The sequence below is a fragment of the Catenisphaera adipataccumulans genome (assembly GCF_014202755.1).
Lineage (GTDB): Bacteria > Bacillota_I > Bacilli_A > Erysipelotrichales > Erysipelotrichaceae > Catenisphaera > Catenisphaera adipataccumulans.
Window position 1 is genome coordinate 1 of sequence record NZ_JACHHK010000001.1, and the last position, 57,671, is coordinate 57,671.

53 protein-coding genes, 9 tRNA genes, 1 other RNA gene, 2 riboswitches and 1 other annotated feature (1 of these 66 running past the window's edge) are annotated in these 57,671 nt (G+C 49.3%); of the genes, 11 read left to right on the forward strand and 52 right to left on the reverse strand.

Annotated features, from left to right (window positions below):
* From rpmJ to HNQ47_RS00055, 11 genes are all read right to left on the reverse strand, one after another.
* A partial coding sequence (gene rpmJ / locus HNQ47_RS00005; protein WP_183326342.1) for a 50S ribosomal protein L36 occupies positions 1–95 on the reverse strand: 95 nt, incomplete at its 3' end.
* Between the two features lie 14 nt (positions 96–109).
* Entirely contained in the window at positions 110–328 is a 219-nt protein-coding gene (infA, locus tag HNQ47_RS00010; protein WP_183326344.1) for a translation initiation factor IF-1, read from the reverse strand.
* A 118-nt stretch (positions 329–446) separates the two neighbouring features.
* A tRNA-Gly gene (locus HNQ47_RS00015) sits at positions 447–520 on the reverse strand.
* A gap of 9 nt (positions 521–529) precedes the next feature.
* A tRNA-Lys gene (locus tag HNQ47_RS00020) sits at positions 530–605 on the reverse strand.
* A gap of 3 nt (positions 606–608) precedes the next feature.
* Positions 609–684: transfer RNA gene (locus HNQ47_RS00025), tRNA-Thr, on the reverse strand.
* A gap of 1 nt (position 685) precedes the next feature.
* Positions 686–761 (reverse strand) — tRNA-Val (locus tag HNQ47_RS00030).
* Between the two features lie 46 nt (positions 762–807).
* Positions 808–881, reverse strand: a tRNA-Gly gene (locus tag HNQ47_RS00035).
* 20 nt (positions 882–901) lie between these two features.
* Positions 902–977 (reverse strand) — tRNA-Gln (locus HNQ47_RS00040).
* Positions 978–991: 14 nt separating this feature from the next.
* A tRNA-Tyr gene (locus HNQ47_RS00045) sits at positions 992–1,075 on the reverse strand.
* Positions 1,076–1,082: 7 nt separating this feature from the next.
* Positions 1,083–1,158 (reverse strand) — tRNA-Val (locus tag HNQ47_RS00050).
* Positions 1,159–1,177: 19 nt separating this feature from the next.
* Entirely contained in the window at positions 1,178–1,633 is a 456-nt protein-coding gene (locus HNQ47_RS00055; RefSeq protein ID WP_183326346.1) for a hypothetical protein, read from the reverse strand.
* Positions 1,634–1,674: 41 nt separating this feature from the next.
* On the opposite strand from HNQ47_RS00055, the gene HNQ47_RS00060 reads away from it, so the two are divergent.
* Positions 1,675–2,604 carry a rod shape-determining protein gene (locus HNQ47_RS00060; protein WP_183326348.1) on the forward strand — a complete coding sequence of 310 codons (930 nt, stop codon included), beginning with the start codon at positions 1,675–1,677 and terminating at the stop codon, positions 2,602–2,604.
* A gap of 12 nt (positions 2,605–2,616) precedes the next feature.
* Here HNQ47_RS00060 and HNQ47_RS00065 read toward each other — a convergent pair whose 3' ends face one another.
* From HNQ47_RS00065 to HNQ47_RS00085, 5 genes are all read right to left on the reverse strand, one after another.
* Positions 2,617–2,829, reverse strand: a complete 213-nt coding sequence (locus HNQ47_RS00065; protein WP_183326349.1) for a hypothetical protein — start codon at positions 2,827–2,829, stop codon at positions 2,617–2,619.
* Between the two features lie 48 nt (positions 2,830–2,877).
* Complete coding sequence (locus HNQ47_RS00070; protein WP_183326351.1) at positions 2,878–3,630, reverse strand: ABC transporter ATP-binding protein; 753 nt, start codon at positions 3,628–3,630, stop codon at positions 2,878–2,880.
* Positions 3,623–4,489 (reverse strand): ABC transporter permease, encoded by an 867-nt coding sequence (locus tag HNQ47_RS00075; RefSeq protein ID WP_183326353.1) that lies wholly within the window; start codon positions 4,487–4,489, stop codon positions 3,623–3,625. Before HNQ47_RS00075 ends, HNQ47_RS00070 begins: the two co-directional genes overlap by 8 nt.
* A gap of 8 nt (positions 4,490–4,497) precedes the next feature.
* Positions 4,498–5,469 carry an ABC transporter substrate-binding protein gene (locus tag HNQ47_RS00080; protein WP_183326355.1) on the reverse strand — a complete coding sequence of 324 codons (972 nt, stop codon included), beginning with the start codon at positions 5,467–5,469 and terminating at the stop codon, positions 4,498–4,500.
* 40 nt (positions 5,470–5,509) lie between these two features.
* Positions 5,510–5,704 (reverse strand) — a binding site (T-box leader).
* Positions 5,705–5,717: 13 nt separating this feature from the next.
* Positions 5,718–7,082, reverse strand: a complete 1,365-nt coding sequence (locus tag HNQ47_RS00085; RefSeq protein ID WP_183326357.1) for a sodium-dependent transporter — start codon at positions 7,080–7,082, stop codon at positions 5,718–5,720.
* 108 nt (positions 7,083–7,190) lie between these two features.
* On the opposite strand from HNQ47_RS00085, the gene asnA reads away from it, so the two are divergent.
* Positions 7,191–8,198 (forward strand): aspartate--ammonia ligase, encoded by a 1,008-nt coding sequence (gene asnA, locus HNQ47_RS00090; protein ID WP_183326359.1) that lies wholly within the window; start codon positions 7,191–7,193, stop codon positions 8,196–8,198.
* A 30-nt stretch (positions 8,199–8,228) separates the two neighbouring features.
* Here asnA and HNQ47_RS00095 read toward each other — a convergent pair whose 3' ends face one another.
* The 6 genes from HNQ47_RS00095 to HNQ47_RS00120 form a co-directional block, all read right to left on the reverse strand.
* On the reverse strand, positions 8,229–8,534 hold the full coding sequence (locus HNQ47_RS00095; protein WP_183326361.1) for a hypothetical protein: 306 nt from the start codon (positions 8,532–8,534) through the stop codon (positions 8,229–8,231).
* 18 nt (positions 8,535–8,552) lie between these two features.
* On the reverse strand, positions 8,553–12,389 hold the full coding sequence (gene rpoC, locus HNQ47_RS00100; protein WP_183326363.1) for a DNA-directed RNA polymerase subunit beta': 3,837 nt from the start codon (positions 12,387–12,389) through the stop codon (positions 8,553–8,555).
* Between the two features lie 5 nt (positions 12,390–12,394).
* Positions 12,395–16,576, reverse strand: coding sequence for a DNA-directed RNA polymerase subunit beta (gene rpoB / locus HNQ47_RS00105; RefSeq protein ID WP_183326365.1), 4,182 nt, complete (start codon positions 16,574–16,576; stop codon positions 12,395–12,397).
* Between the two features lie 140 nt (positions 16,577–16,716).
* Positions 16,717–17,922, reverse strand: a complete 1,206-nt coding sequence (gene tgt, locus HNQ47_RS00110; RefSeq protein ID WP_183326367.1) for a tRNA guanosine(34) transglycosylase Tgt — start codon at positions 17,920–17,922, stop codon at positions 16,717–16,719.
* Positions 17,912–18,547: a queuosine precursor transporter gene (locus HNQ47_RS00115; protein WP_183326369.1), complete on the reverse strand. Its 636-nt coding sequence runs from the start codon at positions 18,545–18,547 to the stop codon at positions 17,912–17,914. Before HNQ47_RS00115 ends, tgt begins: the two co-directional genes overlap by 11 nt.
* Entirely contained in the window at positions 18,526–19,071 is a 546-nt protein-coding gene (locus tag HNQ47_RS00120; RefSeq protein ID WP_183326371.1) for a DUF3783 domain-containing protein, read from the reverse strand. The genes HNQ47_RS00115 and HNQ47_RS00120 overlap by 22 nt, the downstream gene beginning before the upstream one ends.
* A gap of 51 nt (positions 19,072–19,122) precedes the next feature.
* Here HNQ47_RS00120 and HNQ47_RS00125 point away from each other — a divergent pair, with 51 nt between their 5' ends.
* A complete protein-coding gene (locus HNQ47_RS00125) occupies positions 19,123–19,890 on the forward strand; it encodes a hypothetical protein (protein ID WP_183326374.1) in 768 nt (255 codons plus the stop codon).
* 48 nt (positions 19,891–19,938) lie between these two features.
* On the opposite strand, the gene HNQ47_RS00130 is transcribed toward HNQ47_RS00125, so the two are convergent.
* The 18 genes from HNQ47_RS00130 to HNQ47_RS00215 all read right to left on the reverse strand — a co-directional run bounded on the left by HNQ47_RS00130 (position 19,939) and on the right by HNQ47_RS00215 (position 36,864).
* A complete protein-coding gene (locus HNQ47_RS00130; RefSeq protein ID WP_183326376.1) occupies positions 19,939–20,586 on the reverse strand; it encodes a site-2 protease family protein in 648 nt (215 codons plus the stop codon).
* On the reverse strand, positions 20,579–21,682 hold the full coding sequence (gene ychF / locus HNQ47_RS00135) for a redox-regulated ATPase YchF (protein ID WP_183326378.1): 1,104 nt from the start codon (positions 21,680–21,682) through the stop codon (positions 20,579–20,581). Before ychF ends, HNQ47_RS00130 begins: the two co-directional genes overlap by 8 nt.
* Positions 21,673–21,900 carry a DUF951 domain-containing protein gene (locus tag HNQ47_RS00140; protein ID WP_183326380.1) on the reverse strand — a complete coding sequence of 76 codons (228 nt, stop codon included), beginning with the start codon at positions 21,898–21,900 and terminating at the stop codon, positions 21,673–21,675. The genes ychF and HNQ47_RS00140 overlap by 10 nt, the downstream gene beginning before the upstream one ends.
* Positions 21,901–21,903: 3 nt before the next feature.
* A complete protein-coding gene (gene folD, locus HNQ47_RS00145) occupies positions 21,904–22,758 on the reverse strand; it encodes a bifunctional methylenetetrahydrofolate dehydrogenase/methenyltetrahydrofolate cyclohydrolase FolD (protein ID WP_183326382.1) in 855 nt (284 codons plus the stop codon).
* On the reverse strand, positions 22,758–23,207 hold the full coding sequence (gene dtd, locus HNQ47_RS00150; protein WP_183326384.1) for a D-aminoacyl-tRNA deacylase: 450 nt from the start codon (positions 23,205–23,207) through the stop codon (positions 22,758–22,760). The genes folD and dtd overlap by 1 nt, the downstream gene beginning before the upstream one ends.
* Positions 23,204–23,683, reverse strand: coding sequence for a 2-C-methyl-D-erythritol 2,4-cyclodiphosphate synthase (gene ispF / locus HNQ47_RS00155; protein ID WP_183326386.1), 480 nt, complete (start codon positions 23,681–23,683; stop codon positions 23,204–23,206). Before ispF ends, dtd begins: the two co-directional genes overlap by 4 nt.
* A complete protein-coding gene (locus tag HNQ47_RS00160; RefSeq protein WP_183326388.1) occupies positions 23,680–24,183 on the reverse strand; it encodes a nitroreductase family protein in 504 nt (167 codons plus the stop codon). The genes ispF and HNQ47_RS00160 overlap by 4 nt, the downstream gene beginning before the upstream one ends.
* A 47-nt stretch (positions 24,184–24,230) precedes the next feature.
* Positions 24,231–25,382, reverse strand: coding sequence for an NlpC/P60 family protein (locus HNQ47_RS00165; protein WP_183326390.1), 1,152 nt, complete (start codon positions 25,380–25,382; stop codon positions 24,231–24,233).
* 235 nt (positions 25,383–25,617) lie between these two features.
* Positions 25,618–26,367: a triose-phosphate isomerase gene (gene tpiA / locus HNQ47_RS00170; RefSeq protein ID WP_183326392.1), complete on the reverse strand. Its 750-nt coding sequence runs from the start codon at positions 26,365–26,367 to the stop codon at positions 25,618–25,620.
* Positions 26,368–26,388: 21 nt separating this feature from the next.
* Complete coding sequence (locus tag HNQ47_RS00175; RefSeq protein WP_183326394.1) at positions 26,389–27,576, reverse strand: phosphoglycerate kinase; 1,188 nt, start codon at positions 27,574–27,576, stop codon at positions 26,389–26,391.
* A 103-nt stretch (positions 27,577–27,679) separates the two neighbouring features.
* Positions 27,680–27,862, reverse strand: coding sequence for a hypothetical protein (locus HNQ47_RS00180; RefSeq protein ID WP_183326396.1), 183 nt, complete (start codon positions 27,860–27,862; stop codon positions 27,680–27,682).
* Positions 27,863–27,920: 58 nt separating this feature from the next.
* Positions 27,921–28,394, reverse strand: coding sequence for a 23S rRNA (pseudouridine(1915)-N(3))-methyltransferase RlmH (locus tag HNQ47_RS00185; RefSeq protein WP_183326398.1), 474 nt, complete (start codon positions 28,392–28,394; stop codon positions 27,921–27,923).
* A complete protein-coding gene (gene glyA, locus HNQ47_RS00190; protein WP_183326400.1) occupies positions 28,391–29,617 on the reverse strand; it encodes a serine hydroxymethyltransferase in 1,227 nt (408 codons plus the stop codon). The genes HNQ47_RS00185 and glyA overlap by 4 nt, the downstream gene beginning before the upstream one ends.
* Positions 29,618–29,667: 50 nt before the next feature.
* Entirely contained in the window at positions 29,668–33,960 is a 4,293-nt protein-coding gene (locus tag HNQ47_RS00195; RefSeq protein ID WP_246345979.1) for a PolC-type DNA polymerase III, read from the reverse strand.
* Positions 33,961–33,979: 19 nt separating this feature from the next.
* A complete protein-coding gene (gene rnc, locus HNQ47_RS00200) occupies positions 33,980–34,663 on the reverse strand; it encodes a ribonuclease III (RefSeq protein WP_183326403.1) in 684 nt (227 codons plus the stop codon).
* A complete protein-coding gene (gene coaD / locus HNQ47_RS00205; protein ID WP_183326405.1) occupies positions 34,647–35,129 on the reverse strand; it encodes a pantetheine-phosphate adenylyltransferase in 483 nt (160 codons plus the stop codon). The genes rnc and coaD overlap by 17 nt, the downstream gene beginning before the upstream one ends.
* On the reverse strand, positions 35,126–35,662 hold the full coding sequence (gene rsmD, locus HNQ47_RS00210) for a 16S rRNA (guanine(966)-N(2))-methyltransferase RsmD (RefSeq protein WP_183326408.1): 537 nt from the start codon (positions 35,660–35,662) through the stop codon (positions 35,126–35,128). The genes coaD and rsmD overlap by 4 nt, the downstream gene beginning before the upstream one ends.
* The gene (locus HNQ47_RS00215) at positions 35,662–36,864 is read right to left on the reverse strand and encodes an FtsW/RodA/SpoVE family cell cycle protein (protein WP_183326410.1); all 1,203 of its coding nucleotides are present in this window, start codon (positions 36,862–36,864) and stop codon (positions 35,662–35,664) included. The genes rsmD and HNQ47_RS00215 overlap by 1 nt, the downstream gene beginning before the upstream one ends.
* A 90-nt stretch (positions 36,865–36,954) precedes the next feature.
* Between HNQ47_RS00215 and def the strand changes: the two genes are divergently transcribed.
* From def to HNQ47_RS00235, 4 genes are all read left to right on the forward strand, one after another.
* Positions 36,955–37,506 (forward strand): peptide deformylase, encoded by a 552-nt coding sequence (gene def, locus HNQ47_RS00220; RefSeq protein WP_183326412.1) that lies wholly within the window; start codon positions 36,955–36,957, stop codon positions 37,504–37,506.
* A gap of 59 nt (positions 37,507–37,565) precedes the next feature.
* A complete protein-coding gene (locus HNQ47_RS00225) occupies positions 37,566–39,353 on the forward strand; it encodes a ribonuclease J (protein WP_183326414.1) in 1,788 nt (595 codons plus the stop codon).
* Positions 39,354–39,423: 70 nt separating this feature from the next.
* A complete protein-coding gene (locus tag HNQ47_RS00230) occupies positions 39,424–40,278 on the forward strand; it encodes a metallophosphoesterase (protein WP_183326416.1) in 855 nt (284 codons plus the stop codon).
* Positions 40,279–40,339: 61 nt separating this feature from the next.
* Positions 40,340–40,436, forward strand: a riboswitch (TPP riboswitch).
* A gap of 36 nt (positions 40,437–40,472) precedes the next feature.
* On the forward strand, positions 40,473–41,033 hold the full coding sequence (locus HNQ47_RS00235; protein ID WP_183326417.1) for an energy-coupled thiamine transporter ThiT: 561 nt from the start codon (positions 40,473–40,475) through the stop codon (positions 41,031–41,033).
* A gap of 49 nt (positions 41,034–41,082) precedes the next feature.
* Here HNQ47_RS00235 and HNQ47_RS00240 read toward each other — a convergent pair whose 3' ends face one another.
* From HNQ47_RS00240 to gpsB, 3 genes are all read right to left on the reverse strand, one after another.
* Positions 41,083–42,021, reverse strand: coding sequence for a magnesium transporter CorA family protein (locus HNQ47_RS00240; protein WP_183326419.1), 939 nt, complete (start codon positions 42,019–42,021; stop codon positions 41,083–41,085).
* Positions 42,022–42,165: 144 nt separating this feature from the next.
* Positions 42,166–42,488: RNase P RNA component class B (rnpB, locus tag HNQ47_RS00245), an RNA gene on the reverse strand.
* Between the two features lie 2 nt (positions 42,489–42,490).
* Positions 42,491–42,943, reverse strand: coding sequence for a cell division regulator GpsB (gene gpsB / locus HNQ47_RS00250; RefSeq protein ID WP_183326421.1), 453 nt, complete (start codon positions 42,941–42,943; stop codon positions 42,491–42,493).
* Between the two features lie 98 nt (positions 42,944–43,041).
* Between gpsB and recU the strand changes: the two genes are divergently transcribed.
* On the forward strand, positions 43,042–43,620 hold the full coding sequence (recU, locus tag HNQ47_RS00255; RefSeq protein WP_183326422.1) for a Holliday junction resolvase RecU: 579 nt from the start codon (positions 43,042–43,044) through the stop codon (positions 43,618–43,620).
* A 12-nt stretch (positions 43,621–43,632) separates the two neighbouring features.
* Entirely contained in the window at positions 43,633–46,038 is a 2,406-nt protein-coding gene (locus HNQ47_RS00260) for a transglycosylase domain-containing protein (protein ID WP_183326423.1), read from the forward strand.
* Positions 46,039–46,060: 22 nt separating this feature from the next.
* Here the strand turns inward: HNQ47_RS00260 and pflA are convergent, their stop codons facing one another.
* The 6 genes from pflA to HNQ47_RS00290 all read right to left on the reverse strand — a co-directional run bounded on the left by pflA (position 46,061) and on the right by HNQ47_RS00290 (position 54,526).
* Positions 46,061–46,816, reverse strand: a complete 756-nt coding sequence (gene pflA, locus HNQ47_RS00265) for a pyruvate formate-lyase-activating protein (RefSeq protein WP_246345980.1) — start codon at positions 46,814–46,816, stop codon at positions 46,061–46,063.
* Positions 46,782–49,019 (reverse strand): formate C-acetyltransferase, encoded by a 2,238-nt coding sequence (gene pflB / locus HNQ47_RS00270; RefSeq protein WP_183326425.1) that lies wholly within the window; start codon positions 49,017–49,019, stop codon positions 46,782–46,784. Before pflB ends, pflA begins: the two co-directional genes overlap by 35 nt.
* A 50-nt stretch (positions 49,020–49,069) precedes the next feature.
* A riboswitch (ZMP/ZTP riboswitch) is annotated at positions 49,070–49,153 on the reverse strand.
* Between the two features lie 41 nt (positions 49,154–49,194).
* Entirely contained in the window at positions 49,195–49,428 is a 234-nt protein-coding gene (locus HNQ47_RS00275; protein ID WP_183326427.1) for a hypothetical protein, read from the reverse strand.
* On the reverse strand, positions 49,428–49,964 hold the full coding sequence (locus HNQ47_RS00280) for a nitroreductase family protein (RefSeq protein WP_183326429.1): 537 nt from the start codon (positions 49,962–49,964) through the stop codon (positions 49,428–49,430). Before HNQ47_RS00280 ends, HNQ47_RS00275 begins: the two co-directional genes overlap by 1 nt.
* A 64-nt stretch (positions 49,965–50,028) precedes the next feature.
* On the reverse strand, positions 50,029–52,440 hold the full coding sequence (locus HNQ47_RS00285; RefSeq protein WP_183326431.1) for a hypothetical protein: 2,412 nt from the start codon (positions 52,438–52,440) through the stop codon (positions 50,029–50,031).
* On the reverse strand, positions 52,427–54,526 hold the full coding sequence (locus HNQ47_RS00290) for an efflux RND transporter permease subunit (protein ID WP_183326433.1): 2,100 nt from the start codon (positions 54,524–54,526) through the stop codon (positions 52,427–52,429). The genes HNQ47_RS00285 and HNQ47_RS00290 overlap by 14 nt, the downstream gene beginning before the upstream one ends.
* Positions 54,527–54,683: 157 nt before the next feature.
* Here HNQ47_RS00290 and HNQ47_RS00295 point away from each other — a divergent pair, with 157 nt between their 5' ends.
* Both HNQ47_RS00295 and HNQ47_RS00300 read left to right on the forward strand, forming a co-directional pair.
* Positions 54,684–55,304: a TetR/AcrR family transcriptional regulator gene (locus HNQ47_RS00295; RefSeq protein ID WP_183326435.1), complete on the forward strand. Its 621-nt coding sequence runs from the start codon at positions 54,684–54,686 to the stop codon at positions 55,302–55,304.
* 70 nt (positions 55,305–55,374) lie between these two features.
* A tRNA-Asn gene (locus tag HNQ47_RS00300) sits at positions 55,375–55,450 on the forward strand.
* Between the two features lie 78 nt (positions 55,451–55,528).
* Here the strand turns inward: HNQ47_RS00300 and HNQ47_RS00305 are convergent.
* The 3 genes in view from HNQ47_RS00305 to HNQ47_RS00315 are tightly spaced (at most 15 nt apart) and all read right to left on the reverse strand, a layout consistent with a single transcriptional unit that may run on beyond the window.
* On the reverse strand, positions 55,529–55,963 hold the full coding sequence (locus tag HNQ47_RS00305; protein WP_183326437.1) for an acetolactate synthase: 435 nt from the start codon (positions 55,961–55,963) through the stop codon (positions 55,529–55,531).
* Positions 55,964–55,978: 15 nt separating this feature from the next.
* The gene (locus tag HNQ47_RS00310) at positions 55,979–57,286 is read right to left on the reverse strand and encodes a phenylacetate--CoA ligase family protein (protein ID WP_183326439.1); all 1,308 of its coding nucleotides are present in this window, start codon (positions 57,284–57,286) and stop codon (positions 55,979–55,981) included.
* A 9-nt stretch (positions 57,287–57,295) separates the two neighbouring features.
* On the reverse strand, positions 57,296–57,671 hold the 3' portion of the coding sequence (locus HNQ47_RS00315; RefSeq protein ID WP_183326441.1) for an indolepyruvate oxidoreductase subunit beta. 197 nt of this gene lie beyond the right edge of the window; the window shows 376 of its 573 coding nt (coding positions 198–573); its start codon lies off the right edge, out of view; the stop codon is at positions 57,296–57,298.

A 57,671-nucleotide genomic window follows, 5' to 3' on the forward strand; every position in this document is an offset into this window, starting at 1 on the left:
TGCTTCGGGTTCTCACAGATCACCATGACTCTTCCCTTGCGTCGAATCACACGACACTTATCGCACATCGGTTTTACGGATGGTCTTACTTTCATTGTGACTTCCCCCTTTATTTCTTTCTGAACGTAATGCGCCCACGTGTTAAATCATACGGTGAAATTTCCACGGTCACACGGTCGCCCGGTAAAATGCGAATGTGATGCATACGGATTTTACCGGAAACGTGAGCGATGATCTCGTGTCCGTTTTCTAATTTTACCTTAAATGCCGCGCTCGGCAATGTATCGACAACAACGCCGTCCAGCACGATCATATCTTGTTTTGACATGAAAAACGAATCCCTCCTTCATCAGCATATGCGTACAAAATGCCAATTATTATTATAACTGATTCTGTAAAAAATGAAAAGCATGAAAAAAAACCAACCCGAAGTTGGCTGCATACAATGGAGCAGGTGATGAGAATCGAACTCACGTAGTCAGCTTGGAAGGCTGAAGTTCTACCATTGAACTACACCTGCATAAAAAAATGGTGACCCGTGGGCGATTCGAACGCCCGACCCTTTGATTAAAAGTCAAATGCTCTACCAACTGAGCTAACGGGTCACGTGGTGCCGACTAAAGGAATTGAACCCTCAACCTACTGATTACAAGTCAGTTGCTCTACCAATTGAGCTAAGTCGGCATGGTGGAGGTTAACGGGCTCGAACCGCTGACCCTCTGCTTGTAGGGCAGACGCTCTCCCAACTGAGCTAAACCTCCGTGCAATTCAAACTATACCAATCCTGAAACCATCTGTCAAATTAAATGGAGCAGGTGATGAGAATCGAACTCACGTAGTCAGCTTGGAAGGCTGAAGTTCTACCATTGAACTACACCTGCACGTTGCAGTTTCAAAAAAGTGGCTGGGGTAACTGGATTCGAACCAGTGGAATGCAGGAGTCAAAGTCCTGTGCCTTACCGCTTGGCTATACCCCAATATAAATAAAAAGTGGTGGAGGAGGGCAGATTCGAACTGCCGAACCCGAAGGAACTGAGTTACAGTCAGCCGCGTTTAGCCACTTCGCTACTCCTCCAAAAAGCTGGTGGAGGTTAACGGGCTCGAACCGCTGACCCTCTGCTTGTAAGGCAGACGCTCTCCCAACTGAGCTAAACCTCCGTAGCGCTTTTATATGTTATCAAATCTGCTTATCTTTGTCAATTTTTTTCTCGACATTTTTCAGCAGACGCTGATACTCCCGGCGCAGCACAAACCGAAATAAATTCGCGATCCCCGTTTCGCTCATCCGACGCTGGATCATCAAACATTTCCCCTGCTCCATCACAAACGCATAACTATAAATAATCTTCACGGTCCGGCCGAATACCGACTTATCTTTGATCACACGCATTTCTTCATACGCGGTCCCATCCGGACACCAGACAAAGAAAAACGGCGAAAGAGAATGAAAAGGAACACGCTCCGGCGTTATAATATACACAGGTATGCGGATCTTTTCAAAATATGGCTGCCACGTCAGCCAACGGTCCAGCACCGCCTGCACCTTCGCCTTTTTCAGCGAATCCAGCAGGACCAGCACACACAAAGAATCCGGCAGCTGCACCGGATCATGATGTTCATCAAAAACGTTCATAATTTATATACCATTTCCATTGTAGCATGACAGGAGGAAATATGAAATATTACGCATTTGATTTCGGAACCACCCACATCCGCCTATTCAACGAAAGCGAAGTCCTCTTTGATGAGCCGTCCTTGGCCGCATTAAACGACAAAGGTTCGATCATCGCCATCGGCAAGGAAGCCCGGCAGCAGCGCGGCAACCGCCGCGTCGTCAATGTCACCCGCCAGAAAAACGCCGATCTGCTCTGTCAGTACATCGACGAACTTTGCCGCCGTTATCGTCTGTTCCGCCTGCTGACCAAAACCGGCATTCTCTTTACCGGCGGCCGATTTACCGAAGAGCTCCGCCGGCATTTCCGTGAGATCGGCGCAGCGGATGTGTTATATGAAAAACAACTCTGGGTTGCCGCATTGGGCACCCAGATCAGCTTGAACAACGGCTATACTTGTCTGCTTCACATCGGTGCAGCGGCGACCGCTATCGGCGTCTTTGCCGACAATCAGCTGCTGCACGATGATACCAATTCTTATTCCGGCCTGCACATCGACCAAATGATCCGCACATGGATCCGCAGAAACTATTCCTTGAATATCACCGATGAAATGGCCGATACCATCATCAAGACGATCGGACAAACCATGGCCCAGCCGCAGCCGGCCCGGATGTACGTGCAGGGATTCGACCGTACCACGCAGCAGATCCGGACATTCTTCATGGATGAAAACCAATTTGCCTCGATCATCGATCCGATCCTGAATGAATGGGCGCGCTGGATCTATTCCTTCATCGTCCATCTGCCGTCCTTGCAGGAGCAGGAAATCACGGTCAAAGGCATTGTCTGCTGCGGCGGCGTGCTGCGCTATAAAAATTTAACCAGATCATTCCAGGAGCGGCTGCACATTCCGTTCTATACTGTCAAAAACCCGGAACAAAGTGTACCGGCCGGCCTGATGCACATCCTGCAGACATTAGAAAACTAAAAAAAGCAGAGGTCAGATATTCTCAATGACCTCTACTTTTACTTTATCATCCGGTTCCAGATCATATGTGATCTTGGCAAAATCTTCCAAATGGTTCTCAATGATATCATGAACGGCCTCATAGACCTCATCTTTTGCGGTATCATCTTTACAATCGTATTCAATGGACGTTACAACATGTTTCTTGAACGACACATCTTTCAGCTCATCTACTATATTCTTCATGGTTCTACCTCTGTTTCAAATAAAGTGTAATCGACTTACGCACGTTTGTCAAACCTCATAGAAATGAATAACATCCTCCGGCTTCAGGGCACTTTTTTCTGCACCGCTGAAATCTTTGGTGATCCGGCCGTCATGGAAGATCAGCAGCCGGCTGCCATTTTCCAGCGCATCTTTCATATTGTGGGTGATCATCAAAGCGGTGATCTGTTCCTGTTTGATCAGCTGATTGGTAATTTCTAAGATCTTGTGCGCACTTTTCGGGTCCAGTGCCGCGGTATGTTCATCCAGAAGCAGGATCTTCGGCGGATTCAGCACGGCCATCATCAATGCCACGGCCTGCCGCTGGCCGCCCGACAATAAACCAATTGGTGTCTTCAGACGGTCTTCCAGCCCCATATCCAGCGTTTTAAGATGTTCTGCAAAGAACTCCCGATCTGCATTCGTGACCGCCCGGGAAAACATTCCCCTCTGAGAGTGCGAATACGCCAATGCCAGATTCTCTTCCACGCTGAGCTCTCCGGCCGTGCCCATGGCAGGATTCTGAAACAGACGGCCGATCTGACGGGCACGGATATGTTCTTTCTGTTCGGTAATATCCTCCTCATCCAGAAAGACTTTCCCCGATGTGACCGGGATCTTGCCGGCGATCACATTAAAAAATGTGCTCTTGCCTGCCCCATTGCTGCCGAGGATCGTCACAAAATCCCCGTCATGAATCGTAACGGAAACATCCGTCAGGGCTTTTTTCTCCAGCTGTGTGCCGGGATGGAACGTGACCGATACGTGTTCAAGTTTAAGCATATTCACCCCTCCGTTTCTTGCGGATATATGGAATCGAAATCGTAATGGCGACCAGCAGGGCCGAGATCAGGTTCATATCGCCCGAAGGCACACCAAACTGCAGGGCCAAAGTATACAAGACTCGATAAATACAAGCGCCTAAAATAGCCGAAAGGATCCCGAAACCAATCGTCCGTTTCTGGATGATCGCTTCACCGACAATAATTCCAGCCAGACCGATGACCATCATGCCCGTGCCGCCGGTCACATCCGCAAAGTGATTGTACTGCGCAAAGAGCGCACCGCTTAAAGCCACCAGCCCATTGGATAAACCAAACGCGATGAACTTCATCCGGTCCACATTGATACTTGACGAACGGACCATCGCTTCATTGTCGCCGGTCGCACGGATCTGCAGGCCTAAATTTGTTTTAAAGAACCAATACAGGACCAGCGCCAGCACCGCAATCAGCGGGATCAGCACCAGCAGCGGCTGATCGACCGTATCAAACATGGAAGCACAATCTGGATCCAGTGAAAGCAGCGGCATGTTCGGCATGCTGCCCATGATCCGCAAGTTGATCGAATACAGGCCCGTCATCGTGATGATCCCTGCCAGCAGCGGCTGGATCTTCATTTTCGTCTGCAGAAACGCCGTTACCAGGCCGCAGACACAGCCGGCCAAAAAGGCCCAGCACAGCCCCAAATACGGCTGACCGGCCATGGTCGAAACCGCCACGACGGCAGCGCCGGTGGAAAAACTGCCGTCCACCGTCATATCCGGAATATTCAAGATCCGAAATGATACATATACACCTTCCGAAAGCACGGCTAAGATCAGACCTAGTTCCAATGCTTTCAATAATACATTGACTGTCATATACGCTCCTATTCTATCCACTGCAGCTTTGGATTGTCTGCCACCGAATCCGGCAGCGTCATGCCCAGCTGCTTCAGCACACTGCGATTCACATAAATATACAAATCTTTTTTATAGACTTTCACCGGAATGGATCCGGCTTTGGTACCGTTCAGCACCTTGTCGGTCATATCGGCTGTCTCTTTGCCCAACTGTGCATAATCGATCCCGACCGTTGCCAGGCCGCCGTCCTTGACCATCGAATCCGCACCAACATAATACGGAATGCCCGCATCGATCGCTGTTTTGGATAAAGACGCCATCGCGCTGGCAACCGTGTTGTCATTCGGCGAAAGCAGGATATCGGCCTTCTGTGCCACGACCGATGCCGCCGTCTCCAGCTCGGTAATATCTTTGCCGGTGCCTTCAATCAATGTCAGACCATGTTCCGCACAATATTTTTTTGCCTTCTGCAAATTTGAAACCGAATTGGTCTCCGAAGCATTGTACAAAAAACCGACCGTTTTCATATCCGGGTTCATTGCCTGTGCCAATTCAAGAATCTGATCCATCGCTACCTGATCGCTGGTGCCGGTAATGTTTCCGCCTGGATGTTTCAGATTCGATACCAGCTGCGCACCGACCGGATCGGATACAGCAGAAAAGATCACAGGAATATCCTTGGATACCCTTGCCGCCATCTGCGCCGTCGGCGTTGCGATGGCCACGATCACATCACATTGTTTGTCTTCAAATTGATTGATGATGGAATTTAGATTCGCCATCTGTCCCGAAGCATCCGCATAATAAAATTCCGCATTCTTGCCGTCTTTATAACCGAGCTTTTTCATTTCCTTGGTGAAATTGTCCCGGATCAAATTCAAGGAAGGATGCGATACCAGCTGCGCAACACCGATCCGTACGGTTTTCTTCTGCGATGAACAGCCGACGGACGAAAGCAGCAGACAGATGCTCAGCATCCATGCAGCAATTTTTCTCATAAGCAACTCCTCTCTTCAAAAGAAAACGCCCTGTGTCGCAACACAGGACGAAAATTTCGCGGTACCACCTGATTTGACATGAACCTCTCATGTCCGCTTATCATCTAACGTGTGATCACGTCCCGGTTCACCGGGCCCTCCGAAGTCCATCACCCAACACAGATCATCCGGCTTCCACCCTCCCGGATTCGCTGCAGACTGCTTCCATGGGATCCTTCTTCTTCAGCGGTTTCAATTATTTTATCATATTACGCAAACATCTGCCAATAGCCTTGAATGAAGATCAATAAAATGATCAGCGGGATCACGACACCGCAGTAGACACGGATCGATCTTGGGAACCGAATACCTGTTCCCGTATTGGCTTCGGCCAGGAAATTCTTCCAGCCCCAGCCGTTTTTCGCCGTGCAGAAGAACACATAAAACATCGAGCCAAGCGGCAGTAAATTGTTGGAGACAATAAAATCTTCCAGATCCTGGATCGTTGAGCCTGCGCCCATGGGCTGAATAAATGACCAAAGATTAAATCCCAATGCACACGGGATCGAAAGGACGATCACCAGAACAGCGGATGTCTTCAGCGTGCGCTTCCGATCCCATCCGGTCAGTTCCTCCAACATGGTCATGATATTCTGCAGCACAGCCAAGATCGTTGTATAAGCCGCAAAGCTCATAAACAAAAAGAACAAGGAGCCCCACAGCCGGCCGCCGGCCATATTCGCAAAAATATTCGGCAGCGAAATGAAGATCAATCCCGGACCTGAACCTGGATCGATATCATAGGCAAAACAGGCCGGGATCACGATCAAACCCGCAACCAAAGCCACGAATGTATCTAAGCAGACAACCTGGATCGCTTCACCGGTCAGACGATGCGTCTTATCAATGAAGCTGCCGAAGATCGCCAATGCGCCGATCCCCAGACTCAACGTAAAGAACGCCTGTCCCATGGCCGCAAATACAACCTCATTCCAGCCATATTTCTGGATCTTGGAAAAATCCGGCACCAAATAATACCGCAGGCCCGCTTCTGCCCCCGGCAGCGTGACCGAACGGATCGCCAGCACGACCATCAGCACCAACAGACACACCATCATAAATTTGGATACACGTTCCAACCCATTTACCAAACCTTTGGATAAAATATAAAAACCAACAACCACCACACCGATCATAAAACCCAGATTGACGGCCGGACTGGCAAGCATGCCTTGAAACTGGCTGAGGATCTGCGCTTGATCCGCACCGATGAACCGGCCGGTCAAATTCAAATAAAAATAGTAGAACATCCACCCACATACTGTGGTATAGAACATCATCAACAGGAAATTCCCCGCCAGGCACATGTATTTCATCCAGTGCCAATGTGTTCCTTTTGGTTCCAGTACATTAAAGGACAGGGCAGCACTTTTCTGGCTGGCACGGCCGACCGCATATTCCATGACCATGACCGGCAAGCCGAGAATGACCAAAAAAAACAAGTAAATCAGCACAAAGGTCGCCCCGCCGTATTTTCCCGTAATATACGGAAACCGCCAAACGTTGCCCAAACCGATGGCACAGCCGGCACTGATCAAAATAAATCCGAGCCGGGAAGAAAATCGATCTCTCATTTGTCTCTCCCTTTCATTTCAAACATGAAAAATTTTATCAACTTCATTGAAAAAAATCAACGTAAATGAAAAATATGATATACTGATTGAGTTATGAGGTGAACACAAATGAACTTAATCATTCCGGAACAATACAATCCGATCCTTTCCGTACGCGAAACGGAAAAAGCCATTAAATACATTCGCGATACATTTCAGGAAGAACTGTCTTCCGCATTGAATCTGACCCGTGTCTCGGCACCGTTATTCGTTACCGAGCGCTCCGGATTCAACGACAATCTGAACGGAACCGAACAGCCGGTCAGCTTCACGATGCAGTCTCTGCCCGGCGAAGAGATCCAGATCGTTCATTCCCTGGCCAAATGGAAACGATACGCCTTAGGCCATTACGGCTTTCAGATCCACGAAGGCTTATACACAAACATGAATGCCATCCGCAAAGATGAAGATGTCGACAATTTACATTCTGTCTATGTCGATCAATGGGACTGGGAACGCGTGATTGCCAAAAACGAACGAACCGAAAACATCCTGCGCCAGCACGTACGCGAGATCGTCAAGGTGATCAAGCATATGGAACATGAAGTATGGTATAAATTTCCGCAGGCTGTTTATCATCTGCCGGATGAAGTGACGTTCATCACTTCCCAGGAACTGCTGGACCGTTATCCGGATCTCAATGCAAAAGAACGCGAAAACGCCATCACGAAAGAATATGGCTGCGTATTTTTGGAACAGATCGGTGACCGGCTTTCGAACGGAGAAAAGCATGACGGCCGCGCGCCGGATTACGATGACTGGGCATTGAACGGCGATCTGCTGTATTGGTACGAACCCCTGCAATGTGCCTTTGAGATCAGCTCCATGGGCATCCGCGTCGACGAGAAGTCGCTGGTAACACAGCTGGAAAAAGAAAACTGTACCGAACGTCTGAAATATCCATATCATAAGGCGATCCTGAACCAGGAACTGCCTTATACGATCGGCGGCGGCATCGGTCAGTCCCGATTGTGCATGATGCTTTTAGGCAAGGCACACATCGGTGAAGTGCAGTGCAGCTTATGGCCGGAAGAAATGAAAAAAGCCTGCCGACAGCACAATATTCAGCTATTATAAAAAGAATGGAGAACAAAAGTTCTCCATTTTTTATTGATTTACTTTTTGGATACGGCCGCCTGTTGAATGAACAAAACGGGTGATATGATCAAACATCGAAGGAGAAACTTCTTTGCCTTTGATGTAAAAGGTCAAGTCCGAGACCCTGACTTTTCCGTCGCAATGATCGACCGACGTTCCTTCCAGCACCACAGCGCCGTCAAAAATGAACGCATCCATCAGTGTCTGGGCATCCACTGTATATTCTTGATACTCAATGCCTAACGTCACCCGGTTCTTGCCGGTGATCTGACGCACATAGGTTTGGAAGCAGCGTCCCAGTGTATAGAGGCTCATAAGGCAAAATGAGGCAGATTACTCCGCCTCATTGTTCTCCGTTTTCACTTCTTCGCGATTGGTCTCGGTCACGATCTTATGAAATTCTTCATTATCGTCCTTCTTCTGGCGTGCAATACGCTGCTCACGCAGTTCTTTGGCCTTCGCTTTGACCAGTTCATTCTGCGGACGATTGCCCTTGCAGCCAGTTCCGGCCGGAATCAATTTACCGATCATGACATTTTCTTTCATTCCCAGCAAGTGATCGACTTTTCCTTTGATCGTCGCATCCGTAAGAACTTTTGTCGTCTCCTGGAAACTTGCAGCGGACAGGAACGAATCCGTCTCAACGGAAGACTTCGAAATACCCAGCAGCACTGGTTTGAATTTTGCCGGTGTTTTGCCTGCCAATAAGGCATCGCGGTTGATCTTCGTAATGTGGCTGCGTGAAAGCTGCACGCCTACATTCAGATCCGTATCGCCGCTGTCGACAACGATCACTTTCTTCATCATCTGTGTGATCATGACTTCCAAGTGTTTATCGCTGATATCAATACCTTGAGACTGATATACTTTCTTGACTTCTTTTAGGATATAGTCCTGTACTTCACGGACACCGGCAACCTTCAGCAGTTCTTTCGGATCCAGCGGACCTTCAGTCAGCGGGGTACCCGCTTCGATGGAAGCACCGACCTTGACCCATGTGCGCAGCGTCTGGTTGGCGTTGACTTTATGTGAAACACTTTCCTTTTCGCTGGTAATGATGATCTCCTGACGCATCGTACCTTCAATTCGTTCAATGGAAGTGATCTCGCCGGAAATCTGTGCGATCACGGCAACACCTTTCGGGCGGCGCGCCTCGAACAATTCTTCGACACGCGGCAGACCTTGGGTGATATCTTCGCCGCCGGCACCGGCAACACCGCCGGTATGGAACGTACGCATGGTCAGCTGTGTACCTGGCTCACCAATCGACTGTGCGGCCATGACACCGATGGCTTCACCGACTTCGACATCTTTACCAGTTGCCATATTGCGGCCGTAGCATTTACGGCAGACACCCATCTGGCTCTTGCAGGTGAAGACGGAACGGATATACATTCCCTTGATGCCGGCTTCCACAATTTGTTTAGCAATTTCATCCGTGATGTATTCATCACTGCCGATGATCAGCTCTCCGGTATTCGGATCGATGACATCCTGTTTCGAGTAACGTCCCTGCAGACGATCCTGCAGCGGTTCGATCACCGTACCGGTCTTGCGGTCCACCAGATCTTCGACCCAGTAGCCTACATCGGTGCCGCAGTCATCTTCCTTGATGATGACACCTTGTGCAACATCGACCAGACGACGGGTCAAGTAACCGGATTCAGCCGTCTTCAACGCGGTATCGGTCAGACCTTTTCGTACACCGTGGGTCGAAATAAAGAACTCACTGACGTTCAGTCCTTCACGGAAGCACGAGTAGATCGGCACCTCGATCAAGCTTGGCACAAATTCTCCGTGGGTCGATTTGGCATGACCCGGACGGGCCATCAAACCACGCATACCGGCCAGCTGGGTAAAGTTCGAACGGTTGCCTCGGGCACCGGAATCAGCCATCATATAGATTGGATTCTTACGGTCCATATTATCGACCAGGTTATCGGCAATCTGGTCCTTGATGTCATCCCACAGCTGATTCAAATGGCGTTCCCATTCTTCCATCGTCAGCATGCCTTTGCGCTGTAAATATTTTAACTGGTCGGCTTTCTGCTTGCCTTCCTCGACTTTTTCTTCTTTATTTGGAGCGACCTCGATATCACTTAAGGCAACCGTGATACCGGCAACCGTCGAATACCGGAATCCCAGAGATTTGATCTGGTCCAGCACTTCGACCGTCTGATCGACCGTATAACGGCGGAATACTTCCGCAATGACTTTTCCTAAGTCTTTTTTCTTGACAGCACCCGGACGTTCACCGTTCAGATAATACTGATTCTCGGCGATGAATGCATGCGGATCCTGTCCCGGACGGATAAAGTAACGGTCCGGTGTATTTTCAAAGTTCTCTTTTGAAACTTCCTCGATGAACGGGAAATCGTTCGGGAACATACTGTTGAAGACGATCTTTCCTGGTGTCAGCACCAAATAATCGTTGGCATGGATCGGATCAAAGGAATCCTTATGCAGACCGCGGACCGGCACCGCAATACGCGAATGCAGATGGATCTGCTGCGTATCATATGCCTTCATGACTTCGTCCGCATCGGCATAGACATGGCCTTCATGATTGGCAAAACGACGCCACATTTCGGCTTCCTTCGGACAGTCGGCATCCTCATAACGAGCGGCTTCCTTGAGCAGTTCGTCCTTGGTCTCCTCCATGGTCAGATAGTAGTTTCCCATGACCATATCCTGGCCCGGGGTAACGATTGGTTTGCCATCTTTTGGTCCCAGAATATTATGGGAGCCTAACATCATGACCAGCGCCTCGGCACGGGCTTCTTCGCTCAGCGGCACGTGGATGGCCATCTGGTCCCCATCAAAATCGGCATTGAACGCAGTACATACCAACGGATGCAGACGCATCGCCCGGCCTTCGACCAGCTTCGGCAAGAAGGCCTGAATACCCAGACGGTGCAGCGTCGGGGCACGGTTCAGCAGCACCGGATAGCCGTCAATGACTTTCTCGACGACATCCCAGATGCGGGTGTCACGGCGTTCGATCATCTTTTCAGCCGTCTTCGAATTGGTTGCGACTTCTTCGTTGACCAATTCATTGATGATGAACGGCTTGAACAGATTGACTGCCATTTCACGCGGAATACCGCACTGATACATCTTCAGATCCGGTCCGACGGCAATGACCGAACGGCCGGAGAAATCGACACGTTTTCCTAACAGGTTCTGACGGAAACGTCCCTGTTTACCTTTCAGGGAGTGCGACAGTGACTTCAGCGGACGGCCGCCGGCACCGGTAATTGGTTTTGAACGGCGTCCGTTATCGATCAATGCATCGACAGCTTCCTGCAGCATTCGTTTTTCGTTCTGAACGATGATGTTCGGTGTTCCCAGATCCAGCAGCTTACGCAGACGGTTGTTGCGGGTGATGACCCGACGGTATAAGTCGTTCAGATCACTGGTCGCAAACCGGCCGCCGTCCAGCTGCAGCATCGGGCGCAGATCAGGCGGGATGACCGGGATGTTCGTCAGGATCATCCATTCCGGTTTATTGTCACTGTGACGGAAGGCATTGATCGTATCCAGACGTTTGATCAGCTTTTTGCGCTTCTCGCCCTGTGCCTTCTCCAATGCTTCCTGAATGCCTTGGTATTCGGCTTCCAGATCCACATCCTGCAGCAGTTTCAGGACCGCTTCAGCACCGGTCTGAGCCGTAAAGGCATCGCTGCCGTAAATGGCAACATTCTCCCGGTATTCGCGTTCCGATAAAATTTGTTTATATTCCAATTCCGAATCCTTCGGATCCGTTACGATATAGCTGACAAAATACACAACTTCTTCCAGTTGTTTCGGTGTCACATCCAGCAGCAGCGCCATCCGGCTCGGGATTCCGCGCAGGTACCAAATATGAGCGACCGGAGCCGCCAGATGAATGTGGCCCATGCGCTCACGGCGCACGCTTGATTTTGTGATCTCAACGCCGCATCGGTCGCAGACGACACCTTTGAAGCGGACTTTTTTATACTTTCCGCAGGCACATTCCCAATCTTTGGTCGGGCCGAAAATACGCTCACAAAATAATCCATCCCGTTCTGCTTTCTGTGAACGGTAGTTAATGGTTTCTGGTTTGGTGACTTCACCGTGCGACCATTCCAGAATTTTCTCCGGGCTCGCTAAACGAACCTGGATCGAGGCAAAATTATTGACACCCATCTTGACTACTCGCCTCCTTCTTCGCCCTCAGGCAAGGACTTATCATCCGATGATCCGGTTTCATCCATTTCCATATCATCGACTAATTCTTCTTTTTCTGTTTCAGCTGGTTTTTCTTCCGGTTTCGGTGCCGGTGCAATTTCATCATCAGTTTCCGAAGTAATGTTGACTTCATTGCCGTTTTCATCCAGACAGCGGACATCAATGGCCAGGCCTTGCAGCTCATGGATCAGCACACGGAATGCCTCCGGCACACCTGGCTCCGGAATATCATTGCCCTTGATAATGGCTTCATAGGTCTTGATACGGCCTTGAATATCATCGGATTTGATGGTCAGGATCTCCTGCAGCGTATGAGCCGCGCCATAAGCTTCCAGAGCCCATACCTCCATCTCACCGAAACGCTGACCGCCGTTCTGCGCTTTACCGCCTAACGGCTGCTGCGTAACCAGCGAATACGGACCGGTCGCACGGGCATGCAGTTTATCATCGACCATGTGCGCCAGCTTGATCATATACATGACGCCGACACTGATCCGCTCATCAAACGGTTTGCCGGTCAAACCATCATACAGAACTTGCTTGCCGTCTTTGGTCATGGATGCTTCCCGCATGACTTCCATCAGCTCTTCATTGGAGACGCCGTCAAATACTGGTGTCGCAAATTTCACGCCGCCCAGTTTCTTGGCTGCATAACCCAAATGGATCTCCAGGATCTGTCCGATGTTCATACGCGAAGGTACACCGAACGGGTTCAGGATCACATCGATCGGCTGACCGTCTTCGGTAAACGGCATATCTTCGATCGGCAGGATCCGCGAAATGACACCTTTGTTTCCGTGACGTCCGGACATCTTGTCACCTTCGCTGATCTTCCGTTTTTGTGCAATATATACTTTGATTCGTTTTAAAACGCCCGGCGGCAGCTCCGCACCGTCCTTGCGCTCAAATACGCGGACAGAATGCACGATGCCGGCACCGCCATGCGGTACTTTCAATGAGTTGTCACGCACTTCGCGGGATTTCTCGCCGAAGATCGCCAACAGTAATTTTTCTTCCGGGCTGACTTCGCTCTGGCCTTTCGGTGTGACTTTGCCGACCAGAATGTCACCTTCCTTGACTTCGGCGCCGACCATGATGATGCCGTTTTCGTCCAGTTTGCGGACCGCATTTTCACCGACGCTCGGAATATCGCGGGTGATCTCCTCCGGTCCCAGTTTTGTATCACGGCAGTCAATGTCGTGTTCCTCGATATGGATCGACGTATAGACATCGTCGCTGACCATGCGCTCACTCATGATGATCGCATCCTCATAGTTATAGCCGTACCAGGTCGAGTAAGCGATGACAACGTTCTGGCCCAAAGCCAGCTCGCCGTTTTCCATACTTGGTCCATCTGCTAAGATATCACCTTTTTCGACTTTATCGCCGGCCTGCACGATCGGATGCTGGTTGATGCATGTCGAAGCATTGCTGCGGGCAAATTTACGCAGCTGATATGTATGCTCCGTGCCGTCTTCTTTTTCGACAACGATGCGCAGACTGTCGGCATACTTCACGACACCGTCTTCCTTGGCAACGATGCCGACACCGGAATCCTTGGCGATCTTATATTCCATACCGGTTCCGACATACGGCGAATGTGGGTTCAGAAGCGGCACCGCCTGACGCTGCATGTTCGCACCCATCAAGGCACGGGAAGCATCATCGTTTTCCAGGAACGGAATACAAGCGGTCGCGACCGAAACGATCTGTTTCGGGGAGACATCGGCCAGTTCAACTTCCGAACGGTTGACCGTCACGGTCTCACCGTTCTTACGGGCAACGACCGTCTCATTGATCAGACGTCCGTCCTGCACCTCGTTGGCCTGAGCGATGACGTAATCGGTTTCTTCATCGGCGCTCAGATAGACTGCCTCATCACGAACCGTGCCGTCTTTATTTACGATACGGTACGGCGTCTGGATAAAGCCGTATTCATTGATCTTCGCATACGTCGTCAGGTTGGAGATCAAACCGATGTTCGGACCTTCCGGCGTCTCGATCGGGCAGATGCGGCCGTAATGGGAAGAGTGCACATCGCGCACTTCAAATCCCGCGCGGTCACGCGTCAGACCGCCTGGGCCCAATGCGGAGATACGACGTTTATTGGTTAATTCAGCCAGCGGATTCTGCTGATCCATGAACTGCGACAGCTGCGAGGAAGAGAAAAACTCTTTAATGGCAGCCGTCAGCGGACGGATATTGGTCAGTTTCCGCGGCGTCAAGGTATCAACTTCCTGAATGGACATCCGGGCATGGACCACACGTTCCATACGGGACAAACCGATCCGGAACTGGTTCTGGATCAATTCACCGACGGAGCGAATGCGGCGGTTGCCCAACATATCGATATCATCCGTTGAGCCGATGCCGTCCATGACATTCAGATTGTAATCGAAGAATGCATACATATCACTGATCGTGATGGTATGTTTATTCGCAAACGGATCATTGCCGATGATCTTGATCAGATTCTGCTCGGCATCGGTCACATAAATTTCCTGTACGCAGGCACCGATCACCCATGCCGTTACCGGTTCATTCAAAGCCCGCTGTTCGATCGCCAGCTTGCTTTCCGGATCCAGACGGTAGGCGGTCTCACCGTGCAGGCTGCCTTTTTCGTTGACCGGAATATCATCACGGCCGACTTCATAGCGATCCACATACAGTTCCAGGTTTTCGTTGACCAGATCCGCTCCGTCAGCGTTGGTCAGACGGCCTAAAGAATACATGAACTGTCCATAGTTCAGGACCGCATCGCTGTTTTCTGCGGTCAATTCGACCGGCTGAGCGATCAAACCGGCAAAAATCGGCACTTCTTCGATGCCTTTCAGCACTTCGACATCCTGTTTTGTCAGGACCGTGCCTCGTTCATAATATACGCCGTCGATTTCAATATCTTTTGCCAGAATACGGCCGATCAGACCGGTATTATAGGCTGTCGGGATCGAGACGATATCTTCTTCATGGAACTCACTGCGGAACGGGAACGCATGGCAGTAGGTTCCTTTTGCCAGCTCTTCGCGCAGCGCATTGCGCTCATCGCGGTGAATGAGCGTTCCTTTTTCCATAAAGACATTGCCGTCGACATCGATGATATCATCCGCCAGGTAATTGCCTTCGACACGATTGATCGCATTCAGTTTTTTACGCAGTTTATAACGGCCCGCTTTGGTCAGGTCGTAGCGGCGGTGATCAAAGAACTTCGCCTGCATCAATGTGATCGATCCTTTGACCATCGGGATCTCGTCGCTGCGCTGGTTTTCATAGAAACTCAGCAGCGCTTCATGTGTCGTTTTGACTTTATCGTTCAATAAGGTATTTTCAATTTCTTCATATTTACCGAAGAACGCCGTATACATCAATAAATACATGTTCATGTAATCGCGGTCTTCCGGATCTTCCGCCAAGTCTTCCGGCCAAGTGCGGCCCATGGCGCGCAGGAAGGTCGCCAGCGGTTTCGTATCCTGCGGATCATCCACATCGCCTAAGTTCAAAGACATGCCGATGGCTTTGAATAAGATCGAAAAAAGGATCTTACGGCGTCGGTCAATGGATACATTGATCTGACGGCCGTGCGTGGTCTTCTTCTGCTCCATCATGAACTCCAGCCACGTACCGCGGCTTGGGATCAGTTCGCAGTTGTAGTTTTTCCGGCCGGTCTTTTCGTCATAGCTGTCCGAAAAGTATGCGCCCGGTGAACGAACGATCTGGCTGACGATGACACGTTCGGCCCCGTTGATGATGAAAGTTCCGGTTTCGGTCATCAATGGAAAATCGCCTAAGAAAACATCTTCGCTCTTTTCGACGATCTCTCCGGTCGTCGGATCTGTGATCTGAAGCTGCATTTCCGCATACAGAGGGGCTGCGTAGTTGCATTCTCTGTACATGGACTGTTCCGCATTGTATTTTGGTTTCTCCAAATGATAGCGGATAAAATTCAATTTAATATTTTTACCATAGTTTTCAATCGGATAGATTTCATCGAAAACTTCCTGGATTCCTTCTTTGACAAACCAGTCAAATGAATCGGTTTGGATTTCAACCAGGTTCGGCAGCTCAAGATTTCCGCTTACTTTCGTGTAATCCCGACGCTGTGCTTTTTTGCCGCAATTGACAATTCGATATGCTTTATTGCTGTCCATGCATGCCATCCTTTCGTTTCAAAAGCTCATTCCACTCTTAAAAAAGGCGCAATCCCCCTAAAGAGTATTATGCAATTTATTATAATACAGAAGTTTTACATTGATGTCAATCTGAATTAAAAAAAATCTCCTTGCGGAGATCAAAGATGATAATAACGTTTCAGGAATTGTTCCTTAAATTCTTCATAGCAGCCGTCCAAAATTGCCTGACGGGCTTGTTCCGTCAGCCGAATGATAAAGCGCAGATTATGCACCGAAGCCAGATTGAAATAAATTTCATGATCATCGCGGTTCGGTGATTTCAGCAGATCCCGCAGCTGTCCGCGGGTCCAGCCTGCCTGACACGTCGGACAGTCGCAGCACGCATCCAGCAGTTCAGTGCTGCCGGCACACTTGCCTACATTGTAGTAGCCATCCAACGTATAGATACGGCCATGACGGGCTTCCCGGGTCGGTGCCACACAATCAAACGTATCCGCTCCCTGTTCTACACCGATCAATATATCGTCCGGCCTCGACAGTCCAAGTAAATGCCGCGGTTTCTTTTCCGGCAGCTCTTCACAACACCAGGACAGGATCTCGCCCAGGTCTTCTTTCAGAAAAGCACCGCCTAAGCCATAGCCGTCGAAGTCCATCTGTGCATATTTTTTGGCCGTCGAACGCCGCAGATCTTCCCAGCGGCCGCCCTGTAGCACACCGTAAAGCGCTTGATAATATCCTAGGTCCATGCAATGCCGACGATGCTCCGCCAAAGAGCGCAGGGCCCACCGTTCGGTACGGGCCAAGGCTTCTTGATTGTACTCATAGGTGTCCGCCAGCGAAGTCAGTTCATCAAAAGCCATGTGGATATCGGCCCCGATGGCACACTGGATCTGCATCGATTCCTCCGGACCGATCGCATCGTCCTGATCGGTAAACGGATCATGAAAGTGAACGGCTTCTTCTGTTACCAGGGCCAGTCGTTCTTTTTTATCGGTATTGACCACTTCTTTTTCCCGATCCATACTGACGACCTTCCCCAGACCGGATCCCAGTGACATCACTTGAAAGCCGCCGGAATCGGTTACGGTCGGTCCGCTCCAGCCTGACCAGGCTGCCAGGCCGCCGGCCTGGGCAATTTCGGTGCAGGTATTACGCAGGTGATACGCGTTCGAAAGCATCGCCTGGGCATGAATGTTCCGCATGTCCGGATTGCTCACATAACGCACGAATCCGCGGGTGCCCACGGTAATGAACGTCGGCGTATGAATGTCACCGTGCGGGGTATGGATCGTGCCTGCCCGGCCGAGATGGCCCGGGATGCGGGCATCGATGTCAAAAGAAAAGGCGCGTTGTTCATTCGGCATGGCCCATGCTCCTTTTCAAATGTTTCTGGATCTTGTTTTCGACCGGCGATAAAGCGCACTCGATCGCAAAACCTGCAACATAAGCAAAAATAGCTTGATGCAAAAAATCACCGAACGGCAGGACCCCAAAGAAGGCGACCGTCTCAAAGATACCAGAGTCGATGATCCGGGCAACAGCCGATGAACCCAGGGCACGGGCAATAAAATGGTGAGTAAATACCCCGCCGCTTTCTTTCATCTGTACGAACACATGATTGTTGAAGAGGTTCGAACAGACAAACGACAGCAGCGAAGCGGCAATGATGCGCGGGGTAAAGCCGAGCACCGAAGCATATGCTTCCTGCATCGTCCAGCCCGGATAGGACGGCAGTGCGATCACGATATAAAAGACGACAGCTGCCAGAATGTTGACGACAAGCCCCGCATAGACCACCTTTTTCGCAAGGGTCTTTCCATAGAATTCGACGATCAAATCCCCTAACATATATGTGATCGGGAAACAGACCAGACCGCCGTCGACCGGAATTCCGGCCAGATTCCACAATTTTACTGCGGCCAGATTGGAAATCAGCAGCACCCCGGCCGAAAGTGCCGTGAAATAGATTAGATATTCTTGTTTTCGCATGCGTCTATTATATCATCCTGCCGGCTTTGCGCAAGTACTGTCAGTCTGCGCGCTTCCTGCAGACAGATCTTCAGGGTCGTCAGATCGGGAGCGGAATCCAGCACGGCATACACCAAGGCCATACGGTGCAGATACGCTGGATCAGCTGCCAGCCGCCGACGATCGACATGGGAAACAATATCCATTAGTTCATTTCGGATCCTGCGGATCTCATCCATACGGCGGACGGCCTGCAGCAGCTCTTTTAATGTCCAGGTGCTGTTATCGGCATTCTGCACCGCCATCAGCGGCAGTTCAATGCCGGCTTTGACGAATGCATCTGCCGCAGTCTGCAGATGCCGCTTTTCATCGATCGTGAAATATAAAAAGGGCTGACCATGGCAGCGGGACATCTGCGGATGGGCACAAATTTCCTGCATGGTACGCGGAAGAGCCTTGGCACCGATGTATCGGTAAGTCATTCCGATCTGCTTGATCGTCGGTGCGATCCGGCGGCTGCCGTCACCTAAATATACGAGAACCATATACTTCCCCCTTCCCGAATATGGTATACTATCCCCAATAGGAGGAATTCTATGAAAAACATTTTATCACTTTTTCTGTCCTTCTGTCTGTGCGTCGGCCTGGTCGGCTGTTCTTCGAAAAACGATGATGACATCCTCAAATTCTTTCAGGCATTCGATCATACATTGGATGCAGATTCCGCCGAGATCATCGGTAAAGTCACCATCGACACCAACGATTCCTACGCGATGAACCTGACTGCACAGCTGAATCAGAAAGAGGACCTGCAGCTTGCGGTCCGCCTGGGACTGGAAGCAGGAGATAACCGGCAGGATGATTATTTGGATTTTTACATCAAAGACGGAAAGACCTATTTAAATAACATGGGCACCAAGACCCAAAGCACCGCCGATAAGATCGGCATCACCGGCGATGAGAAATTATCCGCATACAACCCGTTCCTGGATTATACCGATGACGAACTGACCGAGTTCTTTACCTCCAGTTCCCGTGACGGTGACAACTATTCATTTGATATCGATACCGGCAAACTGGCAGATGCCCTGGATTCTTTGGGCACGGTCGAAGTCAAAGAAGCTCACCTGGATGCAACGATCAAGAATAATACGATCCGCAAATTCAAGCTGACCGTATCCGGCACCCAGAACGCCAGCGATGATTCAGCAGATTTTTCCTTCTCCATCAGCGCCCGGATCCAAAACTACAATAAAGATGTAACGGTCGATTTCCCGGATGATCTGGACAGTTATTCGACTTCCGATTCATCCGATACTTCTTCATCGGACACATCAAATTCGGATTCATCCGATGCTTCTTAACGCTGCAGATGCAGCGTTTTTTTGTACAAAAAAAGCCGATCGCTCGGCTTAGATTCCCGTGATCATTTCGCAGATGTGCAGGAAAAACGCAAGGATCCCGACTTCGGCATTCTGTAAGAACGTATCAAATACGCCGGTATACAAAATAATGATGAATGCGATCAAAAAAACCGGCGATCCGCGGTTGACCCGGAAATATGTTTCATCGGGCAGGAATACATACAAGACTTTGGCACCGTCCAGCGGCGGGATCGGAATCAAGTTGAAAATACCAAACCCCACCGATAATATGGCAGTACGTGACAAGACCATGCTCAGAATGTATGCCAGGGCCGAACCGTCGGCCGCCGACAGCAGCAAAGTTCCCAGCACACAAAGAAATCCCAGCACAAAGTTCGCAGCCGGGCCGGCAAAAGCCGTCCAGGCCATGCCGCCTTTCGGATTGCGGAAATAACGCGGATCCACATCGACAGGTTTTGCCCAGCCGAACCCAAAGAACACCAGACAGATCAAACCGAACCAATCCACATGTTCAAATGGATTCAAGGTCAGGCGGCCGTTCTGTTTCGCGGTCGGATCTCCCAATTTCCAAGCTGCCCAGGCATGTCCGGCCTCATGGACACCCATGGCCAGGATGACCGCAAGCAGGGTCGAAAGCAGATTGAGCGGCTGAAATAATTCACTGGCGCTATACATTGAATCGGAAATGCATGATATCGCCGTCCTGTACGACATAATCTTTGCCTTCCAGGCGCAGCTTGCCGGCTTCCTTGATGGCCTGCTCGCTGCCGTAATGATCGATATCCTCAAAAGTATATACTTCGGCACGGATGAAACCTTTTTTAAAGTCAGTATGAATGATGCCGGCACAGTCCGGTGCTTTCATGCCGCGGCGGAAGGTCCATGCCCGGCATTCATCCTCGCCGGCGGTCAGGAACGTACATAGATCCAGCACCGCATAAGCTTTTTGGATCAAGGTATCCAAACCGCTGTTCGGTAATCCTAGATCTTCCAGGAATAAATCCTTTTCTTCGGTGCTCATGCCCGAGAGATCTTCTTCGATCTTAGCACAAAGCGGCACTACTTCGGCATGCTCCTTTTCCGCCACTTGTTTCAAAGCTTGAAAATACGGATCGGCTTCCGGATCCGTTATGCCGACCTCATCCATATTTGCGACATAAATTACCGGTTTTGCGGTCAGCAGATTATAACTTTTTAAGAAGACGGCTTCCTCTTCGCTGATATCCAGTGAACGGGCCGGCTGGCCGGCTTCCAAATGCGGTTTCAGCCGTTCGAGCAGGTCCATTTCCGCGCGGGCTTCCTTATCTTTGGTCGTTTTTGCCTTCCGTTCGACCTTTGCGATCCGGTTTTCGATCGTCTGTAAATCAGCCATGATCAATTCCAGATTGATGATTTCCGCATCACGGGCCGGGTCAATGGAATCTTCGACATGGGTGATGTTCTTATCTTCAAAACAGCGCACCACATGGCAGATGGCATCCGTCAGCCGGATGTTCGATAAAAACTGATTTCCTAAACCTTCGCCTTGGCTGGCCCCTTTGACCAATCCGGCAATATCAGTAAATTCAAATGTCGTATAGATCGTCCGTTTTGGATGAAAAAGTTCCGCCAGACGATCGATGCGATGATCCGGCACTTCGACGACACCGACATTCGGCTGGATCGTTGCGAACGGATAATTGGCAGCTTCGACCTGTGAATTGGTGATGGCATTGAACAATGTCGATTTACCGACATTCGGCAGGCCGACGATTCCAGCGGTCAACGGCATGATGCATCCTCCCCTTCTGTTTCATTGGCCTTGCGGACCACGCGTTTTAATTTCTTTTCAAATTTGGAACGCGGCATCAAAACACTGGCACCGCAGCCCAGGCATTTGATGCGGATATCTGCACCCATGCGGATGATCTTCCATTCTTTGGATTTATGGCACGGATGCTCCTTTTTCATTTCCACGATATCATTTAAATCATAGTCTTTTTCAACCATCGTCTACCCTCTTTCATGAAGCTGATACGCTTCCAACGTATTCGATAGTAACATACATACAGTCATCGGTCCAACCCCTTTCGGCACCGGACTGATCGCGGTGACTTTATCTTTGACATCATCAAAGTCCACATCGCCGCATAATTTGCCGTTTTCCATGCGGTTGATGCCGACATCGATCACGACAGCGCCCTTTTTGATCCAGTTTGCTTTGATCATCTTCGGCCGGCCGATGGCGGCAATCAAAATATCTGCTTGTGAAGTAATGGATTCAATTTCCGGTGTACGGGAATGTACGATGGTCACGGTCGCATTCTTATTCTGCAGAAGCAAAGCAACCGGTTTGCCGACCAGATTGCTGCGGCCGCAGACGACCGCGCGCTTACCGGACAGATCATCCAGTCCGACCGACTCCAACATCGCCATGATGCCTTTTGGCGTACAAGGCACAAAACCCTTGCGGCCGGTCAGCAGACAGCCCGCATTGACCGGATGCAGCCCGTCAACATCTTTCGACGGATCGATCGCATCGATGGCTTGATCAGCATCTAAATGTTTCGGCAGCGGCAGCTGCACGAGGATCCCATCCACAGCCGGATCGGCATTCTGTCCGGCAATGACTTCCTGCAGTTTTTCCTGGGTGATATTCGCATCCAGATGAATGGTGCGGTTTTCCATCCCGACCGCATAGCACGCTTTGGCTTTCGAGCGCACATACGACTGACTGGCCGGATTGTCTCCGACCAGGATCACGGATAAAATCGGCACACGTTTTCCCTGCGCTTTATATTGTTCCACTTCGGTTTTGATTTCCGACTTGATTTTCTTTGATAATTCGTTTCCCCAAATAATCTCCATTACTGAACCTCCTCACTGTCCAGGATGATCGTCACCGGTCCGTCATTGTATAATTCAATTTTCATATCAGCACCGAATACACCGGTTTCAACCGGAATATCATAGGTCTTGAAAGCTTCATTGAATTGTTCATAAAGCGGAATCGCCTGATCCGGTTTTGCGGCTTTCACAAAGCTCGGCCGGTTGCCCTTTTTCGCATCCGCATACAGCGTAAACTGCGAAATAGACAGTACCGATCCGTGGACGTCCTGGATCGACACATTCATTTTACCATTTTCATCATTAAAAATGCGCAGCTTCGCGATCTTCCGGACCATTTTCGTTACGACCTCCGGCGTATCACTTTGTGTGAAACCAACAAACAGGCAGTATCCTTGGTCGATCTGCCCAGTGACACGGCCGTCAATGGTACATTTGGCATATTTACAGCGCTGTACGACAACTTTCATTCTGTTTCCCCCAGTAAACAAACACAAAGGCACTGAATGCCTTCCTGGCGGCCGACAAAGCCTAGCTTTTCCCCGCGGGTCGCCTTGACAGAAACCTGATCGATCCTGCAGTGCAGGCATGCGGCAATATTACGGCGCATCGTTTCGATATACGGCGCCATTTTCGGCCGTTCCGCCATGATCGTCGCATCCAGATTGATGATCCGATATCCTTTATCGTGCATGAGTTCATAAATATGCCGCAGTAATACCTGGCTGTCGATGCCTTTATACCGCGGATCGGTATCCGGAAAATGATGGCCCAGATCACCTAACGCAAGCGCGCCGAGAATGCTTTCCCCGACCGCATGCAGCAGGACATCGGCATCCGAATGACCGTCGCAGCCTTTCTCATGCGGGATCCGGACGCCGCCCAGGATCAGGTTGCGGCCATCCGTCAGCGGATGAATATCCACTGCCTGTCCGATGCGCATCATAGATCCCAGACCACCTTTGAGGTAATTTCTTTCTCACCAGAATGATCCTCATAGCCAAGCACGCAGTGCCCAATGGCCTGATACGACTGGGGAATGTTCCACTTTTTACGCATGTCATTGGTTTCCTCATTTTCAAATTCTTCTCTTGCCCGATGGATCCAACAGGAACCAATATGCATCTCATGTGCCTGATTCAGCATATTGCCGATGGCCAGTGCTCCGTCCTCGATATAGGTCGGATCATTGGCATCCGCAAAGACCACAATGATGGAGGAACTGCCATAAAATGGATCCATCTCCGGTTTTCCCATGATCTGAGCATTCAGCTTTGAAAGCCGTTGAATTTCTTCCCGATCCTGCAGGACCACAAAGATCAAGTGCTGCCGGTTCATCCCGTTGGCGGCACATTGTCCCGCATAGACAATTTTTTCTAGATCTGATTTTTTTACTGTTTTCTCATTAAAGTTCCGCACACTTCGGCGCGTTGTAAATGTGTTCATTGTGTGCTCCTTTCTAAAAAAAAACTTGGCTTGCGCCAAGTTTTTCATTAACCGTTATACTGCAGATAAACCGGATCTGAACCGTAATACAGAGTGGCTGACGTATAAACCGTCTTGCCGTCATAGTTACCCTGTACGGCCATTCCGTTGCCTTCGTAAATAGCGATGTGGGAATAACCCGTTCCGCCGTCGGCATAATAAATCAAGTTACCTGCAACTGCCTGATCAGCACTGACAACGGTACACATTGCCAAATACTGTTCCGGAGAATAAACTGTTCCGTCATATCCGGCTGCGGCAAGTGCTGCTGCTACAACTTCTGTACACTGATAACCATCCGTTGTTCCGACCAGACTCATTGCTGCAGAAGCAATGGCTGCATTGTTGACGCCGTTGACATTTGTGTTCGATGTCGTAGTTGTTGTCGTCGAAGTCGATGCAGAAGTATCCGTCGCAGCTGCTGCCGTAGTTGTACTTGTATTGGTATTGGCAGCTGTGGTTGTAGTGGTATTAGTGGCTGCAGTCGTATCCGTCGCAGTTGTAGTGGCTGCCGTAGTATCAGCAGTCGTTGTCGTATCAGCCGTCTGCAGAGCAGTTGCTGCAACTTCTGTTTCCTGTGCTGCAGTCTCAACAGTTTGAGCATTAACTGTTGAAGCTTCAGTTGTGTTTGATGCGTCAGTGGTCTGTGCATCACTTGTGTTTACTAATGCGTCCACAGGATCGGTAGCAGTTGTTGCAGTTGCTGCAGTTGCTTCCGTTGATGCAGTAGTTTCCGTTGTCTGAGCGGTATCCTGTGCCGTTGTATCTTCAGCAGCGGTTGCTTCTTCTGCCTGAGCAGTGGCAGTTTCTGCTTCCGTTTGTGCATTCGCCTGATCGATACGCTGGTTTTCCGCTTCAACAGTCTCTTTTAAAGATTCTTCTACTGTTCCCTTGATATCTTTAGCGATATCCGTGGAAACGTTGGCTACGACAGCACTCTTTGTTTTCTTCTCGTTGACGGTTCCGTCTTCTTCGAAGTAATACATCTTGCTGCCGATGTTCTGCCAGCCTTTTGCTACCGTTTTATTCGCATTAACATATTTGTCACCGTGCCATCCCGGCGCTGTTCCCTGTGCGTAGATTCCTGCTACGACCGGAAAGCATGACGCCACACAGAGGATCGCGGCAACCTTTTTTCCGTTGCTTTCTACAAAATTCATAACATTACATACCCCCAGTCAGTAATTTTGAATACAACAATACTTTAACACGTCAATTTGTGTATTTCAAGTTTACATTTCCAATTTACCCGCAAAAAAGCTATATTTCTTTCCTATTTCACTTCAAAATCAGAATGATAACTCACAACACAACGTGTTTATGATACACAACTTTGATAGGAAATGCAAGACAGAAAAAAACCGCTGTGATCAGTCACAACGGTTTTCATACATCTTACTTTGTTTTTTCGATGATTTCGATAAAGCTGTCAGCTTTCAGGCTGGCGCCGCCGATCAATGCACCATCGATATCCGGCTGTGCCATATACTCAACAACATTGTTCGGTTTTACGCTGCCGCCGTATTGAATGCGGACCTTATCGGCTGCTTCATCACCAAACATATCACGGACCGCATCACGTACGGTCTTGCAGCAGTTTTCTGCAATTTCGACCGATGCGCTCTTGCCGGTTCCGATTGCCCAGATCGGCTCATAAGCGATGACCATATTCGCAACAGCTTCCGGTGCCAGGTCTTTCAAAGAACCTGCCAATTCATCGCGGATGACTTGTTCTGACTGTCCGGCATCAAATTCTGCTTCAGTCTCACCAATGCACAGGATCGGTGTGATACCGGCTTTGATCAGACGATGCGCCTTCTTGTTTACAGTTTCATTCGTATCACCGAACATCTGACGGCGTTCCGAGTGACCGATGATGCAGTATTTCAAGCCCAGTTCTTCCAGCATCGGTACGGAAACTTCGCCCGTGAATGCACCAGCATCTTCAAAGTGGCAGTTTTCAGCCGCAACGATCAGATTCTTTGCGTTGGCAATAGCTGTCTGCAGATCCGTAAACGGTGCACCAATTCCGTATGTCGCCGTATCTCCGGCTGCTGCTGCGTCAACCGCTTCAAAGAATGCCTTTGTTTCGGCATTATTTTTATTCATTTTCCAGTTTCCGACAATAATAGGTTTTCTGCTCATTTAAATTATCTCCTTTTTCAATTAGTCCTCATCTGCGATGACCGCAATACCTGGTAATGTTTTACCTTCCATGTACTCTAAGGAAGCGCCGCCGCCTGTAGAGATGTGGGAGAATTTATCGCGGAATCCCAGTTTGATGGCTGCTGCAGCACTGTCGCCGCCGCCGATCACAGTGGTCGCACCCGGTAATTCAGAAATAGCAGTGCAGACTGCCAAGGTACCTTTGGCAAATTTATCCATTTCAAATACGCCCATCGGACCGTTCCAAACGACTGTCTTAGCGCCCTGCAAAGTTTTCTTGAACAATTCAACGCTTTCCGGACCAATATCCAATCCCTGCCATCCGTCAGGAATCTCTCCGGATGCGCAGATCTGGGTGTTGGCATCTTCGCTGAAGGCATCTGCACAAACATTATCAACCGGCAGCACGATCTTGTCGCCGCCTTTTGCCAATGTTTCCTTGGCAACTTCAATGCGGTCGTCTTCGCACAGCGAATTACCGATCTTACCGCCCTGTGCCTTCATGAACGTGTAAGCCATGCCGCCGCCGATGATGACTTTATCGGCTTTCTCCAGCATGTTGCCGATCACAGTGATCTTATCCGAAACTTTCGCACCGCCGATGATGGCTACGAACGGATGTTCCGGCGTATCCACTGCTTTGCCCAGCATCTTGACTTCCTTTTCAACCAAGAAGCCCAATGCGTTATCTTTCAAATATGTAGGAATTCCAACTGTGGAAGCATGTGCACGGTGAACAGAGCCGAATGCATCTTCGACAAACATATCGCCTAAGCTTGCCCAGTATTTGCCCAGTTCCGGATCGTTCTTGGTTTCGCCCGGCTCATAACGGGTATTCTGAACCAGAACGATTTCACCATCATTCAGTGCAGCAACTGCATCTTCCAGTTCTTTGCCGCGGGTAACCGGTACGAATGTAACTTTTGTATCCGGCAGCAATTCCTGAAGGCGGTCAGCGACACACTTCAGATTATTTTTCGCCTTATCCTCTTCCTTTTTAATTTTTCCTAAGTGAGAGAACAATACGATCTTCGCTTTGTGCTCGATCAAATATTTGATCGTCGGCAAAGCCGCCTGAATACGGTTATCATTGGAAATCACACCGTCTTTCTGCGGCACGTTGAAATCGCAGCGAACCAGTACTCGTTTACCGGCAACGTCAAGATCTCTTACAGTTCTTTTTGTCATTTTTTTTCCTCCTACTGTATTACTATCAGTAGATATTATACCACTGGAAATTTGTATTTCATAGATAAAAAGCCACGAAAAAAGCGCTTTCGGCAAGCGCTCTTCATTTCTTCCGTGTTTTCAAACAATAGAATATATCTGCTGCGCAGATGATCACCAAAAAAATATCCCCCGGCAGGCTCAGGCAGTACGTATGACTGTGCACCCACGCATATCCGATGACCTCATATAAAACAATGACTGCGACCAGAATATTGACAATCACCAATCCCCTATAGAACTTCATTTTTATCCCCTTATTACTAATGATAAAATAGCACAAAAACCAAAGAAGTTACAATACTTTATTTATGATAATTTCGGCCCGCATTGATCATGAAACTTCGGTAAATTTGTTCCAGCACCAGGACCCGTGTCATCAAGTGCGTAAATGTCAGATCGGACAGTTTCCAACGCACATCAGCCCGCTGCACCAATGCTTCGCTCGGACCAAGCGAACCGGCGATCACAAATACCAGACTCGCATGGCTGGTCTGCCATTTCTGCATTTTTTCCGCAAATTGCTCGCTCGACCACATCTGGCCGTGCAGATCCAGCAGGATCACAAAATCATCTGCTTTCAATTTACCTAAAACGCGGACACCTTCTTTTTCCTTGATGGCGCGTGCCTGTCCGGGACGTTCTGCATGCACATCGGCCTCATCCTTGACCTGCACGACTTCCACCTTACAAAAAGCGGACAAGCGCTTGAGATATTCCTCCTCAAGCGCCTGCAGTGAATGGTCTTTATTTTTACCGATGGCAATGATCCGGATCAAAGAACAGCCTCCGCCGGGAACTGACGCGTCAGTTTCACGACATTTGCCTTGACCGCTGCTGCATGATCCTCATCATCATGTTTCAGCACATCCACGATCCAATGACCGACTTGTTCAAACTCAGCGTCTTTGAATCCGCGGCTGGTCATGGCAGCCGTACCCAGACGGACACCGGATGTCACAAACGGTTTTTCCGTTTCAAACGGGATCGTATTCTTATTGACGGTAATGCCCGCCAGATCCAATAAATGCTCCGCCCGTTTTCCGGTCATGCCCAAACTGGATTTGACGTCCATCAAAATCAAATGGTTGTCGCTGCCGCCGGAAACCATCCGGATACCGGCTTCATCAAAGATCGAAGCCAGGACCTGCACGTTCTGCAGCGTCTGTTTCATGTATTCTTTGAACTGCGGCGTCATCGCCTCATACAAGCAGACCCCTTTTGCCGCGATGACATGTTCCAGCGGGCCGCCCTGGCAGCCTGGGAAGACGCTTGAATTGATCTTCTTGGCATATTCTTTTTTGGCGAAGATCATGCCGCCGCGCGGGCCGCGCAGGGTTTTATGCGTCGTAGTTGTCACAAAATCGGCATACGGGATCGGGCTTGGATGCAGGCCGGCTGCGACCAGGCCGGCGATATGCGCCATATCGATCATCAGATACGCACCGCATTTGTGTGCGATCTCACCGAAGCGTTTGAAATCGATGATGCGCGGATACGCACTGGCACCGCCGACTATCAATTTCGGCTTAATTTCCATGGCCATGCGTTCCAGCTCATCGTAATCGATGCGTTCTGTTTCTTTGTTTACGTTATATTCTGTAAAATGATAAAGCTTACCGGAGAAGTTAACAGGCGAACCATGTGTCAGATGACCGCCGGACGTCAGGTTCATTCCCATGACCGTATCCCCCGGCTGCAGAATCGCATTGTAGACGGCCATATTTGCCTGCGCACCGGAATGCGGCTGCACGTTGACAAACTCGGCACCGAACAATTTCATAGCACGGTCTTTGGTCAGCTGCTCCGCCCGGTCAATATTGACACAGCCGCCGTAGTAACGTTTGCCCGGCAGACCTTCCGCATATTTATTGGTCAGTACACTGCCCTGTGCTTCCCGGACCTCAGCTGAAACAAAGTTCTCGCTGGCAATCAATTCCACATTGTCACGCTGACGATTTTCCTCGTCTTCGATGATCTTAAACATTTCTGTATCTCGCATTTTCGAATCTCCTTTTCGTCTAGTATACCGCATTTAAACGGGATTTTGCATCAGAATAAACGCATTTGATTTAAATCATCCAAATCTTCCAGCGCCCCCATCGCATCCATCGTCTGCATCAACGATTTCGAAAGCTGCGTACGCTTGAGCACATCTTCCTTGGAAAGGAACGCTTCTTCTTCGCGGGCTTTGACAATGGAATTAGCAACATTCGCTCCCAGGCCGTCAATGCTTGTGAACGGCGGCAGGATACTGTTCTCCTGATCCGGATCGATGATAAAATCCGTTGCCTGCGAACGTTTGATGCTGATATTTGAAAAGCGGTAGCCGCGGCAGTACATTTCCAGCGCCAGCTCCAATGTGTTGTAGATGTCGTTGTCCTTTTTCTCTGCCGTGTTGTTGGACATTTTCGTTTTCAGTTCAGTCATCCGCGCCCGGATTGCTTCTTCTCCGGCAATCATCGTCTGAATATCATACGCATCACAGCGGATGCTGAAGAACATGCAGTAGTAAGCCAGCGGCTGATGGACCTTGAACCAGGCAATGCGCACGGCCATGGTCACATAGGCGACCGCATGCGCTTTCGGGAACATATACTTGATCTTCAGACACGAATCAATGAACCATTCCGGCACATCATGCGCCCGCATTTCTTTGATCCATTCATCCTTCAGACCGCGTCCTTTCCGGACACTTTCCATGATCGTGAATGCCGTCTTTGGCTCCAGACCGTAACCCATCAAATCAACCATGATGTCATCACGGCATCCAATGACCTCGCTCAGCTTGCATGTCCCGTTGTCGATCAGCGTTTCCGCATTGCCCAACCATACATCCGTACCGTGGCTCAGACCGGAAATCGTGACCAATTCCGAGAACGTCGTCGGCCGCGTCTTTTCCAGGATGCCGCGCACGAACGGCGTACCGAATTCCGGCAGGCCGGCCGCACCAGTGATCTGATCATAACGCGTCGTGTCGATCTTGAGCGTCTCGGTCGAAGAGAAAATCGCCATCGTATCTTTATCGTTCATCGGCAGGGTCGTGACCTTGATGCCGGTGATATCTTCCAACATGCGCATCGCGGTTGGATCCACATGACCCAGAATATCGAATTTCAAAATATTATCGTGAATCTGATGGAAATCGAAATGCGTTGTTTTCCATTCCGACATCGGGTTATTGGCAGGATACTGCACCGGCGTAAAATCGTGCACATCCATATCATCAGGCACGATGACAATGCCGGCCGGATGCTGACCGGTCGTCCGTTTGACACCTTCACAGCCTTTGGCCAGATCCATCCGCTTCGCTTCGCTGAATGGCTCCAAGCCCATTTCCTCTTCATATCCTTTCACATAACCGTACGCGGTTTTTTCCGCGACCGTGCCGACCGTACCGGCACGGAATGCATGTTCTTCGCCGAATACCTCTTTACAATAATTATGGGCGACCGGCTGATATTCCCCGGAAAAGTTCAAATCAATATCCGGCACTTTTTCGCCCTCGAAACCAAGGAACGTTTCAAACGGAATATCCTGTCCGTCGCCGCGCATCGTTGCCCCGCAGACCGGACACGTCTTGTCCTCCAGATCAAATCCGGAAGATACAGTTCCTTCCTCCAAGAACTCGTAATGATGACATTTTGGACAGATATAATGCGGGATCAGCGGATTGACCTCGGTGATCCCGGACATCGTGGCGACGAAACTGGAACCGACCGAACCACGGGAACCGACGATGTATCCGTCTTCGTTGCTTTTTTTCACCAACAAATGCGAGATGTAGTAAACGACCGCATATCCGTTGCCGATGATGCTGTCAAGCTCACGGTTCAGCCGTTTCTCTACGAGATCCGGCAATTCTTCCCCATAGGTATGATGCGCCGTCTCGAAACAAATATCGCGCAGTTTTTGATCGGACCCTTCCATCTTCGGCGGATAGGTTCCCTTTTTCAACGGATAAATGGTTTCCGCTTGTTCCAGGATCTTTTTTGGATTTTCCACAATGATCTGATACGCTTCTTTATCCTCCAGCCAGTCAAACTCCTTGAACATCTCATCCGTCGTACGTAGATGCTGGCTTGGTGCAGAGGTCATCTTACGCTTCTGCGCATCGTAGATATACAGCGGGTGGCGCAGGCCGCCGATAGCTTTGGCATTGATATAGATATCCCGGATCCGCTTCTCATGGGGATCGACATAATGCGCATCTCCCGTCGCTGCGACTGGTGTGCCTTTCTTTTTGGCTGCATCCATGATAAACATCAAGATTTGTTTTAAATCATCGACTGAACGAATGGTATGCCGGTCGATTAAATTCTTGTAGCACTCCAGCGGCTGGATCTCGATGTAGTCATAAAAATCCACCGCTGCTTCCAGATCGGCTGCCGAGCGAGTCTGAGCAAGTTCGAACACTTCTCCGTTCTGGCAGGCGGAACCAAAAAGCAGATTGCCTTTATCGTGGGCCGCTTTGAGCACGGAGCGCGGAATGCGCGGTTTGCCGCTGGTCTTTGCCGAAACAGATTTCCGATTATAAGCCAGATAGTCGGTATGCGAGGCTGTGATCAGTTCATACAGTTCTTTCAGACCGTCTGCATTTTTCGCATAGACTGCAATATGATATGGATGCACCTTGCGCAGGCTGTCGCTTGAATCCACATGTTCCAGGACATCCAGCGAGGCATCGCTAGGATATTCATTTAGCATATGACAGAAACACTGGCTGAGCACCTGAGCATCGTAATCCGCGCGGTGCGCGCCTTCCCCGTCATACGGCACATGATAAAACCGGCAGACCGAACCCAGCCGATAGGATTTCAGATCCAGCAGGCTCTGTGCCAGCGGCAGTGTATCGATCCACGGATTACGAAGTTCCGGCAGGCCGCACTGACGGCAGGCCGCATTCATGAACCCGACATCAAATGTTGCATTGTGCGCGATCAAAACCGCATCCCCGATGAACTCCAACAATTCCGGCAAGGCTTCTTCGATGGTCTTGGCATGTTCTACATCGGTCTGATGGATATGCGTCAAGGCAGAAATCTGCGCCGGGATCGGCATCTGCGGATTGATGAACATCTGCTTGCGGCCAATTTCCTCGCGGTTTTTCATCTTGACTGCACCAAATTCAATGATCCGGTCCAGACGATTGGAAAGACCGGTCGTCTCCAGGTCAAAAACCACATAGGTTGCCTCCGATAAAAGGCGATGATCGTTATTATAGAGGACCTTGAACTGTTCATCGACCATGTCCATTTCACAGCCGTACATGATCTTAAATTTTCGGTCCGGATGATTTTTCAACAAACTGTCGACCTTATTCTGAGCGAACGGAAACGCCTGCACCACATCGTGATCACAGATCCCCAATCCTTCCATGCCCCAGTCAAATGCCGTCTGGATGAACTCTTCAATTTCGCACACACCGTCCATTTCTGAAAAATTGGAATGGATGTGCAGTTCGGTCCGTTTTTCAGCGGCTTCATCCATACGCTTGGATGCGGAAATCGGTTCGATCCGATCGATCATGACACTCAGACAATGCAGAAAAGAGTCATCATCGACCCGTCCGGTGATCCGCACGGTCTGACCGTTTTGTATCGCTTCCAGCTCTTCGCGGCTGTTCCGTTTATTTTCAAATCGTTTAGCAACGATCGCATCATCATAGTCGCTGATATACAGTTCCTGCAGCAGTTTTCCGCTTTTCAGCTCCCGGTTTTCCAAAGCGAAGATATGCCCTTCAAAGCAGACATTGGTCATTCCGGCCTGAAGATCCCGGATCGGCAGCATGGTCGGCGCCTCACGGCGGTAGCTTGTGCGGGGCTGTGGCTTTTCCGGCATCGGAACGGTTTTCGGCAGATCCATCTCTTTGACTTCGATCGTATCGTCTTCTTCAATTTTCTGACAGACCATATGCATCGTGATGCCGTAGGTTTGCAGCGCTTCGGTCAACTTCGGCATTGCCCGCTGCATCTTGGAAAAACGCTCTTCTTCCATGGTGTTAAAGACCACGGTGTCGTTTTCCAACAACGGATGCAGATACTGAAAAGGCCGCAGGACCGGCTGCCGGCCGGCGGCTGCGTTGACATATGCATCCAGGTCGGCCAATGAGACCGTGCCCTGATCCGCAGTGATCTCCGCCTCGATCGCGACATGCAGCGCGATCTGCAGCTGATGTTTCCATGCTCGATACACATCAAAAGGAAGCGCCTGTTCCACATGCACTTTAAGTTCAAGGGTCTGCCGTGTTTTATGATACACCGGCACATCCGACCACGTAGCGGTCTTAAAATAGGAAACAATATCCTCACTTAAAATTTTCTCAAACGCTTCGTATACTTCCATCATTTACTTCCTTTTCTGATCATTGTGCCATTTTCTGAAAGGCATCTTTGGCGGCCATCTGTTCCGCCTTCTTTTTCGTGGTGCTCGTACCTACGCCAAGCAGAATATCGTCCAGATAAACGCCCATCTTAAAGGTCGGCGCATTGCTTGGACCGGTTTCTTCGAGCAATTTATATTGGATGGTCTTGCGTGAATCTGCCTGAATGACCTCCTGTAAATGGGTCTTGTAGTCGGTGACATCGTCCCCCTTCACCTGTGTGAAGACCGGTTTCATCACTTTGGTCAGGATCTCATCGCAAAGACCGTATCCTTGATCCAGATAGATCGCACCGATACAGGCTTCAAACTGATCGGCCATGATGCTGCGGCGATGCCGGCCGCCCATCTTCTCTTCGCCGACCCCCAGCATCAAAAATTCATACCATCCAAGTTCTTCGTTCAGTTTTGCCAAGGTAGCTTCACAGACAGTCTGGGCCCGAAGCATCGTCATCTGTCCTTCATGCATTTTCGGACGCATATGCATCAGCTGATCGGCGCTCCACACCTGCAGGACCGCATCCCCCATAAACTCCAACCGCTCATTGTTGTCGATATGCGAATGATGTTCATTGGCATACGAAGAATGTGTGCAGGCTTCCGTGTAAAGATCCGGATCACTGACCGCATACCCCTGGTTTTTCATCCAATCAATCAAAGTTTTCATTGTTTTTGACTCCCTTCCATACACAGTCCGGCACAAAATGGGAAATATCTTGATGATATTTCAGCAGTTCTTTGACGTTGGAACTGGAACAATACTGGTATTCCGGGCGCGTAAAAAAACAAATCGTGTCCAGATTTTCATCGATTTCATGATTCATGAAATCCATGTTTTGTTCATAACTGAAATCATTCTCATTGCGGATGCCGCGGATCAGCACATGAACACCTGCCTGGCGGCAGGCATCTGCTGTCAGACCATGCTGAACGCGCACAGTGACATTGTCCAGATCGGCACAGGCTTCTTCGATCCACTGCCTGCGCTGTGCTTCTGAAAACATCTGGTTTTTCAATGAATTCGGTGCCACAAAAACAACCACCTCTTCAAAGATGCGGCTGGCTCTTTTTATGACATCCAGATGACCGAGCGTGATCGGATCAAATGTTCCGCAGAAAGCAGCTTTTCTCATTCTGTTCCTTCCTTTCTATAATACGTTATTTTACAAGCCCGATAGGTCTTTTCCTTATATTTGACAAACCCGGAACAACGCTCGGGCAGAACATCTTCCGGCAGGCTTTCGATGACCACGCGGCCTTTATCCGCCACATGATCAGACAGCTTCGCAAGCAATTCAACATTCCGCTGTTTGGCATACGGCGGATCAATATAAACCACATCAAAGGCGGGCAGCTGCGGCAGGATCATAAAGATATCGCCTTGATAGACTTCACAGGCATCCTGCGCCTGCAAGGACGCAATATTCTTCTTGATCGTACGTACGGCTTTACGGTCCCGGTCGACCAGAACGACGTGATCCATGCCTCTGGACAAAGCTTCCAGCGCCATGTTTCCCGTGCCTGCATAGCAATCCAAAAACCGGCCGCTGATCGGACCGAGACTGGAGAAAACGGCGCCTTTGATTTTATCTGCTGTCGGCCGGGTCGCCTGTCCCGGCACGCTTTCCAGACGGCGGGATCGATACTTGCCGGCAATGATCCGCATTACTCTTCCTCCCGCCGGCGGATCTTACTGATGCAGTTCTGGCTGATGCCCATCGCGGCACAGATACCGATCAGACTGGAACCGCCGCTGGAAATAAACAGCAGCGGCACGCCCGTAAACGGAATGAAGCAGGCGACGCCTCCGACATTCAAGAAAAAATGCATGAACAAGTACATGGCTGTACCGCCTAATATGACACGATAGCCGGTGTCGTTGGTGACCATTGCATAATGAAACAGGCGTGATAAAATCGCGATATAGAAAAAGATAATATAGGCTAAGCCGAAAATGCCCGTTTCTTCGATGACGATCGCCAAAATGTAATCATTGTCTGCCTGGGTCAGATAGCCGTATTTCCGGCTGGAATTGCCCAGTCCGCGGCCGATGATATTGCTTGATGCGATACCATAAAGCGAGTTGGCCGGCTGATAGCCTTCGCCGTAAATATCATTATATGGATTTTTCGCATTGGCGACCCGCGTCGCAATGTGTGAAAACGGTGTCTGGGCAATGATATTGGTTCCGATATCGGTGACGCCGAACAATAAGATTGCGAGGCAGATGCCGGCTGCCAAAAGCCTCTTGATGTGTTTCTGCATCACTTTCAAAGAAGGAACCGACGGAATCAGCAGACATGTCAAAAAGATCATCAGTAAAATGACCAATGTTCCAATATCGCGCTGGGCCAAGATCAAAAGGCCGAAGACCCCCATGACGATCAGCGGAAAACGAAACAGTCTGCCAGGATGATTCAGCAGGCCCTTTTTTCTCTTTCCCTGATAAAGCGCCGCCGCAACGACCGCGATCATATAGGATTTAACGAATTCCGATGGCTGAATGGTAATGCCGCCAGGCAATCGGATCCACGCCTGACTGCCGCCGGATGCAGAGAACAAGAATGTCGCTGCCGTCAGCAGAAAAAGAACGACCATGAAGCCGTACTGCCAAAAGGCAAAACGGCGGAAGCTGAACCATTTGGAACAAGCACACATCACACCGTAGCCCACCGCCATAAAGATCACTTGTTTGACAATATTCATCAAAACGACCAACGGTGCCGTGCCGGTTTCTCCCATATCCGTGGAAACGATCATCAAGCTCCCGAACACCATCAGTGCCAGGACCGACAACGTAATATAACCGTCGCTTTTCGGACGCAGTTGTATGATACGAAGCAAGCTTCGATTTTTTTTCTTTGGCATAGATTCCCTCCGGTCCCCTTATAATAACTATGAATCAAAAAAATTGTCAATGAAAACAAAATAGACTAGAATACTCCATAGGTGATAAAAATGAAAATACATGCAGAAGATATAATTCTCGACAGCAACCCGCTGATCCGCAGACACAGCGAAAAAGTCAGCCTGCCGCTCAGCGACGAAGACCGCGGGATCCTGCAGGCGCTGCTCGACTACGTGCACCGTTCTCAGGATGAGGAGACGGCTGAAAAAGAAGGCATCCAGCCGGCAGTCGGCATTGCGGCCATTCAGATCGGCATCCCCAAACAGCTGATCGCGGTCGTTGTTCCGGAAGAAGACGGCGTCAAGGAAGCGGCCCTGGCCAATCCGAAGATCATTTCTGAATCGGTGCAGAACAGTTATCTGCAGAACGGCGAAGGCTGTCTCTCGGTTCCGGATGAACACGAAGGACACGTGTTCCGTCATGCGCGTGTGACAGTGCGCGGCTACGATTTGATCCAGGATCAGGAAGTGAAGATCAGAGCGTCGGGTTACTTTGCGATCGCGCTGCAGCACGAGATCGATCATTTATCCGGTAAATTGTTTTATGACCGCATCGATCCGAAAGATCCATGGAAAAGCGATCCCGAAGCAGAAGTTATTTAACTTCTGTTTTTTTTCGATACGGAAATTGCTATAATAGGATAGAAAGAAAGAGGTTCAATATGCCAAACAAACAATACAAGAATCTTGGGCATACGAACACCAATCGAAACACGTATCATGTCGAAAAAGGCGATACGCTCATTTATGCCTTGGGCGGCTTAGGAGAAGTCGGCAAGAACATGTACTGTTTCGAACATGACAATGAAATATTGATTGTCGATTGCGGCGTCTTATTCCCAGGCGACGATTTGCTGGGTGTGGACTACGTTATTCCGGATTACCATCATTTGATCCGCATGAATAAAAAACGCAAAGTCCTTGTGATCACCCACGGCCACGAAGATCATATCGGCGGTATTCCGTTTTTACTGCGTCAGGTGAAGATCGACGCCATTTACGCACCGAGATTCGCAAAAGCATTGATTCAAAAAAAATTAAGTGAACATAAAGGCTTGGAACGAACAAAGATCATTGAGATCAACGGCGATTCCAGCATCAATATGCGCTATTTCCAAGTCGGCTTCTTTGATACGATCCACTCGATCCCCGACAGTCTGGGCGTACTGATCAACACCCCGAACGGCCGTATCGTAGAGACCGGTGATTTCAAATTTGACCTGACACCGGTCGGCACCAATGCGGATTATCAGAAGATGGCTTTTATCGGCGCATCGCACTGCGACCTGCTGATGTCCGATTCCACCAACTCCGGTGTCGAGGATTTCTCCATTTCGGAACGAAAAGTTGCCGATGAGATCCTTGAGATCATGCGCCGCACAAAAAAGCGTCTGATCGTCGCGACTTTCGCGTCGAATGTCCATCGTGTCTCGCAGATCATCGAAGCGGCCTTGAAATGTGACCGCAAAGTGATCGTCTTCGGCCGCAGCATGGAGAATGCCGTCGACATCGGCCGGAAAATGGGTACCATCCACATCAAGAACAACCAGATGCTTTCACGTGAAGATCTGGCCCATACCCCGGATGAAAAGGTCTGCATTCTCTGCACCGGCAGTCAGGGAGAACCGCTGGCCGCTTTATCGCGGATCGCCAACGGCACCCATCGTTTCATCCATGTGAAACCGGGCGATACGATCGTCTTCTCCAGCAAGCCGATCCCGGGCAACCAGTCCAGCGTCAACCGGGTCGTGGACAATCTGTTCCGCGCCGGTGCAACGGTATTGAATAAATCGGTTTTGAACAATCTGCATACGACCGGCCATGCCAGTAAAGAAGAACAGAAGCTGATGATGCAGCTGATCGAACCAACCTATTTTATGCCGGTGCACGGTGAATATAAAATGCTCATGCAGCACCGCATCACAGCCATGGAAGTCGGGATCCCGCCGGAAAACATCTTTGTATGCGCCAACGGCGATATCCTGATCCTGCGCAACCATAAGGTGCTCCAAAGCAACTGGCGTTTCCAAGGCGATGATATTTATGTGGACGGCAATGATATTTCCGGTTTGTCCACCGCAGTCCTCAAGGACCGCCGCATCTTAGCGGAAAACGGTCTGGTCGCTGTGATCGTCGCCATCGATTCCAAGGCCAATTCACTGCTGGCGCAGCCGATCATCCTGTCCCGCGGGTTCGTTTTCGTAAAAAACAGCCAGGGACTGATGAAAGAAGCTTCCTTCATCGTCAATAAAGCCCTGCAGGAGCAGATGAAAGAAAAGACCACGTTCTCGGAACTGAAGAACTGTGTCCGTTCTGCACTGGAGCCTTATCTATATAAGAAGACCCACCGCAACCCGATCGTGATCCCGGTCATCATCAATTCCCGTCAGGCGATGGAAGAAATGCAGAATATGCGCCGGAACAAACGTTTCCGCAAAACAAAGTCATAAACAGCCGTCCGTTTGGACGGTTTTTTGATCGGTGGCAACTTCACAGGAAAAATGATAGAATGATTGCGTTATGACAAAGCTTCAAAAAAGACTCATCGTGATCCTGAGCATTCTGCTGGTGCTGGTGCTTTGTTTCGATATTTCTCTGGCCAACGCATTTTATCGGGCACCGAATCAGCTGCAGGTCAACTATATAACTTTGGAAAGTGAAGACATTCCCGAGTCGATGAATGATGTTTCGATCCTGTATTTCACCGATCTGCAGTACGGAACATTCGAAAATAAAGAACGTCTGGAAACGCTGGAAAAAGAAATCGACTATCTGGAACCGGACATCTGCATCTTCGGCGGTGACTTGTTCGATACCGATACCGTCTTGGACAGTCAGACAAAGAAAACGATCCGGAGTTTCTTAAGCAACATCGATGCACCGCTGGGCAAATTTGCGGTCCTCGGCGAGAAAGACACGCAGGACAGCGCCCGGAAACAGGCGGTTCTGAAAATCTACAAACAGTCACAAGTGGAAGTACTGACCAATCAGTCGGTCCTGCTGACCAATCGCTCCAGCGATGGGATCCATTTGGTCGGTCTGCAGTCTTCGGCACACATTGCCAAGGCGACCGCACATACTTCCGGTAAGACATACGACCTGCTGGTCTGCCATAAACCGGATCTGCTGACGGATGAAAGCCTGGCCGACCGTTCGATCGACTTCGCTTTGGCGGGACATTCCCACGGCACGCAGATCACCTATCCGTTCTTCGGCGGCTATCGGACCGAGAAAGGCGCGGAGAAGCTGAACCGCAGCGAAAGTCAGGATCTTTCCTTTGATTATGAAATCAGCGCCGGAGTCGGCTGTACGCGGGTCAATGCCCGCTACAATGCGGATCCGGAAGTCGATTACATCATTTTGCAGCACAAATAACACAACGGGCAGAAACTTTCTGCCCGTTTGCATTTAGATGCCGGCTGACGTATAATATCCACTGTCAAGACAGGGGCGCCTTCGGGCTGAGATGCACATGCTGTCCCTTATGACCTGATCTAGGTAATGCTAGCGTAGGGAGTTCTGAAAATCTTAGTATTCTCTTTACGCACCTAATTTGGAGGTGTTTTTTTATGAAAAATCAAAATCAGATCAGATGGATCACGTATTTGGCATTATATGCCGCGTTATCCGTTGTATTAAAGTATGCGTCGCAGATGATTCCATTTCTGCAGATGCCGCAGGGCGGTTCCATCGAGCTGGAATATTTGGCGATCTTCATCGCTTCGTATCACCTAGGATGGAAAAACGGCATCATTGTCGGCTTGCTGGCATGGCTGCTGGGCTTTATTTTCGGCTTCAACAACTGGTTCTTAAATCCAATGCAGTATTTGCTGGATTATATTATTCCTGTGCTCGTCTGCGGTGCGGCTTCCGCATTGTGCCCGTCTAAGAACGAAAAGGTCCGTCTGTACGGCGGCGTGACGATCGCAATGATCCTGAAATATGCCAGCACCGTATTAAGCGGTGTTTACTATTGGCCGCCGGAAGGTTCCGTTGCCGGCACTTCTGCAGCTTGGTTATATTCCTTATCCTATAATGCCTGGTACAACTTGGCGACATTGATCGTCTGCATCATTCTGGTGCCGCTGTTATATAGAGCACTGGCACCGGTCATTCGAAGAAACGCATAACGCAAGGAAACTTGCGTTTTTTTCTGACAAAAAAAACGACTTACGTCGTTCATTTAAATCGTTTGTTGCGCGAAAATACGATCCAGGCAATGATACAGCTGATCAAGCAGACCAACGTCGGGAACCAAACATACGGCACCGGCAGTTTGACGTTCATGCCATAGAACGCAAAAATAATATTCGGAATGGACATGATGATCGTGATGATCGATAAAAACTTCATGACATCATTCATATTGTTGTTGATGACACTGCTGAAGGCATCGCGCATGCCCGATAAAATACCCGAATAGATGGAACACATCTCAACGCCCTGCCGGATCTCGATCAAGATATCTTCCAGCAGATCGTCGTCTTCTTCGTATAATTTAATAGCCTTGCCCCGGCGGATCCGGTTCAGCGTCGCTTCATCAGATTTCAGTGAAGTTGAAAAATAAACCAGAGATTTTTCCAGGTCCAGCAGCTGCAGCAGTTCTTTATTGCGCACCTGCTCCAGTAATTGATTTTCGATCCGGTTGGTCAGCTGATCAATTTCCCGCAGGCATAACAAGAATCGCTGTGAAATGCGCAGCAGGATCATCAACGTAAAACGGGTCTTCAGCCGCGTGTCGATTCCCTTGAACTGACCGCGCATCAACTCCGAAATGGTCCAGCTTTCATACAAGCTGATCGTGACCACAAAGCCTTTGATGATCACGATGCCCAGCGGATACGTAAAATATTCATAGATATTCGGTTCACTGCGTTTGTTGTCCAAGCTCGGGTAATCGACAATGACCAAAGTTTGATGCAGTTCATCATCAAAGTCAATATGTGAGCTTTCTTCCGGGTCCAGTGAAGATTTCACGAATTCCGGCAGCACACCGATCGTATCGATCAGATAGTTACGTTCATTTTCGGTCGGAGCGATGACATTGATCCAGCAGCCTGTTTCCGGCTCAGAAATCTTGATCGTTCCAATATCGGTCGTTTTATAAAATTCAATCATAGGTTTCCTCCTTTAATCGAAGGAAACACTTCCTTCGATGATCGCGGCAATAAAAAAATCGTGACTGTAGGGATCTTCTTTCATGTCCGATCATCTCCTCTCATTTAAAAACAGGCAAGGGACAAACCCTTGCCTCATTTCCGAATTCATAAGCCATGTTCTGTAACTAGCAGCCATTTATCTATAACCGAAGTTATCCAGTCTTCCTTTCAATTCATTCCGACCGGCTCCCCTACCAAATTTGGGTTTCTCGCTTGCGGGGTTTACCCGTTCCACCCGGCTGTTTTCACAGCCGGCTCGTCTCTGTGGCACTTTCAAGTTCGCTTCCTTAGTTTCCCTTAGGATCAGAACTGCCGTCAGCTTACGCTGCCCGGACTTATGACTTCGTCCGGCACAAACACTACGGTCATCGCAGACCGTGCGAGCATGGACTTTCCTCTGGCAAAAGCCAGCGACTGCGTTTTCGGAATTAGTTTTCCTGCGGTTTTGCGGATTCCGTATGCGGCGCATTGTCGCGGCGCTGATTCGAGTGGTTCTTCGAATACGGCTTCTTCTGCCGGTAACCCCGGCGGCCATTGTACGTGCCCTGATTGCCGAAGACCGCTGCCTCCAGACGGGACAGACGTTTCAGGATATCGACCTGATCGGTATTCGGTGCTTCGATGTATCCAGCTTTTAATTTTTCCTGTAATTTTTTATTTTCATTATTTAATGTAAAGATCTGCTTCTGCAGTTCTTTGATCTTTTCTTCATAACGCAGGATCGCCTGATTGCGGCTTTCCAGTTCATCATCATAGTTCTGATAATCCTCGATGACTTGATCCAAATATTCGTCGACTTCTTCCGGCGCATAGCCCTTCAGATCGACATGGAATTCTTTTTCATAAATATCCTGAGCGGTCAGGTTCATATTATTTGCCATGGTCTATTCCCCCAATACTATTCAGTATTATGACTTGTTTAAGTCAAAAAATCAACACCAATTTGATTGTTCGCATGAATTCATATATAATTATTCCGATGAGTACGATTAAGTATCCGACTGCTGTAAAAAGCCGAAAAGTATCGAATATACAGGACTTTCACAGCGGCCGCGGCATGAACCTTGAAAACGAAATTAACGAATCCAACAAGTTCTATCGTGCCGGCGATTATGCGCTGATCTACAAGAAACCGACGCCGGTCCAGGTCGTGCGTGTGGACTATCCGGAACGCCGCCGCGCCAAGATCGTCGAAGCATACTACCGTACCCCTTCCACAACGGATTACAACGGTGTTTACCGCGGAAAATATATCGATTTTGAAGCAAAGGAAACAAAAAATAAAACCAGTTTTCCGATCTACCTGATCCATCCGCATCAAATCGAACATTTGAAAAAAGTGAAATTCCATGGCGGAATTGGTTTTTTTATCATCCGCTTCACATCACACAACGAAACCTATCTGGTAGATGCACCGTTATTAATTGAGAAAATAGAGACCATCAAACGGGAATCGATTCCGTATGATTGGTTTCGTGAAAACGGTCATATAATAAAAGAAGGATATCAACCGCGGCTTCAATATCTGAAGGTCGTGGACAAACTTTATTTTTCTTAAGGAGGAGCCCCTATGGCACGTAAAACAAATAAGTCTGCCCGGCCGCCGCGAGTGAAACACCGGCGCCTGGATATATGGAACCGGATCGCGATCGTGATTCTTTCACTGTTTCTGATTGCCTGCATCACCGTGTTCTTTGTCCTGGTCAACGTCATCAACGACCCGGAAGGTATGCGTTTTTCGGAAGATGGGCTGACCACTGCTTCTTCAACGCGCATTTACGACACAAACGGCAAGCTGGTTTATGAAGTCGGCGATGAAATTCGCGATGATGTATCCTACGATGAAATTCCGCAGAGCGTGATTGATGCGTTCTTATCCATCGAAGACTCGCGCTATTTTGATCATAACGGATTTGACCTGCCGCGTTTTCTTGCGGCCGCCATGGCCAACCTGCGTTCCGGTTCTTTTGCGCAGGGCGGTTCGACTTTGACGATGCAGATGATCGATAATGCATTTACGAAAAACCAGGAGCAGAAGATCATCAATGAAAAAGGATCGGAAAGCACGTTCGATCAGGTGCGTCTGAAGATCCAGGAAATTTATTTGTCGCTGGTTGCGGAACAAAGCTTGACCAAGGAACAGATCTTCGAAAATTATGTCAATCGAATATGGTTCGGTTCCGGCAACAATACCCGCGGCATCGAGAAAGCTTCAGAATACTACTTTAATAAGAAAGTCTCACAGCTGAATTTGGAGGAAGCCGCCTTCCTGGCCGGCGCGGTCAATGCGCCAGGTACATATAATCCAATGGCCAATAAATATGATACCGAAACAGACCACCTGGCCGCGGCGACCAACCGAAGGAATACGACACTGAAGCTGATGAAGCAGCATGGCTATATCACGCAGGAAGAATATGATCTGGCATCGAACCAAAAGCTGGAATTCAGTCTGAAATATACCGAAGATACGTCGGAAGACCCGAACCAGGCCTACATCGATCAGGTGCTGGAAGAAGTCAAAACGCTGACCGGTCAGGATCCGACGGTCATTCCGATGGATATCTACACCTGCCTCAATACCAAAGTGCAGAAACAGGCAGATAAGATCTGCAACGGCGATATCATCGACTTCCCGAATGATGCCTTCGATGTCGGTTTCGCGGTCGAGGACAATTCCAACGGTGAGATCATTGCGGTCGGACCAGGACGACGATATCATACCGATTCGGTGAAAGTGGATAACTCGACTGACCGTAAGCAGCCAGGTTCCAGTATGAAACCGCTGCTGGCTTACTGTTCGACCTTCGACTTGCTTGGATGGTCAACGGAACATACGGTCGTCGATGAGAAGAAAGACTATTTCGGAACAGGTTCTTATGTCAATAACTCAGACGGAACTTTCTCCGGCCGGATCAGTCTGAAGTATGCGTTAGGTGTTTCTAAGAACGCCCCGGCAGCAGCCGCCATGGTGGAACTGATCGATGAGAAAGGCACCGATTACTGGGTCAACTTCTGTAAGAAGCTCGGCTATGATGATGATGTCGCAGAGAACTTCAATGCCCAGTATGCGATCGGCGGTTCCGATATGTATGCGTCCCCGATCCAGCAGGCCAATGCCTATTCGATCTTTGCCAACGGCGGCAGCCGTGTCAACGCGCATACCGTGCGTTACACGATCCGACGCAGCGATAAAAAACGAACGACGACTGATACATCGTCGACAGAAGTCATCAGCGATGACGCAGCATTTATGATGTCTTATTTACTGTACGACGTCGTTCACGGCGGTTATCAAAACTTCAACAACATTCTGGAATCGGATTATCCGGTTTATGGTAAATCCGGTACCTCCGACTGGGGCACGGCCGGTCTGCAGTATGGTATCCCTTCCGGTGCCATCAAGGATGAATGGTCATTGGGCTACACAAGCAAATATGTCGTCGCCTGCTGGTCCGGCTACACCAAGCAGTATCAGCAGATGGGCTACTATATCCCGACGTCTTCCGTTTCCTCGTATACGCAGGCGTTCCAGATCACGCATTATCTGTTGGATTACTGTGAGAAATACGCTGATTATGAAGAAATCAAGAAGACGGACGGTGTATCCAGCTACAAAGGCGGCTACATTGAAACGAAGTATCTGTCGGAAGGTGATTCAAGTTCTTCATCGTCCAGCAAATATGACTACGATGTAGAATCGTATTGTGATTCCATCGGCGGAACCTACGATTCCTCGACGGATCAGTGCTACCGCAGCTCGACAACCACCGATACGACCACCGATACAACAACGGATACCACGACCGATACGACCACCGACACGACCACGGATGGTTCAACGGACACAACGACCGATACCACGACGGATGAGTCAACGGATCAATCCAATGGTCAGTACGACAGCGGTGATGCCTACTATAACTGGGGATTCATTGATTTGTACAATGCATTCCTGCGGAAATGGCTGAGATAAAAAAATGAGGCTTGATCGATGATCAAGCCTTTTTTAATGCTTCCTTTACCCGTTCGACATCTTCTTCTCCGGCCGGCCGTACACCTTCCAGCGGATAAGGCAGTCCTAATTCTTTCCATTTATAAGCGCCCAGCGTATGATATGGCAGCACATCGATCCGTTCGACATTATGCAGCGTCTTGATGAACTGACCAAGTTCCTGCAGCTCCGCATCGCTGTCATTGATGCCCGGCACGGTGACATGCCGGATCCAGACAGGCACGTTCTGTTCGGACAGATACTGTGCAAAATCAAGAATGTTCGTATTTGGATGTCCGGTCAGATCACGATGTTTCTCATTGCGGATCTGCTTGAGATCCAAAAGCACCAGATCTGTGACGGCCAGCAGCTGCTTTATCTTGGAAAAAAATGGTTCCTTTCGGGAAAAAGGCTGCCCGCTCGTATCCAAAGCCGTATGGACACCTTGTTCATGTGCCAGCGTAAATAAATCAATCAGGAAGTCGATCTGCAGAAGCGGTTCCCCGCCGCTGACGGTGATACCGCCGCCGTTTTTCCAGTACGGACGATAGCGAAGCGCTTTGTGCAGCACTTCATCGGCCGGCTGATCGGCTTCTTTTCTTTCCCACGTATCGGCATTATGGCAGAACGCACAGCGCATCACACAGCCTTGCAGGAAAATGACATAACGGACGCCGGGTCCATCCACCGAGCCAAAGGTCTCGATGGAGTGGACGGCGCCTTTTTTATAAGCGGTCATGGCACGTTCTCGCAATGACATCCAGCTGCTGTTCCCGCGTCAAATCGATGAACTTCACCGCATAGCCGGATACCCGGATGGTGAAGTTTTGGTACTCTTCTTTTTCCGGATGTTCCATCGCATCTTTTAGTTTTTCGGTACCGAACACATTGACATTCAAATGATGCGCGCCCTGTACAAAATATCCATCCAGCACACGGACCAGATTGTCTGCTCGTTCTTCATCGTTGTGGCCCAATGCATTCGGATTCATCGTCTGCGTGTTGGAAATGCCGTCCAATGCGTATTCATACGGCAGTTTGGCCACGGAATTCAAAGACGCCAGCAGGCCGTTTTTCTCGGCTCCATAGGCTGGGTTGGCTCCCGGTGAAAGCGGTTCGCCAGCCTTGCGGCCGTCCGGCAGCGCACCAGTTGCCTTGCCGTAAACAACGTTGGAGGTAATCGTTAAAATGGATGTGGTCGGTTCACTGTTGCGGTAAGTCGGATGCTTACGGATCTTGGTCATGAATGTTTTCAGCAGCCAAACCGCAATTTCATCGGCGCGGTCGTCATCGTTGCCGTAGCGCGGGAAGTCTCCTTCGATCTCATAGTCTTTGACGATGCCGTCCGCATCCCGGATGGTTTTTACTTTCGCATATTTGATCGCTGATAAGGAATCTGTCACATGCGAGAAGCCGGCAATGCCGGTCGCAAAGGTCCGGCGGACATCGGTATCGATCAAGGCCATCTGGGCCGCTTCATAATAATATTTATCATGCATATACTGGATCGCATTCAGCGTATTGACATAAATGTCAGCCAGCCAGTCCATCATCCGATCATACGCCTGCATCACTTCATCATAATCCAGATACTCGGATGTGATCGGACGATAAGCCGGGCCGACCTGTTCGCCGGTCTTCTCATCGATACCGCCGTTGATCGCATAAAGCAGACATTTTGCCAAGTTGGCACGTGCCCCGAAGAACTGCATCTCCTTTCCTGTCTGAGTGGCGCTGACGCAGCAGCATACGCTGTAGTCATCGCCCCATACCGGACGCATCACATCATCGTTTTCATACTGGATGCTTGAGGTTTTGACAGAGATCTTTGCCGCATAGCGTTTGAAGGTTTCCGGCAGCCGATCGGAATACAATACAGTTAAATTTGGTTCCGGGCTCGGTCCCATATTTTCCAGTGTATGCAGGAAACGGAAACATGTCTTAGTCACCTGATGGCGGCCGTCGCTGCCCAGTCCGGCTACATCGACCGTTGCCCAGACCGGATCGCCGGAAAACAGCTGATTGTAGCTTGGGATCCGCGCAAATTTGACCATGCGGAATTTCATCGTGATATGATCGATCAGTTCCTGTGCTTCGGTTTCAGTCAGTACGCCTGCTTTCAGATCCCGTTCCATATAAATATCCAGGAAGGTAGAGATACGGCCGACGCTCATCGCCGCCCCATTTTGTGTCTTGATCGCTGCCAGATAGCCGAAATAGAGCCACTGCACCGCTTCTTTCGCATTGGCCGCCGGTTTACTGATATCAAAACCATAATCTGCAGCCATTTCCTTCATTTGTTTCAGGGCTTTGATCTGCTCCGCAATTTCTTCACGCAGACGAATGATTTCTTCGTTCATCATCCGATCTGTCGTATTGGTAAAATCTTTTTGTTTCTGTGCGATCAAATAGTCAATACCGTACAATGCCACCCGGCGATAATCACCGACGATGCGGCCGCGGCCGTACGTATCCGGCAGACCGGTCAAGATCTTATTGTGACGGCATTTCTTCATTTCCGGGGTATATACCTGGAAAACAGCGTCATTGTGGGTCTTGTGGTATTTCGTAAAGATTTCGTGGATCTTTTCGCTTGGTTGATAGCCGTACGTTTCACAGGCTTCTTCGCTCATGCGAATACCGCCGTACGGCATGAAAGCACGCTTCAGCGGTTTGTCCGTCTGCAGACCGACGATTTGTTCCAAGTCTTTGTCCATATAAGCAGCTGGATAGGCCGTAATGCCGGAAACGACCTCTGTTTCCATGTCCAGGACACCGCCCTTGCGGCGTTCTTCTTTCTGCAGTTCCTGCAGCTGGGCCCATAATTGATTGGTCGCATCGGTCGGTCCGGCTAAGAAGCTCTCATCGCCGTCATACGGTGTGTAGTTGTTCTGAATAAAATCACGTACATCGACTTCTTCCTGCCACTTTGTGCCTTTAAAACTTTTCCATTGTTCTTTCATTTCTTTTCCTCCTGGTTGACCCGGAGGGACAAAAAAACGACCGTCCGGGTCTTATCAGCCCAGACGGTCGGCTCTTTACTTTCTTATACTCCCATGTGGTAGGCTCCACAATACCGTCAGTCATATAAGATACTCACACTTTAACAAACTTTAGTTGAACCGTCAACCATCATTTTTAGTCTTTTGGCATTCCAAATAAAGCTTCCACATCTTTCCAATATTTCTGCGTATCGTTTTCTAACAGAATGTTAAAAACCTGCTCATCGATCTGATCCAGAACCGATGAAATTTTTGCTTTGGAAATATGAAACTCATTATCATCGACAGAAACGACCAGTTCCCTGTCATTGTTTTCGACCGTATAACCAGAGGCTTTCAGGAATGCGGTCAATGCTTCCGTCCGCTCCATTAAAACCACTTCGTGATTTCATCGACGGTCTTGCGTTTCGGCATGGCTGGATCAATATCCGGGATCCCGACCGAAATCACAGCGGTCACTACTTCATTTTCCGGGATGGCAAGCAGTTTACGGCAGGCATCGGCATCACGAATGCCCATCACCAGCGTGCCATAGCCCATATCCTCCGCTTTGAGCAGCAGGTTCTCACTGGCCAGTCCCAGATCGTAGAAACCCCAGGCATCTCCTAATTCATTGTCCTGTGATCCGTCGCGGGAGAAACCGGCCAGACCTTTTTCAAATGTCATCACAAAGTAACAAACCGCATTCACACAGTTTGCGGGGTTGTGATTGAGCAGAACTTCGGTGCGAAGCTTCTCTTTCATGTCCTCACTGTATACGACATAATAGCGTGGGCACTGGGAATTTTTCCAGGACGGTGCCAGATTCGCAGCCCGGATCATTTCCGTAATTTCTTCTTTCGAGATGGTTCCTTCCTTATATTTTCGAATGCTTCGGCGTTTTTCCATGACCGTGTTTACATCCATATCCATTCCTCCTTTTTCCTCATTATACACCAAATGATAAAAAACCCGGCGGACCGGGTTTTGTTTATTTTGTCTGCAGTACGAAGTTGACTTTGCATTCCGCCCCTGTTGGTGCACCCGCAAAATCGCTGTTGGCATTTGTCATCGACTTGATGCCGTTGAACGTATCGGTCAGCACAGTGACTTCTTCGGAAGTCAGGTCAGCCATTTCTTTCAAAGGGGCCATCGCTTCGGCAGAGAACTGCTGCTCACCGCTGTACAGTTCGGCTGCACCGCTGTTCAGCTGATCCAGCGCCGTACCGACTTGCGTCAGTCCGGAGCCCATGGAATAGAGCGTTTCTTGTTCAGCTGCCAATGACGAAGTACCGTCTGCTAACTGCTGCGTACCGTTCACTAGACTGGAACTATTGCTGGAGAGCTTCGAAGTGCCCTCATTGATCGCATCAATACCGGCTTTTGACTGCGTTGAAACCTCTGTCATGCTTGTGTTCAGCGTCTGAATGCCGGCTGTCAGCTGCTGTGAGCCTTCATCCAGCTGTTTTGCATAAGTCTGCAGTTGTTTGACGGCATCCGAATAGTCGACTGTACTGCTGGCTTGGTATGCCTGGATGGTTTGATCCATTTTATCCAATGTATCAATGGCGTTATTCAAATCTGTATTCATATCATCCATACTTGTTTTCGCATCGGTCAACTGTGTATTTAAACCACTCAGTGTTGTAGACAATGTCGAGATCGTCGTGCTCAGCGTTGATAAATCTTTGCTGACGGCCGATGTATCCAGTTTCGACAGTTCCTCCAGCTGCAGATCATCGGCACTGATCGTGGAGATCGTCTGCTTGTTATTGCTTAGATTGGTACGGGCGGTTTCAATTGCCGCTTTGGCCGTTTCATCATCGGTCGCTTCCTCGGCACTGGCCAAGGCAGTATCAGCCGTACTGTATGCACTGTTGATCTGACTGTTGATCGTGTTGATCTGATTGTTGATGCTGTTGACTTCGTTATTGATCTTTTCGTTGTCGGCCGTTACCGTACTGTTGTTGGTATCAATATCTGAATTCAAATCTTGGACATCACTATTCAACTGATTCAGTTCTTTTGTCAATGTTTCATCTTTTTCCAAATTGCTTAAAGCCGTTGACGCGGCACTCAAGCTGGACTGAAGACTTTTCAAAGAATCCTTATCATCTTTTAATGTTTTCTGCATCGCTGTCAGCGTTTCCTTATTCTGTTTGATCTGCTTATCCAGCTTCTCAAAACTATCCGGATCCACATTCTGCAGCTGCTGATTCAATGCATCCAGACCGCTCTGCAGCTGGGTCGCTCCGCCCAATAAACTGGTTGAAGTCGCTTGCTGCATCTGATCCAGCGCGGTCGTGATACCATACAATGAACTTGTATTCGCCGCCAGCAGATCCACACCATTTGTATATGTCTTCACACCATATAGTAAGCTCTGCGTACCATCGTTCAGCGTCACCAGCGCATCGGCCAGCTGCATCACAGAACTGGATGCACCTGTCAGCGGCAGGCTTGCAGAACGCAGCGCGGAAGTACCTTCATACAATTCTCTGGCACCTTCGGTCAGTTGATCCTGCGCTGCAACGATCTTATCGACACTGCTGGCCAGATCACTGATCGAGTCGACCTGAGTGATCTTATTCAAATCGAAATCATTGGTGACACCGATCATGATCGAGCCCAGATCAAAGTTTTCGCAGTCGGCTTCGATGACACAGTCATCATAGGCACTCAATTGATCCGACACGGCGCTTAAACCAGCTGAATTCAATGTATCCTGCAGGCCTGGGATCGAAGCAAACGTCAAAATCTGATTGGATCCATCCGCAATGACCTTGCCCGTATTGCATGTGACATTACTGTAGTTTCCGGTTTTTAAATTGAGCACGCCGCCGGCTAAATAAGCCGGATGGACGACGACGCTCCGGCCGCCGGCTTGAATGGTCTCGGACTCTTTGCTTGTGAACGATACGGAAATTTTGACATGACCGCTCTTGCCGGCCATCTGTTCGGCAGTCATTTGTTTGCCGTCCAGCTCATAAGTGATATTTACACCGATCGGCAGATCCTTATGCACATCGCCTTGGTAGTAAACATCGTTGCCGCTGACGTTCCATGTATAAGTCTTGCCCTTGACGGTTGGTTCTTCATCGGTCTTGACATTCTCGACATTGGTCAGATCCAGTTTTTCAGAAATGTTATGAATGCCGTCGTCATTGTGGAGCCAGCTGGAGTCGACGACTTTTCCGGTCTGGGTGCCGTCGGAATCGATATTGGCATAGACGGTCTCGGTTTTCTGCGTCAGGCTCGTGCTCGTGGTCTCATCGGCGAATACCGGGCAGGTACACAAACTGGAGGCCATGGTCGTGGAAACCAGAATACTGCCCACAATGTTCAATGTATTTTTCATGGTCAATTTATTGTTCATCTTCATCGTGAATTTATTCTTCAACATTTTCAAGTCTTCCTTTCTCTACGACCGCTTTCGGCCAGTTCTTTGTGGTTTTTTCAATAAATTTATGGAATGTCAGCAGGAACGACGGCAGCACGATCAAGATACATGCAACAGAGATCAATGCACCGCGGGCCAGCAGGAAGCACATGCTTTTCAGCAGGTCCATGTCCGCCACGGCCGCCACACCAATGCAGGCAGCGAAGAAAGAGAAGCCGCTGGTCATGATCGACGTACTGGAATGCTTCATCGCCGAACCAATGGCCCGTTTGGCTTCCTTGCCCTTCTCCAGTTCTTCACGGAACCGGGTCGTCAGCAGGATCGCATAATCGACCGTAGCGCCTAACTGAATGGTACCGATGACGATGCCGGCTATAAACGGCAGCACCGTTCCGGTAAAATATGGAATACCCATATTGATATTGATCGCAAATTCAATGGTCAGCACCAAGATGATCGGCAGGGAGAATGATTTAAAGGTAAATGCGATGATGATAAAGATCAGGACGATCGACAGGACGTTGACCACTTGGAAATCGACATCCGTCGTTGTGATCAGATCGCGTTCCATCGCACCTTCACCGCCGATGACCGCGTTCTTATCGTATTTCTTGATGATCTTATCAATTTGATCCAGCTGCTTGTTTTCCTTGCTTGTAGCACCTTTGTAGTCACTGTTGGCAATGATCAGCTTATAGTGACCGTTGTGGAAGATCTTCTCGACGGCTTCCGGTTCAAAGGCATTGGAGACCGCCGGACCGACGATTTGTTCATAGGCGATCGTGTTCCGGATGCCGTCGACATCATCGATCTCATCACAGATTTTTTCAATATCTTTGGCTTCCACACTGTCATCGACCAGGATGAAATGCGTCGTGGTCATATGAAATTTTTCTTTCAGCTGATTGGTGCCGATGATACTGTTGAAATTCTGCGGCATATTATCGATCAAATTGTAGTATTTTTTCGTATTCGCCTGGGCGTACGTCATCGGGATCATGACGCAGATAAAACCAATCAAGATCTGTTTCCGATGGTTGATGACCCAACGCGGCAGCCGTGTCATCGGACGGATCAGCACTTTATGCTTCCTGCGTTCGATTTGTTTATCGAAAATCATCAGCAGGCTCGGCAGAACGATGATCGTTGAAACGACACCGAGCACGACCCCTTTGGCCATGACGATACCGATATCCCGTCCCAGTGTCAGCTGCATGACACATAAAGCAACGAACCCGGCGATCGTCGTGATCGAACTGGAGGAAATGGAAACGAATGTTGCCTGGATGGCTTTCGACATCGCTTTCTCATTCGAATCATTCTTTTGTTTTTCTTCTTGGTAACGATGCAGCAGGAAGATGGAATAATCCATCGTGACCGCCAGCTGCAGGACCATCGCCAGTGCCTTGGTAATATAGGAAATCTGACCGAGGAATACGTTGGTGCCGAAGTTGTAGATAATTGGGAACATGATGCCCAACATGAATACAAACGGCGCAAAATTGGATTCCAGGCCCAGCCACAGGACCACCAGGACCAACGCCACCGCAATGGCACTGAAGACCGGCATCTCCCGGTCGACCATATCTTTTGTATCTTCACTGATTGCGGATGTACCCGCTAAGTAACAATCCTTTGACGCTGTTTTTTTGATCTGTGTGATCGCGTCCATCGTCCGCGTCGATGATGTCCCTTCCTTAAATGTGATGATCATCATGGTCGCACCGTCCGAATATAACGCATCCTGCACCTTCTGCGGCAGGGCCTCTTTCGGGATCGTGATGTCGACCGCATCATCCCGCCAATAGACTTCGTCCACACCGTCAATTTTCTGGATCTTCTCTTCCAGCTTCGCCACATCTTTATCTTTCATGCCGTTCACGACCAGAAAATCAACACTGGCTAGATTGAAATCATCGCCCAGTATTTTCTGCGCCTTCATCGACTCGGAGCTCTGCGGCAAATATGACAGTAAATCATAATTGACCTTCGTGTTCACATAACCGAAATAGCTTGGGATCAGCAGCAGAATGGCCAATACCAGGATCTGGTTACGGAAACGCACGATAAAATCCGAGATTTTCTCCATATCTTTCACCTCATATCGACGGTAGTATAAAACAAAACTGACCATCAGTCAATTATTTTACGTGAATAAACCTCAAAATTCATACAAAAAAGGCCATATAACCAAATTTTCAAAAATATATTTGACCAATCGTTCAATTTACATTTATATTATAAATATGAAATCAAAGATTATCGAAAACAAAAAAGAAAAGGAAAAAAAGATCCTCAGCGCATCCTTTGATTTATTCACGCAGAAAGACATTCATCAAGTCTCTGTGTCTGAGATCGCCCGCAAAGCCGGTGTCGCCAAAGGCACGATCTATCTCTATTTCAAAGATAAGTACCAGATCCGCGATGTATTGATCTCACAGGAAAGCGTTCGGATCTTCTCCGATGCACAGAAAAAACTGGAAGAAAACGACATCCGCAGTCTGGAAGATTCTCTGGTCTTTTTGATCAACCAGATCCTGATCACATTGGAAAACAATCCGGTCCGTCTTCGGTTCATCGAAAAAAACTTATCGCTGGGTGTGTTCTCCAGTCATCTGCATTCAGCGATCGATGACAATACAATGAATATCAAGAACATCTTCCGAGAGAAGGCAAAAGAAAACAATTATCAATATCAAGACCCGGACACGGTATTATACATGATCGTTGAATTGGTCGGCAGCACGTGCTACAACAGTATTCTCTATAACAATCCCCTGCCAATTCAAGAATATAAACCCTATTTATTTGAGGCCATTCGCTCGATCTTAAAAGGTCTGCGCATAAATAAAGAATTCGCAAAATAATGCTTGCGTTTCAGATAAGGAAATGCTATTATAAATAAGCGCTAAGCAAATGCCTAAGCGCTAAGCAAATGCCTCAATAGCTCAGTCGGTAGAGCATCCGGCTGTTAACCGGCAGGTCACAAGTTCGAGTCTTGTTTGAGGCGCCATTTTAAAAAGAAAACTGCGGAACTTCCGCAGTTTTTTTCTATACCCAAATCAAAAGGCTCTGCATGGCAGAGCCTCTCTTACATATCCGCTATCTCATCCTGGGTCAGGATGATCAAATCATGTGCACGCAGCGCTTTTTCTGCTGCTTTGACATCATCAACCTTAAAGATCATCGTCGCACTGTGATCTTCCGGTGCATCCAACATCGCATACATATATTCGACATTGACCGATGCCGCTTTGAACATCTGCAGCACACGATTCAGACCGCCCGGTTCATCCGGGATCGGTACGACAACGACCGGGATCATCCGGCAGATGTAGCCCTCATCTTTCAGGACCGTGGCTGCTTCATAGACATCGTTGACAATAATGCGGCAGATGCCGAAGCCTTCGGTTTCAGCTAAAGACAGCGCCCGTAAATCAATCTGATGATCGGACAGTTTCTGCGTCATTTCCTGCAGCGTGCCCGGTTTATTTTCCAAAAATATTGAAAGTTGTTTTACACTCATAGAAAATCCCTCCTGCTAATCCAGCAGTTTTCGTTTATCAATGACACGGACCGCCTTGCCTTCGCTGCGCGGAATGGTCCGCGGCGCAACCAGCTTCACATTAGCCTTGATTCCCAGCATCGACTTCAGATCCGCAACCAGATCTTTCTGTCGGCGTGATACTTCACCGACATTATCCGTAAACATTTCCGGCGTCATTTCAACCAAAATATCCAGCGTATCGGAGTTGTTGACGCGGTCGACGACCAGTTGATAGTTGGCCGGATAGCCATTGTTCATCAATACGGTTTCGATCTGCGACGGGAAGACATTGACACCGCGGATGATCAACATGTCATCCGTACGGCCGCGCGGCTTGCACATCTTCATGAACGTCCGGCCGCAGGAACATGGCTTTGTGCTCAGGGAGCAAATATCCCGTGTGCGGTACCGCAGCAGCGGGAACGCTTTTTTATCCAGCGAGGTAAAGACCAGCTCGCCTTCCGATCCTTCCGGCAGCACTTCCCCAGTTTCCGGATCGATGATTTCCGCAATAAAATGATCCTCATTGATATGCATACCATCCTGCGCCGAACAATCATACGCGACGCCCGGACCGGATAATTCCGTCAGACCATAAATATCGTAAGCTTTGATTCCTAAGGTCGCTTCAATATCATCACGCATTTCCTTGGTCCATGCTTCCGCACCAAGGATACCGGCTTTTAAAGAAATGTCCTCAGGACCTAGACCCATGCCTTTCATTGTCTCAGCCAGATACGCCGCATACGACGGCGTACAGCACAATACCGTTGCCTTCAGATCCTGAATGAACATGATCTGCCGCTCGGTATTGCCGCTGGATGTCGGTACGGTCAGGCTGCCCAGTTTTTCCGAACCGCCGTGCAGACCCATACCGCCGGTAAATAAACCATAGCCATAAGAAATCTGTACAACATCCTCCGGTGTCGTGCCGGCAGCTGCCAGCGCTCTGGCGCAGCAGTCTGACCACAGATCCAGATCTTCCTGCGTATAGAACGCAACGACGCGTTTGCCGGTCGTGCCGGAAGTAGAGTGGATCCGGACACAATCTTTCAGCGGCGCACCAAGCAGTCCATACGGATAGGATTCTCTTAAATCCGCCTTTGAAATAAACGGCAGTTTATAAAGGTCTTTGGTAGAACGGATGTCCTCCGGCTTCACGCCTTTCTGTTCCATTTTTTTCCGATAATACGGCACGTTGTCCCACACATGCTGAACCTGCTTCACCAATTTTTCATTCTGCAGATTCTCGATTTCATTGCGGGATGCACATTCGATTTCCTTTTGAAAATATTGACTCATACTCTTCCCCTAGGCATTCTTTCCTAACTCGAATGCGACTTTATTCATGGCCAGGAATTTCTTCGGCACGACAGTTTCTAAAGCTTTCTGCCATACTTCTTCCGGGAAGTCAAAGTAATGCGAGAGCCGGCCCATCAACACGATGTTGACGGCTTTCGGTGAACCAGCCTGTTCAGCCAGCGACAAGCAGTCGATCGCATCGACCTTCGCGCCGGCCGCTTTCATTTTTTCTTCGAGATTTTCCGGATACTGCATCGCACCGGTGATGACCGGCATCGGATCGATCTGCTGCGTATTGGTCACGACCTGGCCGTCCTTGCGCAGATACGGCAGCCAGCGGGCTGCTTCCAGCAGTTCAAACGAAACGATAAAATCCGCTTCGCCT

What these genes read in the sequence shown, in the direction of transcription:
- infA (WP_183326344.1), bottom strand. Translation starts at nt 328, where the DNA reads ATGTCAAAACAAGATATGATCGTGCTGGACGGCGTTGTTGTCGATACA.
- HNQ47_RS00055 (WP_183326346.1), bottom strand. Translation starts at nt 1,633, where the DNA reads ATGAACGTTTTTGATGAACATCATGATCCGGTGCAGCTGCCGGATTCT.
- HNQ47_RS00060 (WP_183326348.1), top strand. Translation starts at nt 1,675, where the DNA reads ATGAAATATTACGCATTTGATTTCGGAACCACCCACATCCGCCTATTC.
- HNQ47_RS00065 (WP_183326349.1), bottom strand. Translation starts at nt 2,829, where the DNA reads ATGAAGAATATAGTAGATGAGCTGAAAGATGTGTCGTTCAAGAAACAT.
- HNQ47_RS00070 (WP_183326351.1), bottom strand. Translation starts at nt 3,630, where the DNA reads ATGCTTAAACTTGAACACGTATCGGTCACGTTCCATCCCGGCACACAG.
- HNQ47_RS00075 (WP_183326353.1), bottom strand. Translation starts at nt 4,489, where the DNA reads ATGACAGTCAATGTATTATTGAAAGCATTGGAACTAGGTCTGATCTTA.
- HNQ47_RS00080 (WP_183326355.1), bottom strand. Translation starts at nt 5,469, where the DNA reads ATGAGAAAAATTGCTGCATGGATGCTGAGCATCTGTCTGCTGCTTTCG.
- HNQ47_RS00085 (WP_183326357.1), bottom strand. Translation starts at nt 7,082, where the DNA reads ATGAGAGATCGATTTTCTTCCCGGCTCGGATTTATTTTGATCAGTGCC.
- asnA (WP_183326359.1), top strand. Translation starts at nt 7,191, where the DNA reads ATGAACTTAATCATTCCGGAACAATACAATCCGATCCTTTCCGTACGC.
- HNQ47_RS00095 (WP_183326361.1), bottom strand. Translation starts at nt 8,534, where the DNA reads ATGAGCCTCTATACACTGGGACGCTGCTTCCAAACCTATGTGCGTCAG.
- rpoC (WP_183326363.1), bottom strand. Translation starts at nt 12,389, where the DNA reads ATGGGTGTCAATAATTTTGCCTCGATCCAGGTTCGTTTAGCGAGCCCG.
- rpoB (WP_183326365.1), bottom strand. Translation starts at nt 16,576, where the DNA reads ATGGACAGCAATAAAGCATATCGAATTGTCAATTGCGGCAAAAAAGCA.
- tgt (WP_183326367.1), bottom strand. Translation starts at nt 17,922, where the DNA reads ATGCCGAATGAACAACGCGCCTTTTCTTTTGACATCGATGCCCGCATC.
- HNQ47_RS00115 (WP_183326369.1), bottom strand. Translation starts at nt 18,547, where the DNA reads ATGCGAAAACAAGAATATCTAATCTATTTCACGGCACTTTCGGCCGGG.
- HNQ47_RS00120 (WP_183326371.1), bottom strand. Translation starts at nt 19,071, where the DNA reads ATGGTTCTCGTATATTTAGGTGACGGCAGCCGCCGGATCGCACCGACG.
- HNQ47_RS00125 (WP_183326374.1), top strand. Translation starts at nt 19,123, where the DNA reads ATGAAAAACATTTTATCACTTTTTCTGTCCTTCTGTCTGTGCGTCGGC.
- HNQ47_RS00130 (WP_183326376.1), bottom strand. Translation starts at nt 20,586, where the DNA reads ATGTATAGCGCCAGTGAATTATTTCAGCCGCTCAATCTGCTTTCGACC.
- ychF (WP_183326378.1), bottom strand. Translation starts at nt 21,682, where the DNA reads ATGCCGTTGACCGCTGGAATCGTCGGCCTGCCGAATGTCGGTAAATCG.
- HNQ47_RS00140 (WP_183326380.1), bottom strand. Translation starts at nt 21,900, where the DNA reads ATGGTTGAAAAAGACTATGATTTAAATGATATCGTGGAAATGAAAAAG.
- folD (WP_183326382.1), bottom strand. Translation starts at nt 22,758, where the DNA reads ATGGAGATTATTTGGGGAAACGAATTATCAAAGAAAATCAAGTCGGAA.
- dtd (WP_183326384.1), bottom strand. Translation starts at nt 23,207, where the DNA reads ATGAAAGTTGTCGTACAGCGCTGTAAATATGCCAAATGTACCATTGAC.
- ispF (WP_183326386.1), bottom strand. Translation starts at nt 23,683, where the DNA reads ATGATGCGCATCGGACAGGCAGTGGATATTCATCCGCTGACGGATGGC.
- HNQ47_RS00160 (WP_183326388.1), bottom strand. Translation starts at nt 24,183, where the DNA reads ATGAACACATTTACAACGCGCCGAAGTGTGCGGAACTTTAATGAGAAA.
- HNQ47_RS00165 (WP_183326390.1), bottom strand. Translation starts at nt 25,382, where the DNA reads ATGAATTTTGTAGAAAGCAACGGAAAAAAGGTTGCCGCGATCCTCTGT.
- tpiA (WP_183326392.1), bottom strand. Translation starts at nt 26,367, where the DNA reads ATGAGCAGAAAACCTATTATTGTCGGAAACTGGAAAATGAATAAAAAT.
- HNQ47_RS00175 (WP_183326394.1), bottom strand. Translation starts at nt 27,576, where the DNA reads ATGACAAAAAGAACTGTAAGAGATCTTGACGTTGCCGGTAAACGAGTA.
- HNQ47_RS00180 (WP_183326396.1), bottom strand. Translation starts at nt 27,862, where the DNA reads ATGAAGTTCTATAGGGGATTGGTGATTGTCAATATTCTGGTCGCAGTC.
- glyA (WP_183326400.1), bottom strand. Translation starts at nt 29,617, where the DNA reads ATGCGAGATACAGAAATGTTTAAGATCATCGAAGACGAGGAAAATCGT.
- HNQ47_RS00195 (WP_246345979.1), bottom strand. Translation starts at nt 33,960, where the DNA reads ATGGAAGTATACGAAGCGTTTGAGAAAATTTTAAGTGAGGATATTGTT.
- rnc (WP_183326403.1), bottom strand. Translation starts at nt 34,663, where the DNA reads ATGAAAACTTTGATTGATTGGATGAAAAACCAGGGGTATGCGGTCAGT.
- coaD (WP_183326405.1), bottom strand. Translation starts at nt 35,129, where the DNA reads ATGAGAAAAGCTGCTTTCTGCGGAACATTTGATCCGATCACGCTCGGT.
- rsmD (WP_183326408.1), bottom strand. Translation starts at nt 35,662, where the DNA reads ATGCGGATCATTGCCGGCAAGTATCGATCCCGCCGTCTGGAAAGCGTG.
- HNQ47_RS00215 (WP_183326410.1), bottom strand. Translation starts at nt 36,864, where the DNA reads ATGCCAAAGAAAAAAAATCGAAGCTTGCTTCGTATCATACAACTGCGT.
- def (WP_183326412.1), top strand. Translation starts at nt 36,955, where the DNA reads ATGAAAATACATGCAGAAGATATAATTCTCGACAGCAACCCGCTGATC.
- HNQ47_RS00225 (WP_183326414.1), top strand. Translation starts at nt 37,566, where the DNA reads ATGCCAAACAAACAATACAAGAATCTTGGGCATACGAACACCAATCGA.
- HNQ47_RS00230 (WP_183326416.1), top strand. Translation starts at nt 39,424, where the DNA reads ATGACAAAGCTTCAAAAAAGACTCATCGTGATCCTGAGCATTCTGCTG.
- HNQ47_RS00235 (WP_183326417.1), top strand. Translation starts at nt 40,473, where the DNA reads ATGAAAAATCAAAATCAGATCAGATGGATCACGTATTTGGCATTATAT.
- HNQ47_RS00240 (WP_183326419.1), bottom strand. Translation starts at nt 42,021, where the DNA reads ATGATTGAATTTTATAAAACGACCGATATTGGAACGATCAAGATTTCT.
- gpsB (WP_183326421.1), bottom strand. Translation starts at nt 42,943, where the DNA reads ATGGCAAATAATATGAACCTGACCGCTCAGGATATTTATGAAAAAGAA.
- recU (WP_183326422.1), top strand. Translation starts at nt 43,042, where the DNA reads ATGAGTACGATTAAGTATCCGACTGCTGTAAAAAGCCGAAAAGTATCG.
- HNQ47_RS00260 (WP_183326423.1), top strand. Translation starts at nt 43,633, where the DNA reads ATGGCACGTAAAACAAATAAGTCTGCCCGGCCGCCGCGAGTGAAACAC.
- pflA (WP_246345980.1), bottom strand. Translation starts at nt 46,816, where the DNA reads ATGTCATTGCGAGAACGTGCCATGACCGCTTATAAAAAAGGCGCCGTC.
- pflB (WP_183326425.1), bottom strand. Translation starts at nt 49,019, where the DNA reads ATGAAAGAACAATGGAAAAGTTTTAAAGGCACAAAGTGGCAGGAAGAA.
- HNQ47_RS00275 (WP_183326427.1), bottom strand. Translation starts at nt 49,428, where the DNA reads ATGGAGCGGACGGAAGCATTGACCGCATTCCTGAAAGCCTCTGGTTAT.
- HNQ47_RS00280 (WP_183326429.1), bottom strand. Translation starts at nt 49,964, where the DNA reads ATGGATGTAAACACGGTCATGGAAAAACGCCGAAGCATTCGAAAATAT.
- HNQ47_RS00285 (WP_183326431.1), bottom strand. Translation starts at nt 52,440, where the DNA reads ATGTTGAAGAATAAATTCACGATGAAGATGAACAATAAATTGACCATG.
- HNQ47_RS00290 (WP_183326433.1), bottom strand. Translation starts at nt 54,526, where the DNA reads ATGGAGAAAATCTCGGATTTTATCGTGCGTTTCCGTAACCAGATCCTG.
- HNQ47_RS00295 (WP_183326435.1), top strand. Translation starts at nt 54,684, where the DNA reads ATGAAATCAAAGATTATCGAAAACAAAAAAGAAAAGGAAAAAAAGATC.
- HNQ47_RS00305 (WP_183326437.1), bottom strand. Translation starts at nt 55,963, where the DNA reads ATGAGTGTAAAACAACTTTCAATATTTTTGGAAAATAAACCGGGCACG.
- HNQ47_RS00310 (WP_183326439.1), bottom strand. Translation starts at nt 57,286, where the DNA reads ATGAGTCAATATTTTCAAAAGGAAATCGAATGTGCATCCCGCAATGAA.